The following is a 55415-nucleotide window of genomic DNA, read 5'->3' as shown; positions in this document are numbered from 1 at the left end:
CTCCCCGAACATCGTCGGGTGCGCGGTGTCGTCCACCACCGTCACGGTCGTGCGGGTCTCGCCACGGACAGCGACGTCGGTGTGGACGAGCCCGAGGCCGTCGAGGGCGTCGGCGATCCAGTGCCCGCCGTCGCCGCCGAGGGGCAGCACGGCATGGGTCGGGACACCGGTGGCGGCGAGGACCCGGCCGACGTTCAGCCCCTTGCCGCCGGGGCGTCGCTCGACCCCGAGCACGCGCTGGGTCTCGCCGATGCGCTGTTCGGCGACCCGGTAGGTCACGTCGACGGCGGGGTTCGGGGTGACGACGAGGATCACGAGACCACCGCCGTCGGCAGGGCTCGGACGCTGCCGTGCTCCGGGTCGAGCACGAGCAGATCGGCGGGGGCGCCCACGCTGAGGGGCGCCGGTGCCCCGAGCAGGCGTGCCGCACGCGCCGCGGAAGCAGCGACGACCTCGGGCAGGTCGGTCCCCGCGTCGAGCAGGCGGCGGACGGCGTCGGCGACCGTGATCGTGCTGCCCGCCAGCGACGAACCGTCGGCGAGCACGGCGAGACCGTCGCGGACGGTCACCGCCGATCCGGCCACCGTGTACGCCCCGTCGGGGCAACCGGTCGCGGCCATGGCGTCGGAGACCAGGACCATCCGGCCCGGTGCGCTGCGCTGGACGACGTCGACGGCGACCGGGTCGAGGTGGTGGCCGTCGACGATGCACTCGAGCAGCACCCGGTCGTCGGTGAGCGCGACCCCGACCGGCCCGGGCGCGCGGTGGTGCAGCGGTGGCATCCCGTTGAACAGGTGGGTGACGAGCGAGGCGCCGGCGTCGACCGCGCGGCGGGTCTGCTCGGCGGTGGCGTCGGTGTGGCCGATGGCGACGACGACCCCGGCTCCGACGAAGCGGGCAACGGCGTCGAGGGCACCGGGCAGCTCCGGCGCGAGCGTGACGATCCGCAGGGCGCCACCCGCGGCGTCGCAGTAGGCGTCGACCTCGGCGGGGTCCGGGGCGTGCAGCAGGTCGACGCGGTGCGCCCCGCGACGGGCGGGCGCGATCCACGGCCCCTCCAGGTGGAGCCCGGCGAGCGTGCCGTCCGCGACGAGCGGTCGGAGCCGGGTGAGGGCCGCCACGGTGTCCGCGCGCTCGCCCGTGGCGATGGACCCGACCAGGGTGGTCGTGCCCCGTGACCGATGGTGCCCAGCGGCGGCACGGGCGTCCTCGGCGGAGCACCCGGCGAAGTCGTGCCCGAGTGCGCCGTGGGCGTGCAGGTCGACGAACCCGGGCACGATCGCACCGTCGACGGTGACGGCGGTGTCCGTGCGCATCGGGGACCCAGTGCCGGTCGCCAGCACAGTGTCGTCATCGCCGATGACGAGCCAGCCGTCGTGCAGGTCCGACTGGGCCGTGACGATGCGACGGGCCCGGACGAGGGCGGTCACAGCAGGACCCCGGTCTCGGTCTCGAGCAGCTCGCGTGCGAGGATCCCCGCACCGATAGCGCCGGCTGCGTCGCCGTGCCGGGCGGGGACGATGACGGGGACACGGACGCCCCGCAGACGCTCCGCGACGGCAGCGCGCAGCGGGTCGAGCAGCAGCGGTCCGGACTCGGCGAGTCCCCCGCCGACGATGATCGTGTGGTTCCCGGCGACCGCGGTGGTCCAGGCGAGCGCATCGGCCAGGACCGCGACGCAGTCGTCCCAGACCGCACGGGCGGCTGGGTCGCCCTGGCGGACCAGGAGCATGGCGGCGTGTGCGGACGGAGCAGCGGCACGACGTGCGACTCCCCCGGCGGACGCGATCTCCTCGACGCGGTGACCCGCGTGCGGGCCGGTCTGGATCCGGACCTGCCCGATCTCCCCCGCCCAGCCACCACCGGACACGACGACACCGTCGACCACCAGGGCGCTCGCGAGCCCGGTGCCGACCGGCACGAACGAGACCGACCCCCGAGACAGTGCCGGGTCGCCGGCCCGGACCTCGGCCAGGGCACCGGCTCGGACGTCGTGGCCGAAGGCGAGCGGGACGTCGATCGCCTGTCGCAGGAGCTCGGCACGGACGAGGTCACGCACCGGAACGTCTCGCCATCCCAGGTTGACGGACAGGTCGACGGTGCCGCGGGTCTCGTCGACGACGCCGGGGGTCACCAGCCCGATCGCTCCGAGCGGCGCCCGTCGCGTGGCCTGGGCAGCCAGTCCGGCGACGACCACGGCGAGGCGCTCGGCGTCCGGGTCGTCACGCGGCGTCGGTACCCGGGTCTCGTCGAGGACGAGTCCGTCGGCGGTCGTCAGACGGGTCTTGATGCCCGTGCCGCCGACGTCGACCCCGAGCACCGCGCCTGCGCCACCCATCAGGTGAGGATGACCGACCGGGTGAGCGACCGGGGGTTGTCCGGGTCGAGCCCGCGTCCCTCGGCCAGGGCGACGGCGAACCGGTGCACGACGACGAGTCCGGCGAGCGGGTCGAGGTCGTGCTGGACGAACCGGGCACCGGTGGCGGCGACCTCGGCGGCCAGGCCCTCGGGTGCCGCGCCGAGCGACCAGACGAGTCGGCCGGGCTGCGCGATCGCGATCGGGCCGTGCCGGTAGTCCATCGCCGGATAGGACTCGGCCCAGAATTGCGCGGCCTCGCGCGTCTTGAGCGCGGCTTCGAACGTCAGACCCACGGCGGGCCCACGACCGACGAACGAGACCTGCTCGGCGTCGAGCAGGTCGTCGATCGGCACCGTCAGTGCGGTCTCGGCCTGGGCTGCGAGCGCGTCGACATCGTCGCCGATGGACGCTCGCAGCAGTGCGAGCGTCGTGGTGGCGAAGCGGGTCTGGACGACCGAGCGCTCGTCGGCGAAGGGTAGTGCGACCACCTGGTCGGCGACGGCCGCGGCGGGGCTGTCGGCGACGGCGGTGACCAGCACGGTCCGCTGGGACGGCAAGGCCTGCAGCAGGTCGACGATCTCGGTCGTCGTGCCCGAGCGGCTGATCATGAGCACGCGGTCGTACTCGCGTGACGCGGGGTACTCGGACCCGGCGAAGGCGTCGGTGACGCCGAGGCCCGCCTGCTCACGGGCGACGGCGTAGCTCATGGCGATGAACCAGCTCGTCCCGCAGCCGATCACGGCCACGCGTTCGCCCGGCTGGGGGAGCGCGTCGGCGAAGGTCGGCAGGAGCGCGGCGGCTGCACGCCAGGTCTCCGGCTGCGAGGCCAGTTCAGCGCTCACGAAGGTGTCGGTCATGGGAGCCTTCCGGGTCCGGATCGATCCGGGTGATCGATGATCAGGAAGCGTAGCGAGCGATCGTGCGCAAGGGAAGGGCAAAACGTCATTTCCGATCACCGAGGGACGGCGGCGACGCCGTAGGATGACCGTCATGACCCCCCAACAGCGGCTGAACGCCCTGCTCGAACTGGTGAGCGAACGCGGCAACGTGTCGATCGCCGAGATCGGGGAGCTGCTGGGGATATCCGCCGCGACTGCCCGCCGTGACCTCGCCATGCTGGCCGACCAGCGACTCGTCACCCGCACGCACGGGGGAGCGGCCGCACTCGGTGCCGGCTACGAGCTGCCGCTGCAGTACAAGATCGCCCGGCAGGCCGAGGCCAAGACCGCGATCGCCCGTGCCGCCGCCCGGCTCGTGCAGCCCGGCGAGACCGTCGGGCTCAACGGCGGGACGACCACGACCGAGGTCGCGCGCGAACTCGGCAAGAGCGAACGGTTCATCCGCGCTGACGGCGAGTTCGGCATCACGATCGTGACGAACGCCCTGAACGTCGGGTACGAGCTGTCCGTCCGTGCCAACGTGAAGATCGTGGTCACCGGCGGCGTGGCCCGACGCCAGTCCTACGAGCTGGTCGGGCCGCTCGTCCGGGACACCCTCGACGAGTTCGCCCTCGACCTGGTGGTGCTCGGCGTCGACGGACTCACCGGGCAGTACGGCGCGACGACCATGCACGAGGGCGAGGCCGAGGTCAGCAGGCACTTCGCCTCGGTCGGTCGACGGGTCGTCGTGGTCGCCGACTCCACCAAGATCGAACGCTCCACCTTCGCCCGGATCTGCCCACTCGACCGCATCGACGTCCTGGTCACCGACCAGCCCGTGCCGGCCTCGTTCGCCGCCGACCTGGCCAGCGCCGGCGTGGAGCTCGTCGTCGCCGACTGAGCCCTCCGTGCGTCCGGCCCCGGGTGGGCCGGACGTTTCGATCGTGTAAAACCCTTCCCTGCGCGGATGCGTGAGCGATCCGTGAGCGCCTATTGTGCATTCATGAGCGATTCGGCATCATGGACGTCACATTCACGCAAGGGAGCGATGAGCATGGGCGTCGACAACGCAGGACTCCGCGTCGCGGTGATCGGGATGGGCCAGCGGTCCGCCATCGCGCGCCACGTGGCCGAGGCCACCGCCGCCGACGCGTCGCTGCAGGCCCGGGTCATGGCCGTCGCGGACGTCACGGCGGCGGGCCGCCAGCGCGGACTCGACGAGTACCCGGATGCCCTGGTGGTCGAACACCACCTGGACCTCACCGGTCACGTCGACGCCGCCATCGTCACCACGCCGGACTGGACCCACGCCGAGATCGCGATCGACCTGCTCCGCGCGGGCATCGCCGTCTACCTCGAGAAGCCGCTCGCCATCACGGTCGAGGACGCCGACGCGGTCCTGAACACCGCGGCCCGGACCGGCACCCCGCTGTACGTCGGACACAACTTCCGGCACGCCGCCGTCGTCCGCCTGATGCGCGAGATCATCGGCCGTGGCGAGATCGGCCAGGTCAAGGCCGTCTGGTGCCGGCACTTCGTCGGCAACGGCGGTGACTACTACTTCAAGGACTGGCACGCCGACCGCAGCAAGGTGAACTCGCTCCTGCTGCAGAAGGCGAGCCACGACCTCGACGTCATCCACGCGCTCGGCGGGGGTGACACCGCCCGGGTCGTCGGGATGGGCTCGCTGTCGGTCTACGGCGACGTCACCGACCGCCGCGACCGCAGCGGTGAACTGATGGGGGACTGGTTCTCCCACGACAACTGGCCGCCGCTCGCCCAGACCGGGCTGAACCCCGTCGTCGACGTCGAGGACGTCTCGATGGTGATGATGACGCTCGACAACGGCGTGCAGGCCAGCTACGAGCAGTGCCACTTCACGCCGGACTACTGGCGGAACTACACCGTCATCGGCACCGAGGGGCGCCTCGAGAACATCGGTGACACCGGTGGTGGCGTCGTGAAGGTCTGGACGCACCGCCGGGGCTGGGACACCGCGGGGGACCGCGAGTACCCGATCGACGGCGTCGAGGACGGCCACGCCGATGCCGACCTGCTCACCATGACCGAGTTCCTGCGGTCCGTCGCCCTCGGCGAACCGTCGGAGCTGTCCCCGATCGCGGCCCGTGCCGCGGTCGCCGCGGGCGCGCTGGCCACGCGCTCGCTCCGCAACGGGTCCGTCCCCATCGACGTCCCGCCCCTGCCGGCCGAGACCATCGCGCACTTCACGTCGAACGCCCTGCACTCCACCCCCTCCACCCCGCATCCCGCCCAGACCGTCGGCTCCTGACGGCCGTGCGAAAGGACACCCCGATGACCGCACACATCCCCACCCGAGGAACCGGCGTGCGCCGCGTCCTCCTCGGCGCCGTGGCCGCCCTCGGCGCGGCCGCACTCCTGGCCGGCTGCTCCTCGTCGTCCGGAGCGTCCGGCTCCGGCGGCGACTACGAAGCCGCGCCGAAGGACACCAAGGCGTCCCTGACCTACGCCGTCTGGGACGAGAACCAGGTGAAGGCGATCAAGGCCAACCTGAAGGGCTTCAACGAGGAGTACCCGGACATCAAGGTGAGCGTCGACGTCACACCGTTCGCCAACTACTGGACGAAGCTGCAGACCCAGGGGTCGAGCAACACGCTGCCCGACCTGTTCTGGATGAACGGCCCGAACTTCCAGCTGTACGCGGCCAACGGCAAGCTCGCGCCGATCACCGGCGAGGTCGAGTCCGGGGACATCGACGCGTCGAAGTACTCGAGCGCCCTCAACGACCTGTACACGTACGACGACACCCAGTACGGCGTGCCGAAGGACTTCGACACCATCGGGGTCTGGCTCAACAAGTCGCTGTTCGAGCAGGCCGGCATGGACCTGCCGTCCAAGGACTGGACCTGGGACGACTTCCAGCAGACCGGCGCCGAGCTGTCCGAGAAGCTCGAGTCGAAGGGCGCCTACGGAGCGGCCGGCGGCATGGACGGCCAGACGACCTACTACAACACGATCCTGCAGGCCGGGGGATCGGTCCTGAACGCTGACGGCACCGAGTCCGAGTACGCCACGAAGGCGTCCGAGGACGGCCTGCGGTTCTGGACCGACCTGATCGACTCGGGGGCATCGCCCTCGATCAAGCAGCTCACCGACACCACGGCCGACCAGTGGTTCACCTCGGGCAAGCTCGCGATGTACCAGGGCGGCAGCTGGTTCCGCTCCGCGCTGACCGGCACCGAGCTCGAGAAGGACGTCGTCGCCTACCCGCTGCCGAAGGGCAAGGAGCAGGCGACCGTCATCCACGGCGTCTCGAACGTCGTGTCCGAGGCCAGCAAGGACAAGGCCGCCGCCCAGGCGCTGCAGGTCTACCTCGCGGGCAAGACGGCCCAGCAGCAGCAGGGCGACATGGGCGCGGTCATCCCGGCGTACGAGGGCACGCAGGGCGCCTTCACGAAGACGATGCCCGACGCCGACCTGCAGGTGTTCCTCGACGCGGTGGACTACGCGAAGCCGCTGCCGGTGTCGAAGAACACCGCGGCCTGGAACACCCTCGAGACCACCCTGCTGCCGAGCGCGTTCGACGGGTCGAAGCCCGTCGACCAGGTGGCCGAGGACCTCGCACAGAAGATGGACGCCGCCCTCGCCAAGGAAGAGTAGGACCCGCGCGTGACGATCAACACCGAGCGGCCCCCGGCCGCAGCCGCCCCCGCCCGGACGACACGTTCGCCCGGGCGGGGTGCCCCGGCTCCGCGAGGCGGCGGCGGCCGAGCGCCACGACGGACCGACGGCTGGTGGCCGTGGCTCTTCGTGCTCCCGATGCTCGTCGGCGTCGGCACCTTCTACATCTGGCCGATCATCCAGACGTTCTGGTACTCGTTCACCAGCTGGGGCGTCTTCGGCGGTGCGACCTTCACCGGCGTCGCGAACTACGTCCGGCTCGTCGGTGACCCGCAGCTGTACCAGTCGCTGCTCAACACGGTGATCTACACGGCCGTCGTCCTGGCCGGGATCCCGATCGCGGTGTGGCTGGCCAGTCTGCTGAACACCCCGGGGCTGCGGTTCGCGCAGTTCTACCGGGTGCTCTTCTTCCTGCCGTACGTCGCCATGCCCGCGGCGATCGCGCTGGTCTGGCGCATCATGTACAACGGCGACTACGGCATCGTGAACTGGTTCCTCGGGAACGTCGGCATCGACGGCCCGTACTGGATCTCGACGCCCGGCTTCGCGCTGGTCGCGGTGAGCCTGGTCGGCCTCTGGTCGTCCCTCGGCTTCTCGATGATCATCCTCGGCGCCGGGCTCAAGGACATCCCGCCGGAGCTCTACGAGGCCGCCGAACTCGACGGCGCGAGCCGGTGGCGGCAGTTCCGCTCGGTGACCGTGCCGTTGCTCAGTCCGAGCATCTTCTTCGTGGTGATCGTGACGACGATCTCGAGCTTCCAGCTGTTCGACCTGCTGTACGCGATCCTCGGCAGCACCAACCCGGTGATCCCGAAGACGATGTCGCTCGTCTTCTACTTCTACAACGCCGGGTTCATCGACAACGACAAGGGCTTCGCGGCCGCGATCGCGATGGTGATCTTCCTGCTCATCGGCATCGTCACGCTCGTGCAGTTCCGCGTCCAACGGAAGTGGGTGCAGGGATGACCGCCACCGTCACACCACCCCGGGCAGCACGCCGGCCCGGCCGTCGAGGCGGCAGCCACTGGTGGATCCACGTCGTGCTGGGCATCGGCGGCTTCGCGATGGCGTTCCCGTTCCTGTGGCAGATCATCATGTCGCTGTCCACGAACGCGCAGGTGCAGTCCGTCACGCCGGTCTTCTGGCCGGGGGAGCTGCAGTGGCAGAACTACGCGCAGGTCTTCGAACGCCTGCCGTTCCTCAGCCAGCTCGGCACGTCGGTGTCCGTCACGATCATCCGCACGATCGCGCAGATCGTCCTGTGCACGCTCGCCGGGTACGCCTTCGCCCGGATGCGGTTCCGCGGCCGGGCGGCGCTGCTCGCGATCGTGCTCTCGATCCTGCTCGTGCCCTCGCAGGTCTACCTGATCTCGCAGTACCAGATCGTGCAGGGCCTCGGCTGGCTCGACACCCTGATGGGGATCGTCGCACCCGGGCTGTTCAGCGCCTTCGGCACGTTCCTGATGCGGACCGCGTTCCTGAACATGCCGCCCGAGCTCGAAGAGGCCGCGCGGATGGACGGCGCGAACCCGTTCCAGACGTTCTGGCGGATCATGCTGCCCCTGGCCCGTCCGTCGATCAGCGTGCTCGCGATCACGACCGTGCTGTGGTCGTGGAACGAGCTGCTCTGGCCGCTCGTGGTCTCCACCCGCGCCGAGGACATGCCGCTCGCCGCCGGCCTCGCGACGCTGTCGAGCGACCGCACGATCGACTACCCGGTGCTGATGGCCGCGAGCCTGATGGCGATGGCGCCGGTGCTCATCATGTTCGTCGTGCTGCAGCGTCGGGTGATGGACGGGCTCGCCTCGTCCGGTCTGAAGTGACCACCGCGACCCCCGGCCTGGAGGCCCGTCCCGCGTCCGTCGCGGTCCTCGCCGCCGCCGTGGGGTCACCGGACGACTCCGCGACGGTGGCGGCCGCAGTGGCCGCCACCGTCGCCGACGCCGGACCCGCGGAGCGGGACGCACTGCTGGTGGCAGCGCTCCGCGCCGCGGTGCCGGACACCGCCGATGCCCTCGCGGGGCGTGGGCTCCCGCGCGCGCTCGCCGAGGCATCCGTCGCCGACGTCGACCGCAAGCTCGCGCGCTACGGGCTGCACGGCACCGGGGTGGAGTGGCTCGTCGCCGTGGTGACCGGGCGCGTGGTGGCCGTGGGGCGCCTCCAGTTCGAACTCGGCGACCACCTGGCGGACGGCACGTCGGCCTGGGGTGTGCACGTGCCGGAGACGGGGCCGCTCGACCCGGTGGCCTGCGACCGCTCGTTCGCCGACGCACCCGAGGTCCTGCGCGGCTTCGCGGGGCACCTCGCTGCGGACCGGTGGCAGTGCCGCTCCTGGATGCTCGACCCGGGGCTGCCCGCCGCGCTCGGTCCCGATGCCAACCTCGTGCGGTTCGCCCGGCGCTTCAGGCTCGTCCCGCCGGGGGAGGACGATGCGACCGAGGGGGACGCCAGCGTCGCGAAGTTCGTCTTCGGGGTGCCGTTGGCGACCGCTCGCTCCGCGGCGCCGTCCGGGCGGTTGCGTGCGGCCGTGCTCGACCGGTGGGCGAGCGGTGGGCACTGGACCGAGCGGACCGGAACGGCGCCGGTCGCGTGACCGCCCGCAGCCGCGGCCGCGTAGCGTGCACGGCATGACGAAGCCCGACCACGACCACCTCGACGACGGCGTCGACATGACGTTCGAGGAACGCCGACAGGACACGTTCCGTCGCATGTCCGGATCCGACGAGCACGACGCCGATCCGCGGGTCGAGGTCTCCCGTGCCGAGGACGGCGACGTCCGCATCGACGTCGCCGACACCGCGGCGGTCCGACCCGGCGAGTGACGCCCGTTCCGGCCCTGGTCCGCCGGGGTCGGTGGGGCACGGCATGATCGTGTCGTGCACCTCGTCCTCCGCCGCGTCGACGGCGGCGTCCTCGCGACGCCCCTGACCGACGCGGGGACCGCCGGGGGTGAGCCGGTCCGCCTGGACGAGCCGGGCCTCCCGGCCTTCGTCGCGGTCCACGACGCACCGGGCGTGCGCTGGGTGTGGGACGACACCGCGCGCTGGTACCCGGCCGTGCTCGCCGCCGGGGGTCGGGTCGGTCGCTGCGTCGACCTGCGCCTCGGTCGTCGGGTGCTGCGGGCCGCGCTCGCTGCTCGGGGATCCGTGCTCGCCGCTGCGCCGGCCGACGGCCTGGACGCCCCGGTCGCCGAAGCCCGCGTGGTCCGCCCGACGCAGGCCCAGCTCTTCGACGACGCGTTGTTCACCGCCGCCGTGCCCGACGACGAGGTCGACCCGGTGGCAGAGTTCCGCGCGCAGCTCGCCGCCGTTGCGGGGTCGAGCGCGCCCGGCGCCCTGCGCCTGCTGCTCACCGCGGAGTCAGCCGGTGCGCTCGTGGCGGCCGAGATGCTGCACGCCGGGCTGCCGTGGCGGGCCGACGTGCACGAGCGCCTGCTCGAGGACGCCCTCGGGCCGCGCGTGCCCTACGGCGTGCGGCCGCGACGGCTCGAGGAGATCGCCGCCGTCGTGCGGGAACGCCTCGACGATCCCGGTCTCAACCCGGACTCGCCCGCCGACGTGCTGAAGGCGCTCCGCCGCGTCGGCCTGATGGTCACCAGTACCCGGAAGTGGGAGCTGCAGGAGATCGAGCACCCCGTCATCGAGCCGCTGCTCGAGTACAAGCGCCTGGCGCGACTGCTCACCGCCAACGGCTGGACGTGGCTCGACGACTGGATCCGCGACGGCCGGTTCCACCCGAAGTACGTCGTCGGCGGTGTCGTCACCGGTCGTTGGGCGGCCGACGGCGGGGGAGCGATGCAGCTGCCGAAGGGCATCCGCGGAGCCGTCATCGCCGACCCCGGGTGGAAGCTCGTCGTGGCCGACGCCGCACAGCTGGAGCCCCGGGTGCTCGCCGCGATGTCCGGCGACCGGGCGATGGCCGCGGCCGGCGACGGACGCGACCTGTACGACGGCGTGGTGGCCTCGGGCGCGGTCGAGACCCGGCAGCAGGCCAAGGTGGCGATGCTCGGCGCGATGTACGGGGCGACCCAGGGCGAGGGCGGTCGGCTCGTGCCGCGCCTGGTCCGGGCGTTCCCGCAGGCGCTCGACATGGTGGAGCGCGCGGCCCGTGCGGGGGAGCGCGGCGAACCGGTGACGACGCTGCTCGGGCGGACGTCACCGGTGCCCGAGGACTCGTGGTTCGAGGCCCGGAACCAGGCCTACACGGTCGAGGGGACCCCGGCCATGCAGCGTGCCGTCGAGTCCCGCGCCCGGAGCTGGGGGCGGTTCACCCGGAACTTCGTGGTGCAGGGGACCGCGGCGGAGTGGGCGCTCGCGTGGATGGGGTCCCTGCGATCGCGGCTCCTCGCGCGGTTCCCCGGTGCCGTGACGGACGGGCCGCACCTGGTGTTCTTCGTGCACGACGAGATCGTGGTGCACGCCCCGGCGGAGCATGCGGACTGGGTGGCACAGCAGATCCGGGAGGCCGCCGTCGACGCCGGACGGCTGCTGTTCCAGGACTTCCCGGTGACGTTCCCGCTGTCGGTCGCGGTGGTGGGGGCGTACTCGGAGGCGAAGGACTGACGCTGCCGGGACGGCTCCCGGCGGCTTCGGGCAGGGTGGACGGATGCACACCGAACGCGGGGACGCCGCCGACCGCACCGTCGGCGAAGTCGACCTGACCCGCTGGCGCTCCCGGGTCGGCCGCGGTGTCGCCGGTGCGTGGACCGCACTCGGCAAGCGCTTCGGTGCCATGCCCGTGCTGCTGCTGACCCTCGCCGTGGGTCTCGGTGTCGCCGTCCTCGCCACGTGGATCGCCTCCGAGGTCTACGACGCCGTCCGTGAAGCCGACGACGTCGCGGTGCTCGACCGGCCCGTCCTCGACTGGGCCCTCACGCTCCGATCACCAACGGCCGACACGGTCGTCACCTTGTGGACCGACATCGCGGGCACGATCGGGATGCCGATCGTCGCGCTCGGGTTCCTGGTCGGCTTCACGATCCAGCGGCGTGCGTGGACGCCATTGGTGCTCCTCGTCGCCGCGAGCGGTGGTTCGCTGCTCATGACGATCGCGGGCAAGGACCTGATCGGTCGGGCGCGTCCGCCGCTGTCCGACGCGGTGCCGCCGTACGAGACGTCGCCGTCGTTCCCGTCGGGGCACACGCTCAACTCCACGGTGATCGTGGGCACCATCGTGTACCTGCTGCTCCTGCGGCAGTCGCGCGTCGTCACCCGGGTGCTGACGATCGTCGTGGGCACCTTCTTCGTGCTGTCGGTCGGTGCGTCGCGCGTGTTCCTCGGGCACCACTGGCTCACCGACGTGCTGGCGGCGTGGGCGCTCGGGCTGGCGTGGCTCGCGCTCGTGATCACGGCGCACCGGTTGTACCTGACGGCGATCCACCACGGTGCCGAGCCCGCGCCGGACGTCGACCGCGTCATCCACTGAGCAGAAGAAGTCGGGTGGCCGCGAGCGACCCGACATCTTCTGCTCACTCGACGGCCGTCCGGGCGGCCCGGGCCGCCCGGGCCGCCCGGGCCCGCGCCGCCGCGCTCCGGCAGAGCGCCGTCAGCCGCGACCGGTAGGTTGCCGGGCATGGAAGAACGGGTCTTCGGCGGCAGGTACCGCGTCACGGGTACGCTCGGACACGGTGGCATGGCGTCCGTGTACCGGGCGGTCGACGAGCAACTCGGTCGCGAGGTCGCGGTCAAGGTGTTCCGCATCGGCCCCGTCGACCGCGGTGAGCGCGCCCGCGCCGAGGCGGAGATCCAGACCCTCGCGACGCTCCGTGCCCCCGAGCTCGTCACGCTCTACGACGCCGCCCTCGACGACGTCGACGGCGACTCGTACCTCGTCATGGAACTCGTGCCGGGCAGCGACCTGGCGACGCGTCTGCGCGAGGGGCCGCTCGACCCCGCGACCGCCGCCCGCCTGGGTGCGCAGGTCGCCGACGGCCTGGCCGCCGTGCACGCGCAGGGGATCGTCCACCGTGACGTGAAGCCCGCGAACGTGCTGCTCGAGAGCGACGGCCGGCACGTGAAGCTCGCCGACTTCGGGATCGCCCTGCTCCGCGACGCCTCGCGCGTGACGGGGACGGGCACCGTGATGGGCACGGCCGCGTACCTGGCACCGGAGCAGGTCCTGGCGCAGGAGATCACCGGCAAGGCCGACGTCTACTCGCTCGGACTCGTGCTGCTCGAGTGCCTGACCGGCCGCCAGCCGTTCCCGGGCAGCGCCGTCGAGTCCGCCACCGCCCGGCTCACCCGCTCGCCCGAGATCGACCGCCAGCTGCCGACGGCCTGGCGGACCCTCCTGCACGTGATGACGGCGCAGGACCCGGCGGAGCGCCCGACCGCCGCCGAGGCTGCCGAGCGCCTGCGTGCCCTGGGCCGCGACGAGCCCACCAACGCCACGCAGCTCCTGCCCGGTGCGCCCGGTGCGGTGACGGCCGCGGCCGCCGGCGCGGCTGGTGCCGCAGTCGGCGCCGCCGCAGCGGCGAACGCCGACGACCGGACGCGGGCGATGCCGGCGAGCGAACTACCGAACGGTGGCGCGCAGCCAGGTGACGACGCCACGCGCGTCCTCGACACCCACCGTCCGAACGCCGCTGACGACGTCTCGACGACCGTCCTCGGCGCCCAGGCGAACGGCCGTGGTGCATCGGGCCCGAGCGGGCCGACCCCGCCGCCGGTCGCGCCCCGCCCGGTCCGGGGCGACCAGCCGGAGGACCAGCCGGCGAAGAAGAAGCGCGGGCCCCTCATCGCCGCGATCATCGTGATCGTCCTGGTGCTCATCGGCATCGGTGTGGCCGTGTTCGCCCTGAACGGTGACGGTGACGGCACGCCGGCTCCGACGGACACCACCTCGACGGCTCCGACGGAGCAGCAACCGACCGAGGACCCGGGGCAGGAACAGCAGCCGAGCGAGCCGGCGGAGCAGCAGCCGTCCCAGGAGCAGCAGCCGTCGCAGCCGGCCGAGGAGCCCAGCGAGCAGCCGAGCGAACCGACCGAGCCGGAGCAGCCCACGCAGGACCCGCCCGTCGGCCCGGAGCCGAGCACCCCCGCCTCGAACCCGGTGCAGGCGCCCCAGGACGGCACCGGCGCGGTCGACACCTCGTCGGACAAGGGCCCCGGTGCCGGCCCCGGCAAGTCCGGCAGCGCCCCCGGGCAGAACAGGGACTGACACGCTGGGGTTTTCGTCCAGTTCCTGGAGCAAATAGGCTCGCACGGTGCGAGAACTGCAACGGAGCGGTGGTCCGACGACGGCCGTGGCCGCTCGGAACGGTGTCGGCTTCGGTTCTGCCGCGGGCTGGCTCGTCGAACGACCAGCGGGCGCGTCGGTGGCCGAGGCGATCGTCCCCGGCCTCACCGGACGCACCATCGCCCCCGGCGACGAGCTGTCCTGGGTCTGGTTCCCCGAGCGGACCCTGCCCGACGGGGCGACGGAGCCGACGGAAGCAGACCTGCCGCACTTCTGGGACGCCACGGCCTTCGCCGTCGACGTCCTCTTCACCGACGGCTCGCGGCTGCGTGAGCACGCGGGGGCCCGCGACCAGTACGGCGACGTGGTCACCCCGGGCGCGCAGGACACCGCACGCAAGCAGTGGGTGGACCAGTGGAACCGCCGAGCGGTCGACCTCACGCCGTTCGCGGGGCTGGTCGTCGACCGTCTGGAGGCCCGGCTCGGCTCCGACACGTCGGCTGCGGTCACCGACGGCGAGCGTCCGGCACTGCGCGGCTGGCTCGACGCCGTCCGGATCGGTCCCGCGCGCCCGACCCCGACGACCGCGCTCGGCCACGTCCGGACGACCCGCGGCACCCAGGCGTCGTCCCGGTTCTCCCGCGGCAACAACGCGCCGCTCGTCGGCGTCCCGCACGGCGGCGTGTTCGGCCTGCCGATGACGGACGCCTCGAGCAACCGCTGGCCGTACGCCTACCAGGAGCACGACCGGCTCGACGACCAGGGACGACTCCGTCCGGCGATCCAGGCCTTCGCGACGAGCCACATCCCGTCGCCGTGGATGGGCGACCGCGGGGTGTTCCAGGTGATGCCCTCGCCGCTCGACACCCCTGACGTCGACCGGGCTGCCCGCGCGCTCGGGTTCGACCACGAGGACGAGCAGGACGGCCCGCACCGCTACCGGGTCGCGCTCGACCACGGTGTGACGGCCGAGCTGACCGCAGGGGAGTTCGCCCTCGGGTTCCGGTTCACCGGTACCCGCAGCGTCGTGCTCGACCACCACGGCCGGGTGTCCGACGTCTCCGTGACGGTCACCGACGGCACCGCCGTGGTCGAAGCTCTGCTCGACGACCGCCCCGGCACCCCGCCGCACCACGTGCACCTGCGGGTCGCCGGGGTCACCGCCGACCACACGACGATCGGCGAGCACGAGCTGCGCGGCTGGCTGTCCGTGGGGGAGCCCGGCGGCACCGGCGGCCCGGTCGACGTCCTGCTCGGCATCTCGACCGTCTCGATCGAGGACGCCCGCGCGAACCTCGACGACGCCGGCTCGTTCGACGCCATGTGCTCCCGTGCCGAGGCGCTGTGGACCGAGAAGCTCGCGACGCTGTCCTTCGACGGCGCGAGCCCCGACCAGCTGACGAGCCTGTACTCGGGTCTGTACCGGCTGTTCCTCTACCCGAACCGTGCCGGGGAGACCGCCTTGACCGGCGCCCCGCGGCACCGTTCTCCGTACGGCGACGTGCTGGCGGACCCGATCCGCGACGAGCCCGGGCCGGAGACCGTCGACGGCCCGTTCACCACCACGAACGGCTTCTGGGACACCTACCGCACCGCCTGGCCGCTCCTCGGACTCCTGACCCCCGACACCGCGGGCGAGCTGGCCCAGGGCTTCGTCGAGCACCACCACGACGGCGGGTGGACCCCGCGCTGGAGCGCGCCCGGCGCCGAGGACTGCATGACCGGCACCACGAGCGACACCGTCTTCGCCGACCTCGCGGTGAAGGGCGTGCGCGGCTTCGACCTGGCCGAGGCGTACCGGAGCGCGGTGCGGAACGCGACCGTTCCGCCGCGTGACGAGCGCGTCGGACGCAAGGGGAGCCTCCCGGGCGCCTTCCGCGGCCACGTCGACACGGCGACCCACGAGGGGATGTCGTGGACCCTGGACGCGGCCATCAACGACTGGGGTCTGGCCGTCATGGCGGGCCTGCTCGCATCGCGTGCGCGGACGCCCGCCGACCTGTCCCGGTACGAGGCCGAGGCCGAGTGGTTCGCCCGCCGGTCCCTGCAGTACCGGCACGTCTTCGACTCCGAGCGCGGGTTCTTCATCGGCCGCGACCCGGACGGCTCGTGGCGCGTGGGAACCGAGTTCGACCCGCGCGACTGGGGCGACGACTACACCGAGACGAACGCGTGGGGTACCGCGTTCACGGCGCCGCACGACGGCGCCGGCATCGTCGACCTGCACGGCGGGCCGGAGCGCTTCGACGCCGCCCTCGACGCCTTCTTCGCGGCCCCCGAGACCGGCGCCCTCGCACGCTCGGGGTCGTACGGGTTCCCGATCCACGAGATGACCGAGGCCCGCGACGTGCGGATGGGCATGCTCGGGCTGTCGAACCAGCCCGCGCACCACATCCCCTTCTTCCCGATGTTCACCGGGCGCCACGACGACGCGCACCGCATCGTCCGCGAATCGCTCGAGCGGCTGTTCGTCGGGTCCGACCTCGGCCAGGGCTACCCCGGCGACGAGGACAACGGCGAGATGAGCGCCTGGTACGTCTTCGCCACCATCGGCCTGTACCCGCTGGCGCCGTCGACCGGCACCTACGTGCTCGTGCCGCCGTCGGTCCGCAGGACCGTGCTGCGACAGCCTGGGCCCACGCCGCCGGATCCTGACCGACGCGCCAGCGGCGGGCAGGCCGTGCCGGTGGGGAGAGGAACGGAGACGGTCATCGAGATCGCCGCCGGCTCCGCAGGCGCGTACGTGGCGTCGGTGACGGTCGACGGCTCGCCCTGGACCTCGGTCACCATCCCGCACAGCGTGGTCGTGGCCGCGTCGCGGATCGAGTTCACACTGTCCGACGAACCGCAGGGCTGGGCGTCGGACACCCGCCCCGTCTCGGCCTCCGACGTGCACGGCTACCGGGACGCCCCCGTGGACGTCCTGCCCATCGGGGTCTCGGCGCTCACCGACGACACCGGCCGCACCGTCACGGGGCTCGCCGCCGGGGAGTCCGTCTCGTTCGACGTGTCGTGCGCCGCCGCTTCGCTGTACACGGTGACGGTGGCATCGCCCGGGTCGTACTCGTGGCGGGTCGGCCTCGACGACACCGTCACCGCGGTCGACGGCGCCGAGTTCACGTGGGCCGGCCAGACCCGGGTGTTCCGGATCATCGGCGGTGGTTCGTCGTTCACGTTCACCGCGGGCACCGACCTGGCACTCACGCAGCTCGAGCTCATCGCGGCCGACGGACAACGCTGACTGCGCGTGCACCGAGCGGGAGCATGCTCCCCCCATGTCGATGAGCGCACCGTTCGATCCCGAACAGCAGGGCCGGTCCATCCCCGTGGACGGCAGTGACGAGTCCGAGCTCAAGGTGGAGGAGGACCGCGGCGCCGACGTCGGCGACGATTCCGCCGACCCGAGCGTCTCGCCCGTCAGCCACCACGACGAGGACGAGGCCGGCGGCGGCCCGGTGTTCCGGCGTCCGCACGCCGGCGAACGGCTGCACCCGGACGACCTCTGATCGTTCCGGGGGTCCTCCGGGGATTCTTGGGCGATTGCCAAGCGGCTCGGGCATGCTCGTGCGCATGTCGATCGCGAACTCGTGGGACCCGTCCGGTGGCCGTGCGATCCCGGAGGACCAGGTCCGCCAGGACGGGCTCGAACTCGACGAGGACCCGGCGATGCTGGGGATCTCGTTCGACGTCGTGGGTGGCGCCTCCGCCGATCCCGCCGGGGTGTCCCCGGTCGACGTGAACGTTCCGACGCCGAGGTCTGCTGGTTCCGCCTCCGACGACTAGCGCGCCTGGTCGAATCGGGCGTACCTGGTCGAATCGGGCATACCTGGTCGAATCGCGCATACCTGGTCGGAAATTTCGACCAGGTACGCCCGAAAGCACCTTGCATCGCACGCGTTCTGGGAAAGAACGTCAGCGCGCCGAAGGGTCGGGGACCCGGTACTTGAACCCGACGTGCGAGCCGGTGAAGCCGAGACGCTCGTAGAACCGGTGCGCATCGGTCCGTGCAGCGTCCGACGTGAGTTGCACGAGCGGGGTCCCGAGGGCCGGCGCCGCGACGTCGGTGACCCAGCGCATCAGCGCACTCCCGATGCCGGCAGATCGGCGTGCACTGCTGACCCGCACCGCCTCGACGAGCAGTCGGGTGGCACCACGACGAGCCATCCCGGGGATCCGGGTGAGTTGCAGCGTCCCGACGAGCCGCCCGTCGGCGTCCTCGGCGACGAGCAGCGCGTTCGCCGGGTCGTCCACGATCGATCGGAGTGCCTCGGCGTACCGCGGTCGGTCCTCCGGCGCGGCGACGTCACCACGTGCAGCGCTGATCGGGTCGTCGGACAACAGTGCCATGAGCGCATCGAGGTCCTCGTCCACCGCGTCCCGCAGCGTCACCTCGCCGGAGCGTGTGGTCAGGCGGACAGGCAGGGCGAGGTCGTTGAGCACGATCCCACCCTGCCCGACCTGACCGGGCGGTCCCGGTTCAGGGAACGGTGTGTCCGGCCGCGGTGAAGATCCGGTACCACTCCTCGCGCGACAGCTCGACGTCCGAGCCGGCGGCCGAGTCCCGCACGCGCTGCGGGTTCGTCGTGCCGAGGACGACCTGGAAGTGCGCGGGGTGGCGGGTGATCCACGCGACCGCGATGCCGGTCGGGGTGACTCCGTGCGCGGCGGCGACCTCCTCGAGCACGTCGTTCAGCTCGGCGTACTGCTCACGGTCGCCCAGGAAGACGCCGTCGAAGAAGCCCTTCTGGAACGGCGACCAGGCCTGCAGCGTGATGTCGTTGATGCGCGAGTAGTTGAGGATGTCGTTGTCGCGGTCGACCGACTGCTCGAGGCCGCCCATGTTCGCGGTCAGGCCCTGCGAGATCACGTTGGCGTGCGTGATGCTCAGCTGCACCTGGTTGAACGCGAGCGGCTGGCGGACGTGCTTCTTGAGCAGGTCGACCTGGCCGGGGGTGTGGTTCGAGACGCCGAAGTGGTGCACCTTGCCGGCGGCGTGCAGCTCGTCGAATGCCTTCGCGACCTCTTCCGGCTCGACCAGGGCGTCGGGGCGGTGCAGCAGCAGCACGTCGACGTACTCGGTCTGCAGTGCCTCGAGCGACTCGTGCACGGACTCGAGGATGTGCTCGTACGAGAAGTCGAAGTACGCGCCCTTCGGCGTCGGCCGGATGCCGACCTTGGTCTGCAGCACGATCTCGGCGCGTTCCGCGGGCGTCAGCGTGACGGCGGCGCCGAACCGCTCCTCGCAGCCGTGCCACTCGCCGTAGACCGCGGCGTGGTCGAACATGTTCACGCCCGCATCGCGCGAGGCGCTGTAGAGCGAACGGATGCCCTCGTCGCTCATGTCGTTGATCCGCATCAGTCCGACGACGACGTCGGAGGCGGTGAGGTCTGTCTGTGGCAACTCCAGTGTCTTCACGTCGTCGATCCTGCCAGCCGGTCCCCGGCACAGGCAGGCCCTGCCAGTACCTCAGGCGCGTTCGGGCAGCAGGACGGCGAGCACCTCGGAGCCGTCCGTCCACGTCCCGGTCAGCGTCTCGCCCTCGGGCAGGGCCAAACCGACGACCCGAGCGACGACGATCGTGCCGTGGTCGGTCGCGATCGACGTCACCGCACCCGTCGTCGTCGCGTGCAACGAGGTGATCGTGGGGGAGTCGGGTTCGGAGCCGCTGCCGCTGGCCCAGGCGTCCTTCGGCCGCTGTCCGGCACCGTTGGCCAACTCGAGCTCCGCTTCGTGCCCGCCGGTGACGATCGCCCGGCGCAGCACGTCGGCGTGCACGGGATCGCCCACCGCGTCGTACACCCACCGTCGTCCGAGCACGGAGTGGTCCATTTCGGTCACCAGGAACGCGTCGGCACCCGGCAGCGGTGCGTCCCGGTAGGTCAGTGGCGCCTGCAGGACCCGGCCGCCGTCGGTGCGGACGAGCAGCACTTCGATGCCGACCTCGCCAGCGGGGTCGTCGAACCGGAACTGCCCGACGACCTCGAGCGGCGCTCCCGCGACGACGCCGCTCCACGTCTGGTCGGGGAGCCAGGCGGCGAGCGCCTCGGCCTTGGAGGGGCGGAGCGTTGCCTGCTCGATGACTGCCATGTCCTGACCGTACTGCCGCGCAGCACCGACATCCGGTCAGGGGGAGCCAGGCCCGTACGCTGGGCCGGTGCGTGACGACCTGCTGCCGATGCTCGCCTGCCCCGTGTGCGCCGAGCCCCTCGGCCGCGTCGACGGCGGCCAGGTCGGCTGCCCGAACGGTCACCGGTTCGACGAGGCGAAGCAGGGCCACCTGACGCTCCTGCCCGCGAAGCGGCGTGCGCTCACCGCGGACACCCCGGAGATGGTGGACGCGCGGCTGCGGTTCCTGGGGCGCGGCCACTACGCGCCCGTCGAGCGGGCGCTCGCCGTAATCGTCGCGGACACGACCGCGCCCGGCATCGTCCTCGACGTCGGTTCCGGCCCGGGGACCTACCTGGCGCGTGCGCTGCGCGCGGCGGACGGGAGGCTCGGGGTCGCGCTCGACCTGTCGGCCGTCGCGATCCGGCGTGCGGCACGCGCCCACGAGCGCGCGGGGGCCGTCGTCGGTGACGTGACCGAGCGCCTCCCGGTCGTCGACGGCGCTGCCGCCGTCCTGCTCGACGTCTTCGCACCCCGCAACCAGACCGAGTACGCCCGCGTCCTGCACGCCGACGGCGTGCTCGTGGTGGTGACCCCGCGGACCGGCCACCTGGCGGAGCTCGCCGAGGCGACGATCAGCGTGGACCCGGAGAAGGAGCGCCGACTGCACGACTCCCTGACGCCGTCGTTCGCGCTGCGGTCCTCCGAGGACCTGATGTGGTCCATGGAGCTGTCGGCGGAGGACGTCCACGACGTCGTGCACATGGGGCCGAGCCACCACCACGTCTCGGCGGAGCAGGTGTTCGCGCCGACGAGCGTGACCGCGACCGTGACGGTCAGCACCTGGAGCCGCTCGGGCTGATCCTCCGACCGGGTCAGCGCTCGCCCACGTCCCGCGGACTGTCCTGTTCGGCCCGCCGACGGGCGGTGTGGGCTCGCCCGCGCACACGGTCGACGGCCATCCCGATCCGGGCGAGCAGGAGGACGACGCCCAGGCTCCCGGCTCCGATCGGCGTCACGAACAGCCCGAGGTCGATGCCGGGCATCCGCCACCAGTCGATCGACCACGCGGCGACGAGCGCGAACCCGAGCAGGAGCGCGCCCGTCCACCACCACCGCCCGGGGACCCGGACGGTGCCGAGACCGGCGAGCACGAGGAGCGCCCAGCACCCCTCCGGCGCGAAGGACCGCGGGTCGCTCGTGCCGCAGGTGGACACCGCGCACTCCCACTCGACCTGGTCGGCCACGCCCGCGTACCAGTGGAACAGCAGCGCGGCAGCGACGACGGCGACGAGTGCGACCGGCGGCCCGATCCAGCGCCACACGCTGCCGAACCGGGAGCGGCGTCGGCGGGCGGCCACCCATCCGTGGCCGAGCTCGTAACCGGGCATCGGGCGGAACTCGGGCATGCCAGCACGCTATCGGCGGCTGGATTCCGTGGGGAAGTGGTTCACAAACGTCCGAGCGTCGGTGCGGGGCGGGACCATCCGGGCCGCACCGCCGCGTCACTCGGTCGGGGCCGCGACGTCGAGCTGCCAGACCACGCCGAAGCGGTCGCGCAGCTGCCCGGCCAACGGTGCCCAGGCCGAGGGTTCCAGGGGCTGCCGGACCTCGGCGCCCTCGGACAGTGCCGCCCAGTACCGCTCGATCTCGGCCGTGTCGTCGCCGTGCACGAACACGTAGAAGGCGTTCGATCCCTGGTCGTAGGGCTGCCCGGGCCAGACGTCGAAGGCCATGACACGGAAGCCGGCGGGCGTGGAGACCTGCCCGAAGACGATGCGGTCCGCCCAGGCCGGGTCGTCCAGGGCGCCCATCTGGCCGTAGGTGGCGGCGGTGACCTCGCCGCCGAAGACCGATGCGTAGAAGTCGAGCGCCGCGCGGGCGTCGCCGTCGAAGTTGAGGTGGGTTGTCGTTTCGATGCTCATGGGACGAGGATCTCGGGCAATGCGGTCAGATCATGTCCGCTTCTCGGACGAAGATGGACGCCATGGCCGGACCCTCCGCACGGATGCTCGCGCTGCTCTCCCTGCTCCAGGTGCACCGCGACTGGCCGGGCGACGAGCTCGCCGGGCGGCTCGAGGTCAGTCCCCGTACGGTCCGCCGCGACGTCGATCGACTCCGTGGGCTCGGGTACCGGGTCGAGGCGCTCCGCGGCCCGGCCGGCGGCTACCGGCTCGAAGCCGGTTCCGACCTGCCCCCGCTGCTCTTCGACGACGACCAGGCGGTGGCGATCGCCCTGGCGCTCGCCGTGGCGCCGGCCTCGGGGGCGGACGTCGCCGAGTCGGCGGCCCGCGCCCTGGCGACCGTCCGGCAGGTGATGCCCGCGCGGCTGCGGTCCCGGGTCGACGCGGTGCAGGCCGTGACCGCGACGAGCCGGACCACCACCGACCCGGAGGTCCTGGTGGCGGTGAGCGAGGCCGTCCACCTGCACGAGGTCTTCCGCTTCGGGTACGGAGAGGACGAGACTCCGCACCGGGTGGAACCGCACGCCGTCGTCGCCCGGAACGGTCGCTGGTACCTGCTCGACTGGGATGCCGACCGCGACGACTGGCGCACGCACCGCATCGACCGGATCACGCCGCGGATGCGCACCCGCGTCCCCTTCACGCCGCGACCGATCCCCGGTGGCGATGCGGCCGCGTTCGTGTCCGCGCGGTTCAAGGGGGCGGCGGTCGACGACGTGTGGCCGTGCACCGGTTCGGTGACCACGACGGCGGGCGATGCGCGGCGGATCGCGCCGTACCTGCCCGAGGACGCCGTGGTCGAGCAGCTCGAGGGCGACCGGGTCAGCGTCACCCTCGGATCGTGGTCGTGGGACGGGCTCGCGGGCGTGGTGTCAGGATTTGCGGTCGACTTCGTCGTCGCGGGTCCGGAGGAGCTCGTCGAGGCCGTGGCAGACCTCGCTGACCGGTTGCGCACGGCCGGCACGCGTCGCCCAGCGTGATCAGTGGGGACCTGTCCGGAGCGCGTGGTCCAGCCAACCGCCGCCGACACCCATCGACGAGAGATCGAGGTGTTCGTTGCTCGGGAAGGCCCCGAGGAGAGCGGCCACGCGCTCGGCCCAGTCGTGGTCGGACGGGACCGACCTGAGCAGGTAGGCCATCACCGCCAAGGTGTTGTAGACACCGAACTGCTTCGGGGCATCGGTTCCCGAGAGATGTGCGAGGAGCGGTACCGCACCGGACCTCGGCCGTTTCGGGACCACGACCAACTTCCGGTTGAACAGACGCGCATGGTGTGCTGCGACGTTCCGGACGTAGTTGACCGAGGCGAGCCAGCTCAGCATCGTCTTCTTGGTCGGGACGCCGAACTCTCGGGCGATCCGGGTGGCGACGTCGTTCCGGAGACCGCCGTACAGCCGAGCGAGGTGTCCCAGTTCGAGGATTTCGGTGAGTGCCCAGATGGGCATCCGGTCGTCGTACTCGGTTCGGAAGTGTGCGACGAACTGTTCGTCAGAGGAATCCTGTCGGTCTCGCACTCGCTGCAGCCACGCCGTGTGTGCGCTGGAGCCATCCGGTGGGTCGGGCCGAGGTGCAGTGAACGCTCCGGTGTCCGGCTGCTGCGAACTCCGTCCCTGCTCGGTACCGGTCGTGGACCTCGCCGTGTCGGCGGCCGACCTCATCGGTGACCGATGACGATTCACGGAAGGGATAGAGGTATCCGGTGAGGCGGTAGTAGCCGACTTCGCGCAGTACCGATCCCGCGACGCCCCGATCACCGATGCGGACTCCCTTGGAAGCCAGCTTCCCGATCTGCTCACCGATCGAGAGCCACGGTTTCACGTACTCCATGCGCCCCCCCGAGACAAGAAAATCGGCCCGAGCCGTGAGGCGAGCGGGCCGATCGTGATGCTGAAACCCTACCAGGATCCGCGTCACGGGATCGAGCGCTCTCCACAGGCGTTAGGAGCGTGCATGCGTCCGCCAGGGCGGCGTCAGGGATCCGTTAGGAGCGGACTGGAGGCCCGGCGCAGGATCCAGCATCGGTTCGGCACCACAAGTGGTGCCGGTCCGCGTCACCCGGCGCGGACACCGCAGACCTTCTGGAGTCCCTCGTGTTCGACGTGTTCGTCGTCGCCGGTGTCCTCGCCGTGTTCGGCGTGGTGGCACTGATCGCCAAGGGGGTGGAACGGCTGTGATCGGCATCACCATCGCGGCCGCCGTCCTCGGCATCGCCGCTGTCGTGTACCTCGTCTGGGCGCTCGTGCGTCCGGAGCGCTTCTAGTGGGCGCCGCGGACCTCTGGGCGGGCATCGCCCAGGTCGCCACCCTCGTCCTGCTGCTCGTCGTCGCGTACCGCCCGCTCGGCGACTGGATGGCGAAGGTCTTCACACCCGTCCGGCACAACCGGGTCGAGCGCGGGGTCTACCGGCTGATCGGCGTCGATCCGGACGCCGAGCAGTCCTGGCCCGTGTACCTGCGCGGGGTGCTGCTCTTCAGCGTCGCCGGGCTCCTGCTCGTCTACCTGCTGCAGCGCATCCAGGTCGTCCTGCCCGGCGACCTCGGACTGCCCGGTGTCGGACCCTCGCTTGCGTTCAACACCGCGGCGTCGTTCGTGTCGAACACGAACTGGCAGTCGTACTCGCCCGAGGTCACCCTCGGCTACACCGTGCAGATGGCCGGCCTCGCGGTGCAGAACTTCCTGTCCGCAGCCGTCGGCCTGGCGGTCGCCGTGGCGCTGGTGCGCGGGTTCGCCCGTCGCAAGTCCGGCACCCTCGGCAACGTGTGGGTGGACATCGTCCGCGGGCTGGGCCGGCTGCTGCTGCCCGGGGCGTTCGTCTTCGCGATCGTGCTCGTCGCCGGCGGGGTCGTCCAGTCGTGGGGGAGCGGCACCGACGTCACCACGCTCATCGGTGGCACGCAGCACATCCCCGGCGGGTTCGTCGCCTCGCAGGAGGCGATCAAGGAACTCGGCACGAACGGTGGCGGCTACTTCAACGCGAACTCGGCGCACCCGTTCGAGAACCCGCAGGCGTGGACGAACCTCGTCGAGATCTTCCTCATGCTCGTCATCCCGTTCTCGCTCCCGCGCACGTTCGGGCGGCTCGTCGGGGACGACCGCCAGGGCTACGCGATCCTCGCCGTGATGAGCGCGATCTTCCTCGTCTCGCTGTCGGTCATGTCGATCGCCGAGCTCGGCGGCGGCGGGATCGCCACACACGCCGCCGGGGCCGCGATGGAGGGCAAGGAGAGCCGCTTCGGCATCCTCGGTTCGACGCTCTTCTCGACCGCGACCACCTCGACGTCCACCGGCGCCGTCAACGCGATGCACGACAGCTACACCCCGATCGGCGGGATGATGGCGCTCGTCAACATGATGCTCGGCGAGGTCACCCCCGGCGGCGTCGGCTCCGGCCTGTACGGCATGCTCGTGCTCGCCGTCATCACGGTGTTCATCGGCGGCCTGCTCGTCGGCCGAACCCCGGAGTACCTCGGCAAGAAGATCCGCGCCAAGGAGATGACCTTCGCGGCGCTGTACATCCTCGTCACGCCGACGCTCGTGCTCCTGGCCACCGGGCTCTCGCTCGTGATCCCCGGGGTCCGCGAACAGGTGCTCGGGACGTCGATCTTCAACCCCGGCAACCACGGGCTGACCGAGCTGCTCTACGCCTTCACCTCGGGCGCGAACAACAACGGCTCGGCCTTCGGCGGACTCACCGCGAACACCACGTGGATGAACTCCTCGCTCGGCGTCGTGATGCTGCTCGGCCGCTTCGTGCCGATGGTGTTCGTCCTGGCGCTCGCCGGGTCCCTCGCGGCGCAGGACCGGGTGCCGGAGACCGCCGGCACGCTGCCCACCCATCGCCCGCTCTTCATCGTGCTGCTCGGCGGCGTCGCCGTCATCGTCACCGCACTCACCTACTTCCCGGTGCTCGCACTGGGTCCGCTCGCAGAAGGACTGTCATGACCACCGTGACCTCCGAGCACGAGGCGACCACCGCCTCCAGGCCGGCCATCCGCTCGTCCGCATTCGGACCCCGCCAGCTGGTGGCGGGCCTCCCGGGCGCCCTGCGGAAACTCGATCCGCGACTCATGTGGCGGAACCCCGTCATGTTCATCGTCGAGGTCGGCGCGGCGCTGACGACGGCAGCCGCCGTCGTCGAGCCGTCCGCCTTCACGATCGCCATCGCCGTCTGGCTCTGGCTCACCGTCGTCTTCGCCAACCTGGCGGAGTCGGTGGCCGAGGGCCGCGGCAAGGCCCAGGCCGACACCCTGCGGAAGACCCGCTCGACCACGAGTGCCCGCCGGGTGCTCGGGTACGCGACGTCCGACGCGGCCGCGACCGGCAACGCGACCGAGGAGGTCGCTTCCGTCGACCTGGCCAAGGGCGACGTGGTCCTGGTCGTCGCGGGCGAGGTCATCCCGGGCGACGGTGACGTCATCGACGGCATCGCGTCGGTCGACGAGTCGGCCGTCACGGGTGAGTCGGCACCGGTCATCCGCGAGTCCGGCGGCGACCGCAGCGCCGTCACCGGCGGCACCCGCGTGCTGTCCGACCGGATCGTGGTGCGCATCACCTCGACCCCGGGCGAGACCTTCATCGACCGGATGATCCGTCTGGTCGAGGGTGCGGCACGGCAGAAGACGCCGAACGAGATCGCGCTGAACATCCTGCTCGCCTCGCTGTCGATCGTCTTCGTGATCGTCTGCCTGACGATGCAGCCCATCGCGGGGCTCGTCGGTGCGACGGTCAGCGTGCCGGTGCTCATCGCCCTGCTCGTCTGCCTCATCCCGACCACCATCGGGGCCCTGCTCTCCGCGATCGGCATCGCCGGCATGGACCGACTCGTGCAGCACAACGTGCTCGCGATGTCGGGCCGCGCGGTCGAGGCCGCCGGTGACATCACGACGCTGCTGCTCGACAAGACCGGCACGATCACCTACGGCAACCGCCGGGCATCCCGCGTGGTGCCCGTGCCGGGCGTGACGACCGCCGACCTGCTCGAAGCCGCAGCGCTGTCGAGTGCCGCGGACAGCACCCCGGAAGGACGCTCGATCGTCGACCTGGCGCGCGAGGACGGCGCCGCCGTGGGCCTGCCGGACGGGGCCGTCGAGGTGCCGTTCACGGCGCAGACGCGCATGTCCGGTCTCGACCTGCCCGACGGATCGCAGATCCGGAAGGGTGCCGCTGCGGCTGTGCTCGCATGGGCGGACACCACCGAAGCCGGTGTTGTTTCGGCCATCGACGCGACCGTCGCGGAGATCTCCGACCAGGGCGGCACGCCGCTCGTCGTCGGCCGTCGGTCGTCGACCGGTGCGGTCACGCTGCTCGGCGTCGTGCACCTGAAGGACGTCGTCAAGGACGGCATGGCATCACGGTTCGCCGAGCTCCGGTCGATGGGCATCCGCACGGTGATGATCACCGGTGACAACCCCCGCACCGCGGCGGCCATCGCCCACGAGGCCGGCGTCGACGACTTCCTGGCCGAGGCCACCCCGGAGGACAAGCTCGCCTACATCAAGCGCGAGCAGGAGGGCGGCAACCTCGTCGCCATGACCGGTGACGGCACCAACGACGCCCCGGCCCTGGCCCAGGCGGACGTCGGCGTCGCGATGAACACCGGTACGACGGCGGCGAAGGAGGCGGGCAACATGGTCGACCTCGACTCCGACCCGACCAAGCTCATCGACGTCGTCCGCATCGGCAAGCAGCTGCTCATCACCCGCGGTGCCCTGACCACCTTCTCCATCGCCAACGACGTCGCGAAGTACTTCGCGATCATCCCGGCGATGTTCCAGGCCGCGTTCCCGGGCCTCGCGGCGCTCAACATCATGGGGCTGCACAGCCCGTCGTCCGCGATCCTGTCGGCGGTCGTCTTCAACGCGCTGGTCATCGTGGCGCTCATCCCGCTGTCCCTGCGTGGCGTCAAGTACCGCGCAGCCGCAGCGTCGTCGATCCTCGGCCGCAACCTGCTCGTCTACGGGCTGGGCGGCGTGGTCGTCCCCTTCATCGGCATCAAACTGATCGACCTCGTGGTCGGTCTCATCCCGGGGTTCTAGTCATGGCATCTGCACGTTCCACCTTCCGTTCCGCCGGTGTGGCCATCCGCCTCACCCTCGTCGCCACCGTCGTCCTCGGCGTCGGGTACCCGCTCGCCGTCTGGGGCGTCGGCCAGGCGGCGTTCCACGACCAGGCCAACGGCTCGATGGTCACGGACTCGTCCGGCAAGGTCGTCGGTTCCTCGTTGATCGGGCAGTCGTTCACCGGGAAGCAGGCCGACCGCTGGTTCCAGTCGCGGCCGTCCGCCGCCGGGGACGGCTACGACGCGGGGGCGTCCTCCGGCTCGAACCTCGGGCCGAACAACGCCGACCTGCTCAAGGCCGTCGAGGAGCGTCGTACCGCCCTGGCGAAGGCCGACGGGGTCCCCGCCGCACAGGTGCCGGCCGACGCCGTGACCGCCTCGGGTTCGGGGCTCGACCCGGACATCAGCCCGGAGTACGCACGCCAGCAGGTGGCGCGCGTGGCATCGGCGCGGGGGTTGTCCGCCGCCACCGTGCGGCAGCTCGTGCAGTCGCACACCGAGTCGCGGCAGCTCGGGTTCCTCGGTGAGCCCGTGGTGAACGTGCTCGCGCTGAACCTGGCGCTGGCGAAGGCCTCCTGAGCGTGGGCGACCCCTCCGCAAGACACCGGTGCTCGCGCGTCGAACACTCGCAGACCGCGGTGCGACAGGTGAACACCGGTGTTTTGCGGAGACCGACCCCCGCACGCGAGAGGATGAGCACGTGAAGCGCGGGAAGCTGCGGGTCCTGCTCGGTGCAGCGCCCGGTGTCGGCAAGACCTACACGATGCTCGAAGAGGGGCGTCGGCTGCTCGACGAGGGTCGCGACGTGGTCGTCGCCGTCGTCGAGACGCACGAGCGCGCCGCCACCGCGGCCCTGGTGAACGGGCTCGAGGTGGTGCCCCGCCGCACCGTCTCGCACCGCGGCGTCGACCTGGACGACCTCGACCTCGACGCTGTCATCGCCCGGGCACCCGAGGTCGCGCTCGTCGACGAACTCGCCCACACGAACGCCCCCGGCAGCCCGAACGAGAAGCGCTGGCAGGACGTCGAGGCGCTGCGGGACGCCGGCATCGACGTCATCTCGACGGTCAACGTGCAGCACATGCAGTCCCTCGGCGACGTGGTCCGCGAGATCACCGGCACCGTGCAGCGCGAGACCGTCCCCGACGCCGTGGTGCGCGCGGCCGACCAGATCGAGGTCGTCGACCTGGCCCCGGCAGCGCTGCGCGAACGGCTCTCCGACGGGCTCGTGTACCCGGCGGCCCGGATCGACGCCGCGCTGTCGAACTACTTCCGCCTCGGCAACCTCACCGCCCTGCGCGAGATCGCCCTGCTCTGGCTCGCGGACGAGGTCGACGACGCGCTCAAGGCCTACCGCGCCGAGCACGGCATCGAGCACCGCTGGGAGACCCGGGAGCGCGTGCTCGTCGCCCTGACTGGCGGCCCCGAGGGCGAGACCCTGCTGCGCCGCGGCGCCCGCATCGCCGCCCGCAGCGCCGGCGGCGAGCTCGCCGCCGTCCACGTGACCACGAACGACGGCCTGCGCGTGCGGCACCCCGGCGCGCTCGGCAAACAGCGGACCCTGCTCGAGCAACTCGGTGGGACGTACCACCAGGTCGTCGGCGACGACGTACCGAGCACCCTGGTGCGGTTCGCACGGTCGATCGACGCCACCCAGATCGTGATCGGGGTCAGCCGCCGCAGCCGGCTCGCGGCCGCCATGACCGGTCCGGGCATCGGCAACACCGTCATCCGGGAGTCCGGCGACATCGACGTGCACGTCGTCACGCACGAGCGGGCCGGCGGCGGGATCACCCTGCCGAAGCTCGGGGGCAGTCTGTCCCGCGGACGCGTGATCGCCGGGTTCGTGCTGTCGGTCCTGGTCGGCCCGCTGCTCACGTGGGTGCTGTCGATCGGCAGCGACCCGGACGCCATCACGGTCGACGTGCTGGCGTACCAGCTGCTCGTGCTCGTCGTGGCGCTCGTGGGCGGGATGTGGCCGGCGGTGTTCGCGGCCGTGCTGTCCGGGCTGAGTCTCGACTACTTCTTCGTGCAACCCCTCTACATGGTGACGGTCCAGCAGCCGTGGCACCTGTTCGCGCTGGTCATGTACGTCATCAGCGCGGTGCTGGTCAGCTTCGTGGTCGACCGGTCCGCCCGCCGGTCACGTGCCGCCCGTCGGGCCTCGGCCGAGTCCGGGCTCCTGATGGGCATCGCCGGCAGTGTGCTCCGTGGTGACGACGCCCTGCAGGCGCTGCTCGACCGCACCCGTGAGGCCTTCGGCTTCGCCGGCGTCCGGATCCGCCAGGGCGACGAGGTACCGGCGACCTCCGGCGAGTTCGGTGCGACGCCGGACGCGTCGACGACGCTCGCTTCCGGCGCCGTGCTCGAGTTCGCCGGCGCGCCCGACGACCCGACCCAGCGCCGACTGCTGCGGGTCGTCGAGCAGCAGCTCGACGCCGCCGTCGAGCACCGCGAGCTGACCCGCACTGCCGTCGGCGCCGAACGCATCGCCGCCGCCGACCGGGTTCGCAGCGCACTGCTCGCGGCCGTCGGCCACGACGTGCGCCGACCGATCGCAGCGGCCTCCGCCGCCGTGCAGACGCTGCGTGCGCCCGACATCGACCTGTCCGGACCCGACCGGGAGGCGCTGCTCGCGACGGCCGACGAGAGCCTCGGTCAGCTGGCGGTGCTGTTGGCAGACCTGCTGGACGTCAGCCGCGTGCAGGCCGGTGTCCTCGCGGTCACCCCGGCGTCGATCGCACTCGAGACGGTGGTCGCCCCCGCACTCGACGAGCTCGAGCTCGGCCCCGACGACGTCGACCTCGACCTGCCCGCCGACCTGCCGCCGGTGCTCGCCGACCCCGTCCTGCTGCAGCGCGTCGTCGTGAACCTGCTCGCCAACGCCGCCCGGTACGCCCCGGAGGGCACCCACGTCCGGGTCGCCGCCAGCGCCTTCGCCGGCGTGGTCGAACTCCGCGTCGCCGACCACGGCCCCGGGATTCCCGCGGACCGCCGCGACGAGGTGTTCCAGCCGTTCCAGCGGCTCGGCGACACCGACAACGAGACCGGCCTCGGGCTCGGCCTGGCTCTGGCACGCGGGTTCACCGAGGGCATGGGCGGCACGATCGAGGTCGACGACACCCCGGGCGGTGGCCTCACCGTCGTGGTGCGGCTGCCGATCGCCGGGCACGTGGGAGTGGAGATCCGATGAAGGTCCTGATCGCTGACGACGACGCGCAGCTCGTCCGTGCGCTGTCGGTGACGCTCTCGGCGCGAGGGTACGACGTCGTCACGGCTCGGGACGGGCGCGAGGCGATCGACGCCGTCATCACCGAGCGCCCCGACCTGGTGCTCCTCGACCTCGGCATGCCCCGACTCGACGGCATCGGGGTGCTCGAGGGCGTCCGGGCCTGGTCGCAGGTGCCCGTCCTGGTGCTCTCCGGCCGGACCGACTCGTCCGACAAGGTCGACGCGCTCGACGCCGGTGCCGACGACTACGTGACGAAGCCGTTCCAGATGGACGAGCTCCTCGCCCGGCTGCGGGCACTCGGACGACGCCGGGTGGTGGCGACGGAGGAGACCCCGACGATCGCGATCGGACCGCTGCTCGTGGACCTCGTCGCGAAGCAGGTCACCCCGGCCGAGGGTCCGGCGATCCGCCTGACGCCCACCGAGTGGCGCCTGCTCGAGGTCCTGGTCACGAACCCCGACCGGCTGATGACCCGCGAGATGCTGTTGACCGAGGTCTGGGGGCCGACGCACGGCAACGACTCCGGGTACCTGCGCCTCTACATGGCCCAGCTGCGGCGGAAGCTCGAGCCCGACCCCGCGCACCCGCGCTTCCTGGTGACGGAGTCCGGAATGGGGTACCGCTTCGCCCCCGGAGCGTAGGAACCCGGTACGCGTCGCGGTCCCGACGGTTCACGCCCGGGAGCTGAACGCCGCGAGCTCGGCCCGGGTCCGGGCGCCGTGCTTCCGGAGCAGGTTCGCCACGTGGTACTTCACGGTGTTGACACTGATGCCGAGCCCCTCGGCGATCTCCCGGTTGCCGACACCGGTCGCCACGAGCCGCAGCACGTCGCGCTCCCGCGGGGTCAGGTCGCCGTCGTCGACCGCGTCCACCTCGGTCGGTCGCGGGTCGAGGGGCAGCGAGATGTCGAGCACGGACCCCCAGCCGGGCGTGCTCGCGACCTGCACCCGCCCGTCGAGCGTGACGACCCGCTCGGCGATCGGTCGCATGGCGTCGTCCTGCACGTCGAGCGTGCCGGAGCCGTCGTCGCGGAGCTGCATGAGCAGGTTCCGGCCGTCGCAGTCCCACTGGATGCGCACCCGCTTCGCCGCACCGTCGTCGACCAGGGCGAGCACCGCGGTCCGCACGATCGCCCGGGCAGCGTGGGCGACGTCACCGGGGAGCGCACGCCCGGTTGCCGGCGGCTCGACGAACTGCACGTCGAGGTCCCCGAAGCGCACGAGCGGCCGCAGGTCGGCGCGCAGCCGCGAGAACGCACCGGTGACCGGTTCGAGCAGGGTGCTCCGCTGCTGATCGGTCACGGTGCGCAGGTCGACGAGGGCGGCCGAGGCGATCTCGACGGCCTCGGCCCGGGCGGCCGCGTCGGTGACCCGCGACGACCGGAGCACGGCGAGGACGGATTCGAGGGTGAGGGCGTGCCGGTCCGCCTGCTCGGCGACGGTGCGGGCGTGCTCGGCGGCCGCGAGCCGGATGGCGGAGCCGCCCCGGGCCTCCAGGGTGTCGACCGATGCATCCATGGAGGCGACCGTACCCGTCCCACCCGAGCGGACGGGCCCACCCGATGGGATGGGACCCCTGCCGGGGCGGGTAGCGGCGCGCAGGGTCTGCTGACGGAAGGATCGTCGTCATGGCAGCAACCACCGTCTCCGCAGCGCTCGACCTGGTCGTCCGCGAGGTCGGCGACCTGGCAGCCCGCCTCGACGACGCTCCCGCACAACGCGCACTCGACCTGATCGAGGGCGCCGACCGGGTGTTCGTCCACGGCGCCGGTCGCTCCGGCCTCGCCCTCCGCATGACCGCGATGCGTCTCATGCACCTGGGGCTCGACGCGCACGTCGTCGGCGAGGTCACCACCCCGGCCATCCGGCAGGGTGACCTGCTCCTCGTCGCGAGCGGTTCCGGGACGACCACCGGCATCGTGCAGGCCGCACGCACCGCGCACGAGGTCGGGGCATCCGTCGTGGCGCTCTCGACCACCGACGACTCGCCGCTCTCCGAGCTGGCGGACGTCACGATCGTGCTGCCCGCCGCGACGAAGACCGACCGCTCCGGCACCGCCTCGGCCCAGTACGCCGGTGGCCTCTTCGAACAGGCGGTCGCCCTGGTGGGCGACGCCGTGTTCCACGCCCTGTGGGCCCGAGGCGGGCAGTCCGCCGACGACCTCTGGCCCCGTCACGCCAACCTCGAATGAAAGGCACACCCATGCAGCTCCAGTTCGCCATGGACACCCTGACCACCGAAGCCGCCCTCGAGCTCGCCGCCGCGGCCGCGCCGCACGTCGACGTCCTCGAGCTCGGCACGCCCTTGATCAAGAGCGCCGGCCTGTCCGCCGTCACCGCGATCAAGGAAGCGCACCCCGACAAGATCGTGTTCGCCGACCTCAAGACCATGGACGCCGGTGAGCTCGAGGCCGACATCGCCTTCTCGGCCGGTGCCGACCTGGTCACCGTCCTCGGTGTCGCCGGCGACTCGACGATCGTCGGCGCCGTCAAGGCCGCGAAGAAGCACGGCAAGGGCATCGTCGTCGACCTGATCGGCGTCTCCGACAAGGCCGCCCGTGCCCGCGAGGTCGTCGCACTCGGCGCCGAGTTCGTCGAGGTCCACGCCGGGCTCGACGAGCAGGCGGAAGAGGGCTTCACCTTCTCGACCCTGCTCGACGCCGGCAAGGACTCGGGCGTCCCGTTCTCGATCGCGGGCGGCGTGAACGCGTCCTCGGTCGCCTCGGTGCAGGATGCCGGTGCCCGCATCGCCGTCGCCGGCAGCGCGATCTACAGCGCCTCGGACGTCGGCGCAGCAGCAGCCGAGATCCGCGCCGCCATCAAGGCGTAGTCCCGGTCGCCCTTCCCGGGCGACGGCCGACGAGTGAGCAGAAGACGTCGGGTGCGACCACCGCACCCGACGTCTTCTGCGCACTGGATGCGGGACCCTGCCGGTTCCGCCCTGCCGGTCGCACCCCGCTCCGCGGTACCGTCGGGACGTGGGGATCGAACTGCGCCGCGTGACCGCCGACGACTGGGAAGCGTGGCGAACCGTGCGCCTCCGCGCCCTCGCCGACGCCCCGCACGCCTTCGGCTCGACGCTGCAGGACTGGGTGGACGCCCCCGAGCACCGGTGGCGCACCCGCCTGTCGATCCCGGGAGCGCTCGACCTGCTCGCGGTCGACACCGATGCCGACGGACCCGGCGCGGTCGTCGGGATGGCCAGCGGCGTCCCGTCCACCGACCCGGACGGCCCCGCCGAGCTCATCTCGATGTGGGTCGACCCGGCAGCGCGCGGCCGCGGGATCGCCCGTGCACTCATCGACGCGATCGCCACGTGGGCGGCTGCTACCGGAGCCACCGAGCTCGAACTCTCGGTGCTGCCCGACAACGCCGTCGCCCGTCGCGCCGACGAGCACGTCGGCTTCAGCGCCCGCGACGAACCCGGCGATCCGTTGCCGGACGGCCGGACCGAGGTCCTGATGCGCCGTACGGTGGCCACATGAACCGAGCGCTGCGCTGGACCACCTGGATCGTCGCCGTCGTCGTCCTGCTCGCGGTGGTGTTCCTCGTGTGGGCGCACATCGTCATGCAGGGCACGCGCAGTGCCGCCCTGCAGGTCTGGCGTGACGACCGGATCGCGGTGCGGGACGCCGGTGACTCGGTGGTGATGACCCCGACCGGCCAGGCCGACGGGGTCGGGATCGTGTTCATCCCCGGTGCGAAGGTGGATCCCTACGCCTACATGGCGACGTTCCGGCAGGTGGTCGCCAACGGCACGACGGTCGTCATCACGAAGCCGACGCTCAACCTGGCGTTCTTCGACACCCGGCCGCTCGCCACGTTCGAGGCCCACGCCCCCTCGGTCACGCGCTGGGCCGTCGGCGGGCACTCCCTCGGCGGGGTCCGTGCGTGCCAGCTCGCCCAGGACGCCGACGGTCTGCTGCTCTTCGGCAGCTACTGCGCGAACGACATCAGCCGCTCGTACATCGACGTGCTGAGCGTCTCCGGTTCGCGTGACGGCCTGTCGACGCCGGCCAAGGTCGACGCCGCGCGGGACAAGCTGCCGTCGACCGCCACCATGACCGAGATCCAGGGGTCGAACCACGCCGACTTCGGTGCCTACGGCGACCAGCCGGGCGACCGGACGGCGACCATCAGCCGTGCTGATGCCCGGCAGCAGATCTCGGACGCGGTCGAGGCCTGGGTGCGCGACCTGCGCTGACTCCGCGCGCCGACCGGCGGACGCACCACGGGCCTCCAGACGGTCTGCCTGGAGGCCCGTGGTGCGCGACGTCAGTGGATCACGCCCGCCTCGTGGTCGCGTCCGGAACGGCGCCCGGTGAACCGGGCGATGAAGTAGAGCACCACGCCGACGGCGAGCAGGATCGCGGCGTAGAGCCAGACCTGGCCGCTCTGCTGCGTGAGCAGCAGGACGCACGACAGCACCCCGAGCACCGGGACGAAGGTCCAGACCCGGAAGTGGTCGTGCTCGACGTGGTCGCGGCGGAGCACCAGGACGGCGACGTTCGTGCTGATGAACACGAAGAGCAGCAGGAGCACGACGGTCTCGGCCAGCACGCCCACGTCACCCACCAGGGTCAGGAGCATCGCGACGACCGTCGTGGCGACGATCGCGGTCCACGGGGTCTTCCGGTTCGGCAGGACCTTCGCGAGCAGGGCGGGCAGGAGCCGCTGCTCGGCCATGCCGTAGGTCACGCGGCTCGCCATGATCATCGTGAGCAGCGCGCCGTTCGCGACGGCGACCAGGGCGATGAGGCTGAAGACCCAGTCAGGGATCGGGACGCCGGTGGCGGAGACGACCGCGAGCAGCGGGCCGCTGGACTCGGACAGCTCGGACGCGGGCAGGGCGATCGCGCTGGCGAGGGCGACGAGGACGTAGACGACACCGGCCGTGGCGAGGGCGCCGAACAGGGCCTTCGGGTAGACGCGGCGGGGGTCGCGGACCTCTTCGGCGATGTTGGCGGACGTCTCGAAGCCGACGAACGAGTAGTAGGCGACGATCGCGGCGCTCAGCGTCGCCAGGGCCGGGTTCGCCTCGGACGGGAACGCGCCGATGCGCGAGACGTCGCCGCCGCCCCCGCCGAGCATCACGGCCACGACGACGACCACGATGACGAGGCCGGAGACCTCGATGACCGTCATCACGACGTTGCTCCTGAGCGAGTCGGAGATGCCGCGGGCGTTCAGGCAGGCGATCAGGGCGAGGAAGACGATCGCGGTGGGCACCGGAGGCAGGTCGACGAAGGCGCCGAGGTAGTCGCCGGCGAAGGCGAGTGACAACCCGGCGGCGCTCGTGACACCGGCGGCGAGCATGCTGAAGCCGACCAGGAACGAGACGATCGGCGTCTTGTAGGCCCGTTCGGCGAAGACCGCGGCACCGCCCGCCTTCGGGTACTTCGTCACGAGTTCGGCGTACGACCCCGCGGTGAGCAGGGCCAGCAGGAGCGCGAGCACCAACGGTGCCCAGAGCGCTCCGCCGACGTCCTCCGCCAGGGTCCCCATCAACGCGTAGATGCCGGCGCCGAGCACGTCGCCCAGGATGAAGAGGAACAGCAGCGGGCCGGTGATCGCCTGGCGGAGCTTCGACTGCGAGCCGTCGTGGGGTGCGGCGGTGGTGTCGCTGGTCATGGAGGTGCCTTTCGTCCGGGTCAGCGTGCCGGGGTGTGTCTCGGAGGCTTCACAGGTGCGCCGCGGAGGGGGTTCCCCCTGCACAGTGCAGCCCCTGGTGAACTCTCTCCACAGCGTGCGGCGCGTCGGGACCCGGCACCTGGAGCGGTCCTAGACTCGTCGGGAGCCACACGTCCACCACCAGTCCCCGGAGGACCGCAGATGACGACGCAGGACCAGCGCACGCCCGCTCGACTCAGTGACCAGCGAGCGCTCCTGTTCGACCTCGACGGCGTGCTCACCCCCACCGCCGACGTGCACATGCGGGCCTGGAGCCGGCTCTTCACGCCGTACCTCGAAGCGCACGGGGTCGCGCCGTACACCGAGCAGGACTACTTCACGTACATCGACGGCAAGCCCCGGTACGACGGCGTGCGCTCGCTGCTCGAGTCGCGTGGCATCGACCTGCCGCAGGGCACCCCGGACGACGCGCCCGACACCGACACGGTGTGCGGACTCGGCAACCGGAAGAACGCGGAGTTCACGGCCGAGCTCGACGAGCACGGTGTCGAGCCCTACCCGGGCTCGCTGCGGTTCCTGACCGCCGCGATCGACGCCGGTCTGTCCGTCGCGGTCGTCTCGAGCTCGGCGAACGCCAACTCGGTGCTCCGGACCGCGGGCATCCTCGACCGGTTCCCGGTCGTCGTCGACGGGCTCGTCGCGCGCCAGGACGGCCTGACCGGCAAGCCAGCACCCGACACCTACCTCGACGCGGCAACCCGGTTCGGGCTCACCGCCGCCGAGTGCGCCGTGGTGGAAGACGCGACGAGCGGGGTCGAAGCCGGCCGCAACGGTTCGTTCGGTCTGGTCATCGGTGTCGACCGCGGTGCCGGGGCGGACGCCCTGCGCGAGCACGGTGCCGACGTCGTGGTGTCCGACCTCGCCGAACTCCTCGACGACCTGCCCGCACCGGTCGCCAGCACCAGCACGACGTAGGCCACCCGGCCGGGCGCTCCCTGCCTGCCCGCCGCACCGACGTACCCATCTCCCTCCCTTCCCACGGAGCAGCATGAACCCCATCACCTCGGACCCCCTCGACCGCGTCCGCTACCCGATCGACGAGTGGGCCCTCGTCGAGACCGAGTACACCCCCGACGAGCAGGGCGTCGCCGAGACGAACTTCGCTGTCGGCAACGGGTACCTCGGCCTGCGCGGCAACCTCGACGAAGGCCGTGGCGGCGTGCAGTACGGCACGTACGTCAACGGCTTCCACGAGACCTGGCCGATCCGGCACGCGGAAGACGCCTTCGGCTTCGCGAAGACCGGGCAGACGATCATCAACGCGCCCGACGCCAAGGTCATCCGCCTCTACGTCGACGACGAGCCCCTGGTGCTGGCCGAGGCCGACATCCTGCGGCACACCCGCCGGTTGGAGTTCCGTGGCGGGTACCTGTTCCGCGAGACCGAGTGGTCGACGCCGTCCGGCAAGCGGGTCCTCATCCGGTCGCGCCGGCTCGTGTCGTTCACCGACCGGCACCTCGCCGTCATCGACTACGAGGTCACCGTGCTCGACGCAGACGCCTCGATCCTGCTGTCCAGCCAGATCCTCAACCGCCAGGACGTGCAGGACGAGTACCACGCCGGCATGCGGGCCGCGGCGAACGCCTTCGACCCCCGCAAGGCCGAGTCGTTCACCGAGCGGGTGCTCGTGCCGAAGGTCAAGCGCAGCACCGGTGACCGTTCGATCCTCGGGTACCAGGCGTCCAGCTCCGGCATGACGATCTGCGTCGGCGTCGAGCACCACATCGAGACCGAGAACAGCTGGGACGAGTCGTCGTCGATCGAGGACGACCTGGCGAAGCACGTCTACCGGGTGCAGGCCCGCGCCGGTCAGCCCATCCGCCTCGTGAAGCACGTGGTCTACCACACCTCGCGCGGCGTGCCCGTGCGTGAGCTCGCCGACCGGTGCGAGCGCACGCTCGACCGCGCACACGCCGAGAACGTCGACGAGACCTTCGCGAAGCAGCGCGAGTGGCTCGACGACTACTGGGCACGCAGCGACGTCGAGATCACCGGCCAGCCCGCGATCCAGCAGGCCGTGCGGTGGAACCTCTTCCAGCTCGCGCAGGCCACGGCCCGCACCGACGGCCACGGCATCGCCGCGAAGGGCGTCACCGGCTCCGGCTACGGCGGCCACTACTTCTGGGACATGGAGATCTACGTCCTGCCGTTCCTGTCGTACACGGCGCCGATCGTTGCCCGGAACGCCCTGCGCTTCCGCTACAACATGCTCGACGCGGCACGGGCGCGAGCCCGCGAGCTGAACCAGCGCGGGGCGCTGTTCCCGTGGCGGACCATCAACGGCGAGGAGTCCAGCGCGTACTACGCCGCCGGCACCGCGCAGTACCACATCGACGCCGACATCGCCCATGCACTCATGCAGTACGTGCGGGCATCGGGCGACCGTGAGTTCCTGAAGCGCGGCGCCATCGACGTGCTCGTGGAGACCGCCCGACTCTGGGCCGACCTCGGGTTCTGGCGGTCCAACGGCGACAAGAAGTTCCACATCGACGGCGTCACCGGACCGGACGAGTACACGACCGTCGTCGACGACAACCTCTACACGAACGTGATGGCGCGTGCGAACCTGTGGTTCGCCGTCAACGCCTGCCGCGAGCTCGCCGCCGACGACGCCGAAGAGTACGACCGCATGGTGCGCCGGACCGGCCTGCGCCCCGACGAGCTCGTCGAGTGGGAGCACGCCGCCGAGTCGATGGAGATCCCCTTCGACCCGCACCGCGGCATCCACCCGCAGGACGCCCAGTTCCTCGACAAGGAACTCTGGGACCTCGAGAACACCCCCGACTCCAAGCGCCCGCTGCTGCTCCACTACCACCCGCTGGTGATCTACCGGTTCCAGGTGCTCAAGCAGGCCGACGTCGTGCTCGCACTGTTCCTGCAGGGGCACGAGTTCACGGCGGCCGAGAAGCGTCGCGACTTCGACTACTACGACGCACTCACCACCGGTGACTCCACGCTGTCGGCGGTCGTGCAGTCGATCATGGCGGCCGAGGTCGGCTACCACGACCTCGCCGACCAGTACTTCCAGACCGCGCTCTACGTCGACCTGGCGGACCTGCACGGCAACACCTCGGACGGCGTGCACATCGCGTCGACCGGTGGCATCTGGGGTGCGCTGGTCAACGGCTTCGGCGGCATGCGCGACCACGGTGGCCGGATGACCTTCAACCCGCGGCTGCCGAAGCACTGGGACCGTCTGTCCTACCGCCTGACGGTGCGCGGCTCGCGCGTGCGGATCGACCTGGAGCAGGACACCATGACGCTCACGGTCGAGACCGGTGCGGGCTTCACCGTGTGGGTGCACAACCAGCAGTGGGACATCGAGGCGGGGGAGCCCACCGTGGTGCCGCTGCCGCACCACGGGCCGCGGATGTCCGGGCACGCTCCGACCACGAGCGACATCCAGGGCACGCTGCGGGCGGACGGCTCGGTGATCACCGCGTCGATCCCGACGATCTCGCTCGAGCGCGACTTCGACCTGGACGAGACGACCGCCTGACACCGGTTCCTCCGCCCGCGGTCACACGTCGCCCCGGTCCCGCCTCGCGGTGCCGGGGTGACGTGCGCGGCGCGTGCTCCCGGCACCTCCGAACGCGTTCAGTCGCCCCCGGGCACCGTGGTCTGCCGTGCCCTTCGGGTCGATGGCGTCTCCCCGGGCACGGTTCGTGCAACGAGAGGAGACATCATGGGCAACCGGTTCGAGGGCAAGGTCGCGATCGTCACGGGCGCGGGTTCGGGCATCGGCGCAGCGACGGCGCGCGCGTTCGTCGACGAGGGTGCGTCCGTCGTGCTGACCGACAGCGTCGAGGAGAAGGTCCGCACGGTGGGAGACTCCCTGCCGACCGACCGTGTCGTCTCCCTGCACGCCGACGTGGCGAGCCCGGAGGACTGGGAGACCGTCGTCTCCGCGGCGATCGACCGCTTCGACCGGCTCGACGTCCTGGTGAACAACGCCGGGACCTTCAGCTCGGGCGACATCACCGACATCAGCACGGCCGAGTGGCGCCGCGTCATCGAGACCGACCTGTCCGGGGTGTTCTACGGCACCCGGGCAGCGTTGCCGTTCCTGCGCGAGACGAAGGGTTCGATCGTCAACACGTCGTCGGTCTCCGGTGAGGACGCTGACTGGCGGATGAGCCCGTACAACGCGGCGAAGGGCGGCGTCACGAACTTCACGAAGGCGGCCGCGCTCGACAACGGGCAGTTCGGCGTCCGCGTGAACGCCGTCGCTCCGGGACTCATCTGGACCGACCTGACCCAGGAGCAGGCCGAGGACGAGGCCCTGCAGTCGAAGTTCGAGGAGCGGATCGCGCTCGGCCGTGGGGGTCGCTCCGCCGAGGTCGCCGAGGCGATCCTGTTCCTGGCCAGCGACGCTGCGTCGTTCATCACGGGCGCGGTCCTGCCGGTGGACGGCGGCACCATGGCGAGCAACGGGCAGCCTCCGCAGGCCTGAGCCTCCGCCGCGTCGGCGGAGATTCGGCCCGGCGGACACTTCGGGCGGTCAGGAACGCCCGGATCGTCCGCGGGAGCGAGTCTCGGCCCGCTTCGAGTGCACGAGCGTCACAGGAGCTTCCGCAGGGTGTTCGTGTTGCGGGTCGTCGTCGTGCGCTTGAAGCGTGCGGCGCCGGCCCGCTTGGCGAACACCGTGTCGGTGCTCGACCCCTTCGGGCACGACCAGTAGACGACGCCGTTCCCGCGCGCGACCTGCTCGACCGCGTCGTCGAACTCGAGGTCGGCCACCAGGGCGTCGAGCGCTGCATCCTCGGACCCGAACACGACGTAGTCGTGCCGATCGTCGTCACGCGCGAAGGGGAACCCGTCGACGACAGCGGCGAGGGCGTCGTGCCGGACGAGCACGATCCAGGCGTCGTACCCGAACCGGTCGCGCAGCCCCTGCTCGATCGACGTCTTGAGCCGTCCGGCGGGCACGTCGGCTGCGAACACGACGTTGCCCGAGGCGAGCACGGTGCGGACGTCGTCGAACCCGAGCCCCCGGAAGAGTTCCGCGAGTTCGGCGCTGCGGATCGTGATGCCGTTCACGTTGACCCCGCGCAGCAGCGCCACCCACCTGTCCATGTCCGGACGCTAGCGGTCCGAGCCGTTCACGTCCACGTCCGGGCCACGCCCCAACCGGAGCCCTGCGGGACGATGTCGACCACCAGCGCCTCACCGTCGTCGTCGCTGGTCGCCTGGAACCGCCAGCCCACGGTGCGCTCGGGTGCGTGCGTGATCGCGGTCGGCAGTTCGGCGCGCGTCACGGTCAGCCGCGTGGGGGTGTCGCTCACCCGCCAACGCCGTCCGGCCCACACCAGCCGGGTCGGCGTGCCCTCGGCCCACCACACCGTGGCGGCCGTTTCGGTGATCATCATCGGGTCTCCTCGTTCGAACGTGTGTTCGAATGGTAGGTGTCGACCTCCGACGTCGCAACCACCGGCAGTGGACCTCGGCGGGTCGTGGACGAACCCCTCGAACGACGCAGCAACCCTCGTGTAGACGGGACCCATGACGAACGACGCACAAGGCCCCGACGCACAGCACCAGGTTCCCGAGGGGGTGTCCGAGGCCACGGTCGAGGCGCTCGGCAGCCTGTCCGCGGCGGTCGAGGTCATCGAGCACGCCCGTGGCCTGCTCTACGGGTTCCACCGCCTGACCGGCACCGCCGACCTGAACCTCGGTGAAGCGGTCGAGCAGCTCCGGAAGGCCGGACACACCGAACTCGCCGAGCGCATCGACACCGAACTCGTGGGCCGCAACGTCATCGCGGGCCGCTGGACGTTCCAGATCGTGGAGGACTACGACGACGGCTACTACGCCCTCGCCAAGGAGCTCGAGCGCACCGCGCGGGACGAGCTCGTGCAGGGCCGCCGCCACCTGTTCGAGGCGGGCATGAAGGAAGACCGACGCACCCAGGACCAGCGCCACCACGAGGCGACGCCGAGCGACCTGCCGGACTGAGCACGGGCCTCCAGGCCGACGCGGCCGACGCCGCAGACGCGGCCGACGGAAGACGCCGGCGTCCTGCGGAAGACGCCGGCGTCATCCGGACACGCCGCGGAAACGTCGAGACGCCGCCGGATTCGGCGGCGTCTCGATGACACGACGGCGTCTTGCGCCGGACCCCGATCAGCAAGGCCCAGCAGCAAGGCCCCGCAGCAAGCCTCAACCGACGCCGAGCATCGTCTCCAGCGGCCCCCGCGCGAAGTACAGCAGGAAGCCCGCGGCGACGACGTAGAGCAGCCACGAGACCTCGCGGCCACGGCCGGACAGCAGCTTGATGAGCACCCAGCTGATGAAGCCGGCGCCGATGCCGTTCGCGATCGAGTAGGTCAGCGGCATGACGACGATCGTCAGGAAGGCGGGCAGGGCCGAGCCGAAGTCCGACCACGAGATGTCCGCGACCTGCGCGACCATGAGCGCACCGACGACGACGAGCCCGGCGGCGGCGACCTCGAGCGGGACGACCTGGGTGAGCGGCGTCAGGAACATCGACGCCAGGAACAGCAGCCCGGTGACGACCGAGGCCATGCCCGTGCGGGCACCCTCGCCGATGCCGGAGGCCGAGTCGATGAAGACGGTGTTCGACGACACCGACGCGCCACCACCGGCGATCGCGCCGACGCCCTCGACGACGAGCGCCGACTTCAGGCGGGGGAACGTGCCGTCCGGCTTCGCGACACCGGCGGCCTTGGCCAGCCCCGTCATGGTGCCCATCGCGTCGAAGAAGTTCGTGAACACGAGGGTGAAGACGAGCATCGACGCGGCGAGCGGGCCGATGCGGGTGAAGGCGCCGACGACGTCGGCGTGGCCGACGAGCGACAGGTCCGGCACGGCGAACAGTGCGCTCGGCAGACCGGGGGCGTTGAGGTTCCAGCCGGTCTTCGAGTCGACCGAGGTCGGCACCTGGAAGATCGCCTGCAGGATGATCGCGATGATCGTGGTCGCGACGATGCCGATGAGCAGCGCACCCTTGACCCGGCGGGCCATGAGCGTGCCGATGATGATCAGGCCGATCAGGAACACGACGGTCGGCAGGGCGCCGACGGAGCCGTCCTCACCGAGCTGCAGCGGCGGCGACGGGTTCCCGGAGGACCGCACGAAGCCGGAGTCGACGAGCCCGATGAACGCGATGAACAGGCCGATGCCGACGGTGATCGCGGCCTTCAGCTGAGCTGGTACGGCGGTGAAGATCATCGTCCGGATGCCCGTCAACGCGAGGATCACGATGATCACGCCGTTGATGACGACCAGGCCCATCGCCTCGGCCCAGGTGACCTGGTGCACGACGCTGACAGCGAGGAACGAGTTGATCCCGAGCCCCGCGGCGATGCCGAACGGCAGGTTCGCGATGATGCCCATCGCGATGGTCATGACGCCGGCGACGAGGCCGGTCGCCGCGGCCACCTGAGCGTTCTCGAGCCACCCGCCGTTGACGTCCTTCGCGGCCTGGTCGGCGCTGAACCCACCGAGGATGAGGGGGTTCAGGATCACGATGTACGCCATCGTGACGAACGAGACGAGGCCACCGCGGACCTCGCGGGGGATCGACGATCCGCGTTGCGTGATGGAGAAGAATCGATCGAGGCCGGTCGCGAAGCGGTTCCGGGGCGTGGTGTCGGTCTGCGGGGCGCTCACCACGAGAGTTTAAAGGACGCTGGGTTTCGGGCGTGTCACACCGGTCTCACAGGTTCCGGCGGCCGGGAGGCCCGTCCCACGCGGGTCGCGCACGTCGCGCTGGGCGTCTGCCCGCGTTCTCCGGCCAGGGCTGGTGTTGGATGAGCGGGTGACGTCACACATGGACCGCGCCCGTGTGGAGGCCGCCGTCCGCGAGCTGCTGCTCGCCATCGGCGAGGACCCCGACCGCCCGGAACTCACCCGCACCCCCGCCCGGGTCGCCGACTCGTACTCCGAGTTCTTCTCCGGGATCGGCACCGATGCGGTCGCGATCGCCCGTGACGGCACCGTGCACGCCGAGGACGGCGAACGCGGTCGGCTCGTCATCGTCCGCGACGTGAAGTTCCGATCCGTCTGCGAGCACCACCTGCTGCCGTTCCTCGGGGTCGCGCACCTGGCGTACGCCCCGGGGGAACGGCTCATCGGCCTCGGCACGCTGGCACGGGTGCTCGACGCGGTGGCCTCCCGCCCGCAGCTGCAGGAGCGGCTGGGTGAACAGGTCACCGCGACCATCGCCGAGGGCCTCGGCGCCGAGGGTGTCCTGGTGGTCCTCGACGCGCAGCACCAGTGCGTGACGACGCGTGGAGAGCGCCAGACCGGTTCGACGACGGTGACGGTCGCGGCGACCGGCTCGCTGGCCGACACCGCGGGACGGGCCGAGGCGATCGCGCTCATCGGCGCGGGGCGTGGGACCGATGCCGCGGGTGCGGCGACTGCCGAGGCGGGCGCATGACCGGCCTCCCGCACGTCTCGGGCGAACACGCCGCGGGCGGACCCGACGCGGCCGGACCCGGCTGGGTCGTGCCGGACCTGCGGCACCCGGTCCGGACGTTCGGACGCCGCACCATCGACTTCGACCACCGCATCGCCGTGATGGCGATCGTGAACCGCACCCCGGACTCGTTCCACGACCGCGGCGCCACCTTCGAGCTCGACCGGGCCGTCGCCGCCTCGGTCCGCGCAGCCGAGCAGGGTGCCGACTGGGTCGACATCGGCGGCGTGAAGTTCGCCCCCGGCCCGGAGCTGCCCGCGTCCGACGAGATCGACCGGGTCGTCCCCGTCGTCGAGCAGCTCGCCCAGCAGTCCGACGTCGTCATCAGCGTCGACACCTTCCGACCCGAGGTCGCCGCGGCGGCGATCGCAGCCGGCGCGACCGTCGTCAACGACACCACCGGCCTGTCCGACCCGCGGATGGCCGCCGTGGTCGCCGACTCCGAGGCCACCGTCGTCATCACGCACTCGCTCGCCGAACCCCGTCGTCCCCTGCCGGCCCCACCGCAGTACGCCGACATCGCGGGCGAGGTCGTCGCGTTCCTGCGCGAACGGGTCGACCGGGCGCTCGCCGCGGGCATCCCGGAGTCGCGGATCATCGTCGACCCGGGCCATGACCTGCACAAGAACACCGTGCACACCCTCGAGATCACCCGGCGCCTGCCCGAGGTCGTCGCCCTCGGCTACCCGGTGCTCGCCGCGGTGTCGAACAAGGACTTCGTCGGGGAGTCGCTCGGACGCCCCCGCGGGGAACGGCTCTCCGGATCGCTCGCCGTCGCGACCGTGAGCGCGATGCTCGGCGCCCGGATCGTCCGCATGCACGACGTCGCCGAGAGCGTCGACGCGATGCGCATGGTCGAGGCCACCCTCGGATGGCGCACCCCCGTGGAATCGAGGCACAACACGTGACCGTCCTGCCCCCGTCGATCGCGGACCTGTCCGACGACGACCTGCTCGAGCTCTACACCGCCGACGTCGGGGACCCCTGGCTCCGCGTGAACTTCGTCGCGACGCTGGACGGCTCGGCCTCGGCCGCCGGGGTGTCCGGGTCGCTCGGCGGCGACGACGACCTGCGGGTCTTCGACCTGCTCCGCCGCGTGGCCGACGTCGTGCTCGTCGCCGCCGGCACCGTCCGTGACGAGGGCTACGGGCCGATGGTCCTGCACGACGCCGACGTTGCCTGGCGTCGGGCCCACGGCATGCCGGACCACCCCGTGTTCGCGATCGTCACCGGGTCGCTGTCGCTCGACCCGGCGTCGCGGGTCTTCACCGAGGCGCCGGTGCGGCCGATCGTCCTGACCTCGGCGACGGCGGCTGCCTCGGCGACGGCCCGGGCGCTCGCCGAGGTGGCCGACATCGTGCCCTGCAGCGCGGACGCCGACCCAGACTCGGTGGACGCCGGACGGATCCGCGGTCTGCTGGCCGATCGTGGCCTCGGGACGATCCACTGCGAGGGTGGTCCGTCGTTCCTCGGGGCGCTCGTCGTCGCGGACGCCGTCGACGAGCTGACCCTGACGATCGACCCGTCGCTCGAGGGCGGGGAGGGGCCGCGCATCGCCCGCGGGTCGTCCCCGGAGCTCCGGCGGATGCGACCGGCGCACGTGCTGCTCGGCGCCGGCGACGTGCTGCTCACGCGGTACGTCCGGGCGCGCTGACCCCCTTGGGCTAGGGTCGGGCGCGTGATCGACATCGTGGCGTCCGGGGTCCTCTTCGACATGGACGGGACCCTCGTCGACTCGACCGCGGTGGTCGAGGCGACCTGGACCCGGTTCGGCCACGCGAACGGCATCGACCCCGACGAGATCCTCGCGTTCTCGCACGGACGGCAGGCGATCGACACCCTGCGGCGCTTCCTGCCCGACCTGCCCCTGGCCGAGCAGCAGCGGATCGCGGCGGAGCTCGTCGCCGAGGAGACCGCGAGCACCGAGGGCATCCTCGAGATCCCCGGCGCCGTCGCCTTCGTGCAGCGCCTCGTCGACCTCGGCGTCCCGGTCGCCCTCGTGACGAGCGCGCCCCGTGACCTCGCCGCGGGCCGGATGGCGGCCGCCGGGTTCGCCGTGCCCGAGGCCTTCGTCCCCTCGGAGGACGTCGAGCACGGCAAGCCCCACCCCGACGGCTACCTGCGCGGCGCCGCCCTGCTCGGTGTCGACCCCGCCGACTGCGTGGCGTTCGAGGACGCCCCCGCCGGCCTGGAGTCCGCCATCGCCTCCGGCGCGACCACGGTCGTCGTCGGTCCCCTCGAGCACCCCGTGACCGCCGGGCTGCACCGGGTGCACGGGTACGACGGGCTGACCGTCGAGCGCGACGGCGTCGCCTTCCGCATCCGGGGCTGAGCGCGGCACCCGTCCTGCCCTGCTGGGGGTCTGCCGCCCCGGCCGGTCAGGGCACCCCGCCCGCCCTGCGCCGAGTGGTCGCGAACCGTCGGCTGCGCCGCCGCCAGCCGACACTTCGTGGCCACCGCGCGGACGTGAGCGGGGAGTTGCGACCGGTCGCGCTGTCGGCCTGGAGGCCCGTGGCGGGCCCGCACCGTGCCTCCCGTCCGGCCGTGGGCGCGTCCACGGCACCCCGCCGGCCGGTCAGGACACCCCGCCCGGCGTGCGCCGAGTGGTCGCGAACCGTCGGCTGCGCCGTCGCCAGCCGACACTTCGTGGCCACCGCGCGGACGTGAGCGGGGAGTTGCGACCGGTCGCGCTGTCGGCCTGGAGGCCCGTGGCAGGCCCGCACCGTGCCTCCCGTGCGACCGTGGGCGCGTCCACGGCGCCTCGCCCGCCGTGCGCCGAGTGGTCGCGACCCGTCGGCTGCGCCGCCGCCAGCCGACACTTCGTGACCGCCGGGCGGACCTGGGCGGGGTGTCATGACCAGTCAGCCGGGCGCCGGACCGCTCCTGGAGGACTGCCCAGCCGAGCCCGACGACCCTCGGGTGTGCGGCCGGAACGACCGGGCCGCGGAAGGAGTGATCATGGCAACCCTCGACGGCAAGAAGATCCTCGTCATCACGACGAACTACGGCGTGGAGCAGGACGAGATCGTCGTCCCCACCGAGCAGCTGCGCGAGCGCGGTGCCTCGGTGACCGTGGCGGCCAAGGAGACCGGCACGATCCAGACCCTGGTCGGCGACAAGGACCCGGGGCAGACCCTCGAGCCCGACACCACCCTCGCCGGTGTCGACGCGAACGACTTCGATGCCCTCGTCATCCCCGGTGGCACGATCAACGCCGACACGCTGCGCCAGGAATCCCGCGCGGCGACGCTCGTGCAGGCCTTCGCCGAGGCGAGCAAGCCGGTCGCGGCGATCTGCCACGGCCCGTGGACCCTCGTCGAGGCGGGTGTGCTGTCCGGCAAGACCGTCACCTCGTTCCCGTCGCTGCAGACCGACCTGCGCAACGCCGGTGCCGAGTGGGTCGACCAGGAGGTCCAGGTCGACGGCGGCTTCATCACCTCCCGCACTCCGGACGACCTGCCGGCGTTCGTCGACGCGATCGAGAGCGCCCTCACCGCCTGAGCGCCTCGTCGCCGAGCCGAGTCTCGGCCGACCGGACACCGTGCGCCTCCGGCTGTCGACGAAGTGTCCGCCGGGCCGAGTCTCGGGTACGCCCGGGCGCCCGACGTCGCCGGCGTCAGCCGAGCGGCACGGGGCGGGCAGTGCGGAGCACCGCCGGACCGAGGGCGAGCACACCGTCGGACTCCGGATCGCACCGCGCGCCGCCCCGGCCGCGCATCGCCCGGAACGCACCGGGGGCCACCTCGTGGTCCATCCAGGCGCAGGGGTTCGCCGCACGGTAGCCACGGAACCGGACGGCACGACCGAGGTCGCCGCTGCCGCTGCCGTCGCCACCGGGGAGCAGGCTCTCCAACGAGAACGGCTGGCCCCGCAGCGCTTCGACGTCGGCGCCGCGCAGGAACACGTTCCGCCGGGTCGCGACGGGGTCGACGGTGGTGCCGATCGCCTGACCGACCGCCTCGAGCCCCTCGAGGCCGATCACGGTGACCGAGGCGTGCACGTGTGCCCGCGCGGCGAAGTAGCGGTCGCCGACGATCCCGAGCCCGGCCCGCAGCTCGATCCGGTCGCGCCGTTCGTCCGGGTCCGTCGACCGGGGTGGCAGCGCGCCGTCGGCGGGGCGCCCCTCGTACCGGTGCCGCGGTGAGACGAGCAGCAGTGCGATCTCGACCTCGGTCCGGAACGGCAGGTCGTCGAGCCCGGCCATGTCGTCTGCTGGGGTCACGCTGCCAACGCTAGCCGGGCCTCCCGGCCGTGCGCTGCCATGTCTGCCTGCTGTGACACGCCGTCGTGGCGCCGGGACGCCGGCTTCTTCGCGAGACGCCGCGTTCTCCGCGAGACGCCGCGGATTCCGGCGGCGTCTCACGCGGTCGGCGGCGTCTCGACGAGACGGCGGCGTCGTGGCCACCTGGCCCTGCGCTGCTCCGTCCGATTCCCGCCAGTCGACGTCGGTGGCGCGTGCCAGGCTGAGGCCATGACCAGCCCGGACACCGACGCGCAGCACGACGCGCTGCACGCCGAACGACACCGCGCCGTCGCCTCGCGCGACGCTCGGTTCGACGGCCAGTTCGTCACCGCCGTGCACTCCACCGGCATCTACTGCCGCCCGAGCTGCCCGGCCCGCACACCGAAGGTCACGGGCGTCACCTTCTACCGAACGAGTGCCGCAGCACACCTGGCCGGCTTCCGCGCCTGCAAGCGCTGCCTGCCCGAGGCGACCCCCGGCAGCCCCGAGTGGGACCTGCGCGAGGACGTCGCCGGACGGGCGATGCGCCTCGTCCTCGACGGCGTCGTCGAGCGCGACGGCGTCCCCGGGCTCGCCGCACGCGTGGGCTACTCGGAGCGGCAGCTCAACCGCATCATGACCGCCGAGCTGGGTGCCGGGCCGAAGGCGCTCAGTCGAGCACACCGCGCGCAGACGGCCCGCACCCTGCTCACCTCGTCGGACCTGCCCGTCGCCGACGTCGCGTTCGCCGCGGGGTTCGCCAGCGTCCGACAGTTCAACGACACCGTGCGCGAGGTCTTCGCCGTCACCCCGACCGAGCTCCGCGCACGCCGGGTCGGCCGAGGCGACGGCGACCCCGACGGCGCACTGCACGTCCACCTGCCGGCCCGGGCGCCCTTCGACGCGCAGGGCCTGCTCGACTGGCACGCGCTGCACGCTCTGCCGGGCACGGAGCAGGTGGACACCGACCCCACCGGTCGGGTCACGTCGTACGGGCGGCTGGTCGACCTGCCCGGAGGCCCGGGCTGGTTCAGCGCGTCGGCCGCCGTCCCCGACGTGCCCGGTCGGGGCACCGGGATCGACCTGCGCGTGCGGGTCGCCGACCTGTCCGACCTGCCCGCGCTCGTGGCGCGGGTGCGTGCGCTGTTCGACCTCGACGCCGACCCGGTCGCCGTCGACGCCGTCCTCGGCGCCGTGCCCGAGCTCGCCGGCCCCGTCGCACGGGTGCCCGGCCTGCGGCTGCCCGGCGCGGTGGACGCCCACGAGATCGTGTTCCGCACCCTGATCGGGCAGCAGGTCTCGGTGGCCGCGGCGCGCACCGCCCAGACCCGGCTCGTGGCCGCGCTCGGTGCGCCGGTGCCCGACGCGATCCGGCCCGGCGGGCTGCTGTTCCCGTCCGCAGCGGTGGTCGCCGAACGCGGGCACGAGGTCCTGCGCGGTCCGGCCGCGCGCGTCGACACGATCCTGCGGGTGGCTGCGGCGCTCGCCGACGGGTCCCTGGTGGTGGACGGCGCGCAGTCCCTCGGTGACCTGCGCGACGGACTGCTCGCGGTGAAGGGCATCGGGCCGTGGACCGCCGACTACGTCGCGCTGCGGGTCCGGCACCACCCCGACATCTTCCTCCACAGTGACCTCGCCGTGCGGAACGGTGCACAGGAACTCGGGCTGCCCGGTACGGCGCGTGAGCTCTCCCTATGGTCGGAGCAGGTGGCCCCCTGGCGGAGCTACCTCACGATGCACTGCTGGCGACCGATCATCGACCGCGCGATGATCGCGACCGCCGGCACCCGTGCAGCCCGTGCCCCCGAGGACCCCCGGAAGGACGACCGATGACCGACGCAACCATCCAGACCCTGGACACCCCCGACGGGCCGTTCACCGTGCTCGAAGACGCCGAGGGCAGGGTCCTCGCCTCGGGGTGGACCGACTCCGTCGAGCGGATCCTCGCCCGCCTGGCCGACCGGCACCGCCCCGACCGCGTCCTCGACGGCGTGGTCGCCTCGGCCGACGCGGTCGACGCCTTCTACTCGGGCGAGGTCGAGCACGCCATGCAGGTGCCCGTGCGGCAGTTCGGCACCGAACTCTTCACCGAGGGGTGGAGGCAGCTCCGCCGGATCCCCGCCGGCGGCACGCTGACCTACACCGGGTTCGCGGCGGCGATGGGGCGACCCGACGCCGTACGGGCGGCGGCGAGCGTGTGCGCCCGGAACGCCCCGGCACTGTTCGTCCCGTGTCACCGGGTGCTGCGCTCCGACGGCACGCTCGGGGGCTTCGCATGGGGGCTCGACGTCAAGCGGTCCCTGCTCGAACGAGAGTCGGTCGGCACCACGGCACTCGTCTGAATTGTACAAAACGCTCTAGAATGTACAGGTGAGCGAAGTGTCGATCTCCGAAGCCCGTGGCCGTCTGGCGTCGATCATCGACGACGCCCGGCATGCACCCGTCTACCTGACCCGGCGCAACAAGCGCGTCGCGGCCGTGGTCGACGCGGCCGTCCTCGACCGGTTGCTCGAGGCGGCGGAGGACCTGGACGACCTGGTCGCCTACGACGAAGCCGTCGCCGAGAGTGCCCGCATCGGTGGCGAGAACGTCAAGTGGGACGACCTCAAGCGCGAACTCGGCCTCGGGTGACGTACTCGGTCGAGGTCATCCCGGCCGCGCAACGCGTCATCCGCAAGCTCCCGCTCGACGGACGGCGGCGGATCGAGGGGCTCCTCGCGATCCTCGCCGAGCACCCCCGGCCACCCGCCGCACGCAAGCTCGTGAACCGGCCCGGATGGCGAGTCCGCTCGGGGGACTACCGACTGATCTACCGGATCGACGACGGCAAGCTCGTCGTGGTGGTCGTCGACGCTGGGCACCGGCGCGAGGTCTACCGGGACCGCTGAGCCGTCAGTCGTCAGCCGATCGTGCCGCGCAGGCTGTCCACGTGCAGTTCGACCAGCGCCAGGACCCGCTCCGGCGCACGCGCCGTCGGGTCCCACGTGTGCTCGATCGCCAGCCCGTCGATCAGCGCGTGCAGCCGGTCCGCCTCGTCGGTCAGGTTGCGATCGGCGCCGAGGCTGCCGTCCTCGCGCAGGATCTCCAGCGCCCGGGTGCACACCCGGCTGACCCCGTCGTTCAGGCGTCGAGCGCTCGCGGCCAGGTGTTCGTCGGTGCGCGCGAGCAGGCCGAGCTGCACTTGCGCCAGGATCTCGGTCGTGCGCTCGGCGTCGAGCGGCAGCACCTGGGCGAGCACGTCCAGTGCACGGGCCCGGCCGGTCGAGCGCAGGGACGTGAGCCGAGCGATGACGCGTTCCTCGATGATCGTCAGGCAGTGCTCCCGCAGGGCGTGCTGCGTCGGGAACACGCGACGGAGTGAGGCCGGAGCGATGCCGGCCTCGTCCGCGACGTTCCGCACCGACAGCGCGCTCAGGCCTTCCCGCTCCAGGATCCGCAGGCACGCGGCGGCGACCAGGGATCCCCGTTCCTCCAGGTCGACGCGTCGTGGCACCGGGTCAGCCTACGACCGGGCCGCCTGTCCCGTCGGTGCACCGGCGGCGGGCCGGCGCGGCCAGATCGTGTAGCTGATCGCGCGCACCAGCTCGATGCCCATGAGCAGCCCGAGCAGGGACAGGTTGCCCTGCAGGTCGCTGGTGCGCTCCGGGTCCCCGACGACGAGGACGAGCACACCGATGACCCCGCCGGCGATCAGCACGGCCAGCCCGGTCCGCAGCACGTCGCCCCAGCAGTGGGCCGTGTGGCGTCGTCCGCTCAGGCGCTCCGGCGCGGGGCCCCCGGCGAACCGGTGCGTGAACCGGACGTCCGCCCACGCGATCATCCGGTGCCCGTACGCGACCGAGAAGCCGATGTAGATCGCCGCGAGGCCGTGGTGCCACGTCGCCGTCCCACCACCGAGCAGGTCGACCGTGACGACGGCGAGCAGGACGACGTCGATCACGGGGGCCGCGACGAGCATGGCCGCACCCGTGCGCGGCCGTCGCAGCAGGTACCGGGTGGCCAGCCCACCGAGGATCGCGACCCAGAAGGCGATCTCGCAGGCGACGATGGCGATGAGTGTCATGGTTCCCCGATGCAGTGTCGCTGATCGTCTGAGTACAGGTGTACTCAACAAGCATCGCACGGCGACCGCCGCGGTGTCGAGCGGCGGTGTTCTGCCCCTGGAAGCGGGGGGAGACACGGACCTCCACGCCTGCGACACTCAGAGCACCGGTAATCCGCACGGTCCCCTCCGAGGCCCGACGCATCGCCGTCGACAGCTCGCAAAGGACCCCATGCTCCCTCCCGTCGACCGAACGGTCGTCTCCTCCGACGGCACCGCCATCGCCGTGTCCGAGGCAGGGGACGGACCGGCGGTCGTCGTCGTGGGCGGTGCCTTCGACCACCGGGGGACCCCGTACCTCGACCGCGTGGTCGCCGAGCTCGCTCCGACCCATCGTGTCGTCACCTACGACCGACGCGGTCGCGGTGCGAGCGGCGACTCGGCGTCGTGGGCGATCGAGCGCGAGGTCGACGACCTCCGCGCCGTCGTCGAGAGCGTCGGCGTCCCCACGACCGCCGTCGGCATCTGCGTCGGTGCCGGTGTCGTCCTGCACGGCCTCGCCACCGGCCTGCCCGTCGACGGCGCCGTCCTGTGGGAACCGCCGTACCGCGCCTCGGTCGACCCGCACGCCGACGACGTCGTCTTCGCCGACCTGCTCGACGAGCACGTGGTCGCCGGCCGCCGCACCCAGGCCGTCCGCGGCTTCCTGACCCAGGTGCTCGGGCTCCCGATGGGCCAGGTCACGGCGCTCCGACTCAAGGGCTCGCTCTGGCGCTCCCTGGTCGTCGACGCCCACGTGCTCAGCCGCGAGGTCCGGGTGCTGAACGGCCTCGCCGTGCCCGAGCGGGTCGCCGCAGCCGTCGGCGTGCCGGTGCTCGTCGGCGCCGGCGGTGACGGTCTCGAGTGGATGCGTCGTGCGGCCCGCGCCGTCGTGGACGCGGTGCCGGGGTCGGAGTACGCGGAGGTACCCGGGCAGGGACACGTCCCCGCCCCCGCCGCCCTCGGAGCACTGATCGACCGCGTCCGGAGCCCAATCGTCTCGCCCAGCAGCTGACTGCGAGAGGATGGGTTGGTGAACGCACCCCGCCTCGGTCTCCTGCTCGACGTCGACGGGCCCATCGCCAGCCCGGTCTCCCGCACCATCGCGATCCCGAGCATCGTCGCGGACCTCGTCGCGCTCGCCGCCGAGGGCATCCCGATCGTCTTCAACACCGGCCGCAGCGATGCCTTCATCCGCTCCGAGGTCGTCGGTCCGCTGCTCGCAGGTGGCCTCGCCGAGGGCGGCCGGGTGCACGCGGTCTGCGAGAAGGGTGCCGTGTGGTGCTCGATCGGCCCCCAGTACGACGGCGGCATGGGTGAGCTGACCGTCGCCGAGGACCTTGCGCTGCCGCGGGACTACGCCGACGAGATGCGCGAGCTGGTCCGCGCCGAGTACGCCGACCTGGTGTTCTTCGACGAGACGAAGCGCGCGATGGTGTCGATCGAGCAGCGCGTCGAGGTGCCGAACGCCACGTACCTCGCCCGCCAGCCGGAGTTCGACGCGAAGGCGATGGCCGCGCTCGAGCGTCGTGGCCTCGGTGTCCGC

At 71.9% G+C, this 55415-nt stretch carries 59 protein-coding genes (2 of these 59 only partly in view); 40 read left to right on the top strand and 19 right to left on the bottom strand.

From position 1 onward, the window contains the following. The 4 genes in view from BOSE127_RS03020 to BOSE127_RS03005 are tightly spaced (each overlapping or abutting the next) and all read right to left on the bottom strand, a layout consistent with a single transcriptional unit that may run on beyond the window. Window positions 1-315, bottom strand: the start of a protein-coding gene (locus BOSE127_RS03020; protein ID WP_017887914.1) for a 1-phosphofructokinase family hexose kinase. 705 nt of this gene lie to the left of the window's left edge; the window shows 315 of its 1020 coding nt (coding positions 1-315); the start codon lies at window positions 313-315; the stop codon falls past the left edge of the window. Beyond that, window positions 312-1430, bottom strand: coding sequence for an N-acetylglucosamine-6-phosphate deacetylase (gene nagA, locus BOSE127_RS03015; RefSeq protein ID WP_017887915.1), 1119 nt, complete (start codon window positions 1428-1430; stop codon window positions 312-314). Before nagA ends, BOSE127_RS03020 begins: the two co-directional genes overlap by 4 nt. Continuing rightward, complete coding sequence (locus tag BOSE127_RS03010; protein WP_017887916.1) at window positions 1427-2338, bottom strand: ROK family protein; 912 nt, start codon at window positions 2336-2338, stop codon at window positions 1427-1429. The genes nagA and BOSE127_RS03010 overlap by 4 nt, the downstream gene beginning before the upstream one ends. Next, on the bottom strand, window positions 2338-3216 hold the full coding sequence (locus BOSE127_RS03005; protein WP_017887917.1) for an SIS domain-containing protein: 879 nt from the start codon (window positions 3214-3216) through the stop codon (window positions 2338-2340). Before BOSE127_RS03005 ends, BOSE127_RS03010 begins: the two co-directional genes overlap by 1 nt. A gap of 133 nt (window positions 3217-3349) precedes the next feature. On the opposite strand from BOSE127_RS03005, the gene BOSE127_RS03000 reads away from it, so the two are divergent. The 13 genes from BOSE127_RS03000 (at window position 3350) to BOSE127_RS02940 (ending at window position 17856) form a co-directional block, all read left to right on the top strand. After that, window positions 3350-4138: a DeoR/GlpR family DNA-binding transcription regulator gene (locus BOSE127_RS03000; RefSeq protein ID WP_031260150.1), complete on the top strand. Its 789-nt coding sequence runs from the start codon at window positions 3350-3352 to the stop codon at window positions 4136-4138. 147 nt (window positions 4139-4285) lie between these two features. Next, window positions 4286-5527: a Gfo/Idh/MocA family protein gene (locus tag BOSE127_RS02995; protein ID WP_159556150.1), complete on the top strand. Its 1242-nt coding sequence runs from the start codon at window positions 4286-4288 to the stop codon at window positions 5525-5527. A 23-nt stretch (window positions 5528-5550) separates the two neighbouring features. Further along, window positions 5551-6876, top strand: a complete 1326-nt coding sequence (locus BOSE127_RS02990; protein ID WP_052481654.1) for an ABC transporter substrate-binding protein — start codon at window positions 5551-5553, stop codon at window positions 6874-6876. Window positions 6877-6885: 9 nt separating this feature from the next. Beyond that, window positions 6886-7863, top strand: a complete 978-nt coding sequence (locus BOSE127_RS02985) for a carbohydrate ABC transporter permease (RefSeq protein ID WP_140448581.1) — start codon at window positions 6886-6888, stop codon at window positions 7861-7863. Then, a complete protein-coding gene (locus BOSE127_RS02980; RefSeq protein ID WP_031260151.1) occupies window positions 7860-8720 on the top strand; it encodes a carbohydrate ABC transporter permease in 861 nt (286 codons plus the stop codon). The genes BOSE127_RS02985 and BOSE127_RS02980 overlap by 4 nt, the downstream gene beginning before the upstream one ends. Then, window positions 8717-9490 carry a hypothetical protein gene (locus BOSE127_RS02975; RefSeq protein ID WP_052481653.1) on the top strand — a complete coding sequence of 258 codons (774 nt, stop codon included), beginning with the start codon at window positions 8717-8719 and terminating at the stop codon, window positions 9488-9490. Before BOSE127_RS02980 ends, BOSE127_RS02975 begins: the two co-directional genes overlap by 4 nt. Before the next feature lie 34 nt (window positions 9491-9524). Next, window positions 9525-9719: a hypothetical protein gene (locus BOSE127_RS02970; RefSeq protein WP_017887924.1), complete on the top strand. Its 195-nt coding sequence runs from the start codon at window positions 9525-9527 to the stop codon at window positions 9717-9719. Between the two features lie 54 nt (window positions 9720-9773). Beyond that, entirely contained in the window at window positions 9774-11459 is a 1686-nt protein-coding gene (locus BOSE127_RS02965; protein WP_159556149.1) for a bifunctional 3'-5' exonuclease/DNA polymerase, read from the top strand. A 43-nt stretch (window positions 11460-11502) separates the two neighbouring features. Next, window positions 11503-12321: a phosphatase PAP2 family protein gene (locus BOSE127_RS02960; RefSeq protein WP_159556148.1), complete on the top strand. Its 819-nt coding sequence runs from the start codon at window positions 11503-11505 to the stop codon at window positions 12319-12321. 147 nt (window positions 12322-12468) lie between these two features. Beyond that, window positions 12469-14055 carry a serine/threonine-protein kinase gene (locus tag BOSE127_RS02955; RefSeq protein ID WP_071250065.1) on the top strand — a complete coding sequence of 529 codons (1587 nt, stop codon included), beginning with the start codon at window positions 12469-12471 and terminating at the stop codon, window positions 14053-14055. Window positions 14056-14101: 46 nt separating this feature from the next. Further along, entirely contained in the window at window positions 14102-17314 is a 3213-nt protein-coding gene (locus tag BOSE127_RS02950; RefSeq protein WP_236559485.1) for a GH92 family glycosyl hydrolase, read from the top strand. Window positions 17315-17348: 34 nt separating this feature from the next. Beyond that, complete coding sequence (locus BOSE127_RS02945; protein WP_071250069.1) at window positions 17349-17579, top strand: hypothetical protein; 231 nt, start codon at window positions 17349-17351, stop codon at window positions 17577-17579. Window positions 17580-17643: 64 nt separating this feature from the next. Continuing rightward, window positions 17644-17856 carry a hypothetical protein gene (locus BOSE127_RS02940; protein WP_139179591.1) on the top strand — a complete coding sequence of 71 codons (213 nt, stop codon included), beginning with the start codon at window positions 17644-17646 and terminating at the stop codon, window positions 17854-17856. A gap of 129 nt (window positions 17857-17985) precedes the next feature. Here BOSE127_RS02940 and BOSE127_RS02935 read toward each other — a convergent pair whose 3' ends face one another. The 3 genes from BOSE127_RS02935 to BOSE127_RS02925 are packed head-to-tail and all read right to left on the bottom strand — an operon-like array spanning window position 17986 to window position 20161. After that, a complete protein-coding gene (locus tag BOSE127_RS02935) occupies window positions 17986-18513 on the bottom strand; it encodes a GNAT family N-acetyltransferase (protein ID WP_071250071.1) in 528 nt (175 codons plus the stop codon). 37 nt (window positions 18514-18550) lie between these two features. Then, entirely contained in the window at window positions 18551-19489 is a 939-nt protein-coding gene (locus BOSE127_RS02930; protein WP_017887933.1) for an aldo/keto reductase, read from the bottom strand. 51 nt (window positions 19490-19540) lie between these two features. Next, window positions 19541-20161, bottom strand: a complete 621-nt coding sequence (locus tag BOSE127_RS02925) for a CG0192-related protein (RefSeq protein WP_159556147.1) — start codon at window positions 20159-20161, stop codon at window positions 19541-19543. 67 nt (window positions 20162-20228) lie between these two features. On the opposite strand from BOSE127_RS02925, the gene BOSE127_RS02920 reads away from it, so the two are divergent. Then, entirely contained in the window at window positions 20229-21041 is an 813-nt protein-coding gene (locus BOSE127_RS02920) for a putative RNA methyltransferase (protein WP_159556146.1), read from the top strand. 13 nt (window positions 21042-21054) lie between these two features. Here the strand turns inward: BOSE127_RS02920 and BOSE127_RS02915 are convergent, their stop codons facing one another. Further along, window positions 21055-21588 carry a hypothetical protein gene (locus BOSE127_RS02915; RefSeq protein WP_017887936.1) on the bottom strand — a complete coding sequence of 178 codons (534 nt, stop codon included), beginning with the start codon at window positions 21586-21588 and terminating at the stop codon, window positions 21055-21057. Between the two features lie 96 nt (window positions 21589-21684). After that, complete coding sequence (locus BOSE127_RS02910) at window positions 21685-22104, bottom strand: VOC family protein (protein ID WP_071250075.1); 420 nt, start codon at window positions 22102-22104, stop codon at window positions 21685-21687. A gap of 62 nt (window positions 22105-22166) precedes the next feature. Between BOSE127_RS02910 and BOSE127_RS02905 the strand changes: the two genes are divergently transcribed. Then, window positions 22167-23123 (top strand): helix-turn-helix transcriptional regulator, encoded by a 957-nt coding sequence (locus BOSE127_RS02905; RefSeq protein ID WP_159556220.1) that lies wholly within the window; start codon window positions 22167-22169, stop codon window positions 23121-23123. Here the strand turns inward: BOSE127_RS02905 and BOSE127_RS17295 are convergent, their stop codons facing one another. Beyond that, window positions 23124-23657, bottom strand: a complete 534-nt coding sequence (locus tag BOSE127_RS17295) for an Abi family protein (RefSeq protein WP_236559496.1) — start codon at window positions 23655-23657, stop codon at window positions 23124-23126. It abuts the gene before it with no gap. Next, window positions 23632-23970, bottom strand: a complete 339-nt coding sequence (locus BOSE127_RS17290; protein ID WP_236559497.1) for a hypothetical protein — start codon at window positions 23968-23970, stop codon at window positions 23632-23634. Before BOSE127_RS17290 ends, BOSE127_RS17295 begins: the two co-directional genes overlap by 26 nt. A gap of 343 nt (window positions 23971-24313) precedes the next feature. Here BOSE127_RS17290 and BOSE127_RS02895 point away from each other — a divergent pair, with 343 nt between their 5' ends. The 6 genes from BOSE127_RS02895 to BOSE127_RS02870 all read left to right on the top strand — a co-directional run bounded on the left by BOSE127_RS02895 (window position 24314) and on the right by BOSE127_RS02870 (window position 32074). After that, window positions 24314-24403 carry a potassium-transporting ATPase subunit F gene (locus tag BOSE127_RS02895; RefSeq protein ID WP_017887940.1) on the top strand — a complete coding sequence of 30 codons (90 nt, stop codon included), beginning with the start codon at window positions 24314-24316 and terminating at the stop codon, window positions 24401-24403. Continuing rightward, window positions 24403-26085, top strand: coding sequence for a potassium-transporting ATPase subunit KdpA (gene kdpA, locus BOSE127_RS02890; RefSeq protein WP_159556145.1), 1683 nt, complete (start codon window positions 24403-24405; stop codon window positions 26083-26085). Before BOSE127_RS02895 ends, kdpA begins: the two co-directional genes overlap by 1 nt. Next, entirely contained in the window at window positions 26082-28178 is a 2097-nt protein-coding gene (gene kdpB / locus BOSE127_RS02885) for a potassium-transporting ATPase subunit KdpB (protein WP_071250081.1), read from the top strand. Before kdpA ends, kdpB begins: the two co-directional genes overlap by 4 nt. A gap of 2 nt (window positions 28179-28180) precedes the next feature. Further along, complete coding sequence (gene kdpC, locus BOSE127_RS02880; protein WP_159556144.1) at window positions 28181-28780, top strand: K(+)-transporting ATPase subunit C; 600 nt, start codon at window positions 28181-28183, stop codon at window positions 28778-28780. 121 nt (window positions 28781-28901) lie between these two features. Then, on the top strand, window positions 28902-31394 hold the full coding sequence (locus BOSE127_RS02875) for an ATP-binding protein (protein ID WP_042537560.1): 2493 nt from the start codon (window positions 28902-28904) through the stop codon (window positions 31392-31394). After that, on the top strand, window positions 31391-32074 hold the full coding sequence (locus BOSE127_RS02870; protein ID WP_017887945.1) for a response regulator: 684 nt from the start codon (window positions 31391-31393) through the stop codon (window positions 32072-32074). Before BOSE127_RS02875 ends, BOSE127_RS02870 begins: the two co-directional genes overlap by 4 nt. 30 nt (window positions 32075-32104) lie before the next feature. On the opposite strand, the gene BOSE127_RS02865 is transcribed toward BOSE127_RS02870, so the two are convergent. Next, window positions 32105-32950 (bottom strand): helix-turn-helix transcriptional regulator, encoded by an 846-nt coding sequence (locus tag BOSE127_RS02865; protein ID WP_017887946.1) that lies wholly within the window; start codon window positions 32948-32950, stop codon window positions 32105-32107. 110 nt (window positions 32951-33060) lie between these two features. On the opposite strand from BOSE127_RS02865, the gene hxlB reads away from it, so the two are divergent. The 4 genes from hxlB to BOSE127_RS02845 all read left to right on the top strand — a co-directional run bounded on the left by hxlB (window position 33061) and on the right by BOSE127_RS02845 (window position 35636). Further along, window positions 33061-33624, top strand: a complete 564-nt coding sequence (gene hxlB, locus BOSE127_RS02860; protein ID WP_017887947.1) for a 6-phospho-3-hexuloisomerase — start codon at window positions 33061-33063, stop codon at window positions 33622-33624. 11 nt (window positions 33625-33635) lie between these two features. Then, a complete protein-coding gene (gene hxlA / locus BOSE127_RS02855) occupies window positions 33636-34262 on the top strand; it encodes a 3-hexulose-6-phosphate synthase (RefSeq protein ID WP_017887948.1) in 627 nt (208 codons plus the stop codon). A 148-nt stretch (window positions 34263-34410) separates the two neighbouring features. Continuing rightward, on the top strand, window positions 34411-34917 hold the full coding sequence (locus tag BOSE127_RS02850) for a GNAT family N-acetyltransferase (protein WP_159556143.1): 507 nt from the start codon (window positions 34411-34413) through the stop codon (window positions 34915-34917). Next, window positions 34914-35636 carry an alpha/beta hydrolase gene (locus tag BOSE127_RS02845; protein WP_017887950.1) on the top strand — a complete coding sequence of 241 codons (723 nt, stop codon included), beginning with the start codon at window positions 34914-34916 and terminating at the stop codon, window positions 35634-35636. The genes BOSE127_RS02850 and BOSE127_RS02845 overlap by 4 nt, the downstream gene beginning before the upstream one ends. Window positions 35637-35707: 71 nt before the next feature. On the opposite strand, the gene BOSE127_RS02840 is transcribed toward BOSE127_RS02845, so the two are convergent. Next, window positions 35708-37063, bottom strand: a complete 1356-nt coding sequence (locus tag BOSE127_RS02840; RefSeq protein ID WP_159556142.1) for an APC family permease — start codon at window positions 37061-37063, stop codon at window positions 35708-35710. 201 nt (window positions 37064-37264) lie between these two features. Here BOSE127_RS02840 and BOSE127_RS02835 point away from each other — a divergent pair, with 201 nt between their 5' ends. The 3 genes from BOSE127_RS02835 to BOSE127_RS02825 all read left to right on the top strand — a co-directional run bounded on the left by BOSE127_RS02835 (window position 37265) and on the right by BOSE127_RS02825 (window position 41576). Next, window positions 37265-38038, top strand: a complete 774-nt coding sequence (locus BOSE127_RS02835; RefSeq protein ID WP_042537551.1) for an HAD family hydrolase — start codon at window positions 37265-37267, stop codon at window positions 38036-38038. 73 nt (window positions 38039-38111) lie between these two features. Beyond that, the gene (locus BOSE127_RS02830; protein ID WP_159556141.1) at window positions 38112-40622 is read left to right on the top strand and encodes a glycoside hydrolase family 65 protein; all 2511 of its coding nucleotides are present in this window, start codon (window positions 38112-38114) and stop codon (window positions 40620-40622) included. A gap of 186 nt (window positions 40623-40808) precedes the next feature. Then, entirely contained in the window at window positions 40809-41576 is a 768-nt protein-coding gene (locus BOSE127_RS02825; RefSeq protein ID WP_017887954.1) for an SDR family NAD(P)-dependent oxidoreductase, read from the top strand. Window positions 41577-41683: 107 nt separating this feature from the next. Here BOSE127_RS02825 and BOSE127_RS02820 read toward each other — a convergent pair whose 3' ends face one another. Both BOSE127_RS02820 and BOSE127_RS02815 read right to left on the bottom strand, forming a co-directional pair. Then, a complete protein-coding gene (locus BOSE127_RS02820) occupies window positions 41684-42199 on the bottom strand; it encodes a DUF1697 domain-containing protein (protein WP_056072111.1) in 516 nt (171 codons plus the stop codon). 26 nt (window positions 42200-42225) lie between these two features. Then, entirely contained in the window at window positions 42226-42492 is a 267-nt protein-coding gene (locus BOSE127_RS02815) for a hypothetical protein (RefSeq protein ID WP_056072109.1), read from the bottom strand. A gap of 133 nt (window positions 42493-42625) precedes the next feature. Between BOSE127_RS02815 and BOSE127_RS02810 the strand changes: the two genes are divergently transcribed. Continuing rightward, complete coding sequence (locus BOSE127_RS02810) at window positions 42626-43078, top strand: hypothetical protein (RefSeq protein ID WP_017887957.1); 453 nt, start codon at window positions 42626-42628, stop codon at window positions 43076-43078. Window positions 43079-43282: 204 nt separating this feature from the next. On the opposite strand, the gene BOSE127_RS02805 is transcribed toward BOSE127_RS02810, so the two are convergent. Further along, window positions 43283-44758: an NCS2 family permease gene (locus BOSE127_RS02805; protein WP_042537544.1), complete on the bottom strand. Its 1476-nt coding sequence runs from the start codon at window positions 44756-44758 to the stop codon at window positions 43283-43285. Window positions 44759-44915: 157 nt separating this feature from the next. Between BOSE127_RS02805 and folE the strand changes: the two genes are divergently transcribed. The 5 genes from folE to BOSE127_RS02780 all read left to right on the top strand — a co-directional run bounded on the left by folE (window position 44916) and on the right by BOSE127_RS02780 (window position 49067). After that, window positions 44916-45527 (top strand): GTP cyclohydrolase I, encoded by a 612-nt coding sequence (folE, locus tag BOSE127_RS02800; protein WP_042537542.1) that lies wholly within the window; start codon window positions 44916-44918, stop codon window positions 45525-45527. Next, on the top strand, window positions 45524-46474 hold the full coding sequence (gene folP / locus BOSE127_RS02795) for a dihydropteroate synthase (protein ID WP_235517676.1): 951 nt from the start codon (window positions 45524-45526) through the stop codon (window positions 46472-46474). The genes folE and folP overlap by 4 nt, the downstream gene beginning before the upstream one ends. Further along, entirely contained in the window at window positions 46471-47220 is a 750-nt protein-coding gene (locus tag BOSE127_RS02790; protein WP_236559484.1) for a pyrimidine reductase family protein, read from the top strand. The genes folP and BOSE127_RS02790 overlap by 4 nt, the downstream gene beginning before the upstream one ends. Window positions 47221-47244: 24 nt before the next feature. Beyond that, window positions 47245-47898 (top strand): HAD-IA family hydrolase, encoded by a 654-nt coding sequence (locus BOSE127_RS02785; RefSeq protein ID WP_071250096.1) that lies wholly within the window; start codon window positions 47245-47247, stop codon window positions 47896-47898. A 626-nt stretch (window positions 47899-48524) separates the two neighbouring features. After that, a complete protein-coding gene (locus BOSE127_RS02780) occupies window positions 48525-49067 on the top strand; it encodes a type 1 glutamine amidotransferase domain-containing protein (RefSeq protein ID WP_159556139.1) in 543 nt (180 codons plus the stop codon). A 115-nt stretch (window positions 49068-49182) separates the two neighbouring features. Here BOSE127_RS02780 and BOSE127_RS02775 read toward each other — a convergent pair whose 3' ends face one another. After that, window positions 49183-49770, bottom strand: a complete 588-nt coding sequence (locus BOSE127_RS02775) for a hypothetical protein (protein ID WP_056072099.1) — start codon at window positions 49768-49770, stop codon at window positions 49183-49185. 267 nt (window positions 49771-50037) lie between these two features. Between BOSE127_RS02775 and BOSE127_RS02770 the strand changes: the two genes are divergently transcribed. The 4 genes from BOSE127_RS02770 to BOSE127_RS02755 are packed head-to-tail and all read left to right on the top strand — an operon-like array spanning window position 50038 to window position 52676. Then, on the top strand, window positions 50038-51621 hold the full coding sequence (locus tag BOSE127_RS02770; protein WP_159556138.1) for an AlkA N-terminal domain-containing protein: 1584 nt from the start codon (window positions 50038-50040) through the stop codon (window positions 51619-51621). Next, window positions 51618-52130 (top strand): methylated-DNA--[protein]-cysteine S-methyltransferase, encoded by a 513-nt coding sequence (locus BOSE127_RS02765; RefSeq protein WP_017885832.1) that lies wholly within the window; start codon window positions 51618-51620, stop codon window positions 52128-52130. The genes BOSE127_RS02770 and BOSE127_RS02765 overlap by 4 nt, the downstream gene beginning before the upstream one ends. A 28-nt stretch (window positions 52131-52158) precedes the next feature. Continuing rightward, window positions 52159-52419: a type II toxin-antitoxin system prevent-host-death family antitoxin gene (locus BOSE127_RS02760; RefSeq protein WP_031259153.1), complete on the top strand. Its 261-nt coding sequence runs from the start codon at window positions 52159-52161 to the stop codon at window positions 52417-52419. Further along, on the top strand, window positions 52416-52676 hold the full coding sequence (locus BOSE127_RS02755; RefSeq protein ID WP_017885834.1) for a type II toxin-antitoxin system RelE family toxin: 261 nt from the start codon (window positions 52416-52418) through the stop codon (window positions 52674-52676). Before BOSE127_RS02760 ends, BOSE127_RS02755 begins: the two co-directional genes overlap by 4 nt. Before the next feature lie 11 nt (window positions 52677-52687). On the opposite strand, the gene BOSE127_RS02750 is transcribed toward BOSE127_RS02755, so the two are convergent. Both BOSE127_RS02750 and BOSE127_RS02745 read right to left on the bottom strand, forming a co-directional pair. After that, window positions 52688-53281, bottom strand: coding sequence for a TetR/AcrR family transcriptional regulator (locus BOSE127_RS02750; protein WP_159556137.1), 594 nt, complete (start codon window positions 53279-53281; stop codon window positions 52688-52690). Between the two features lie 9 nt (window positions 53282-53290). Then, a complete protein-coding gene (locus BOSE127_RS02745; protein WP_159556136.1) occupies window positions 53291-53851 on the bottom strand; it encodes a hypothetical protein in 561 nt (186 codons plus the stop codon). 211 nt (window positions 53852-54062) lie between these two features. On the opposite strand from BOSE127_RS02745, the gene BOSE127_RS02740 reads away from it, so the two are divergent. Both BOSE127_RS02740 and BOSE127_RS02735 read left to right on the top strand, forming a co-directional pair. Continuing rightward, window positions 54063-54884: an alpha/beta fold hydrolase gene (locus tag BOSE127_RS02740; protein ID WP_140448570.1), complete on the top strand. Its 822-nt coding sequence runs from the start codon at window positions 54063-54065 to the stop codon at window positions 54882-54884. Between the two features lie 18 nt (window positions 54885-54902). Next, window positions 54903-55415: the 5' portion of a hypothetical protein gene (locus tag BOSE127_RS02735; protein WP_201300418.1), read on the top strand. The gene runs 360 nt beyond the window's last position; only the first 513 of its 873 coding nucleotides appear in the window; it begins with the start codon at window positions 54903-54905; its stop codon lies beyond the right edge, outside the window.

This window comes from Curtobacterium sp. 8I-2, assembly GCF_902506155.1.
Taxonomy (GTDB): domain Bacteria; phylum Actinomycetota; class Actinomycetes; order Actinomycetales; family Microbacteriaceae; genus Curtobacterium; species Curtobacterium poinsettiae.
Note: the sequence above shows the minus strand (reverse complement) of the source record. Positions and strands in the feature narration are given on the sequence as shown.

What these genes read in the sequence shown, in the direction of transcription:
- BOSE127_RS03010 (WP_017887916.1), bottom strand. Translation starts at nt 2,338, where the DNA reads ATGGGTGGCGCAGGCGCGGTGCTCGGGGTCGACGTCGGCGGCACGGGC.
- BOSE127_RS03005 (WP_017887917.1), bottom strand. Translation starts at nt 3,216, where the DNA reads ATGACCGACACCTTCGTGAGCGCTGAACTGGCCTCGCAGCCGGAGACC.
- BOSE127_RS03000 (WP_031260150.1), top strand. Translation starts at nt 3,350, where the DNA reads ATGACCCCCCAACAGCGGCTGAACGCCCTGCTCGAACTGGTGAGCGAA.
- BOSE127_RS02995 (WP_159556150.1), top strand. Translation starts at nt 4,286, where the DNA reads ATGAGCATGGGCGTCGACAACGCAGGACTCCGCGTCGCGGTGATCGGG.
- BOSE127_RS02990 (WP_052481654.1), top strand. Translation starts at nt 5,551, where the DNA reads ATGACCGCACACATCCCCACCCGAGGAACCGGCGTGCGCCGCGTCCTC.
- BOSE127_RS02980 (WP_031260151.1), top strand. Translation starts at nt 7,860, where the DNA reads ATGACCGCCACCGTCACACCACCCCGGGCAGCACGCCGGCCCGGCCGT.
- BOSE127_RS02970 (WP_017887924.1), top strand. Translation starts at nt 9,525, where the DNA reads ATGACGAAGCCCGACCACGACCACCTCGACGACGGCGTCGACATGACG.
- BOSE127_RS02960 (WP_159556148.1), top strand. Translation starts at nt 11,503, where the DNA reads ATGCACACCGAACGCGGGGACGCCGCCGACCGCACCGTCGGCGAAGTC.
- BOSE127_RS02955 (WP_071250065.1), top strand. Translation starts at nt 12,469, where the DNA reads ATGGAAGAACGGGTCTTCGGCGGCAGGTACCGCGTCACGGGTACGCTC.
- BOSE127_RS02945 (WP_071250069.1), top strand. Translation starts at nt 17,349, where the DNA reads ATGTCGATGAGCGCACCGTTCGATCCCGAACAGCAGGGCCGGTCCATC.
- BOSE127_RS02940 (WP_139179591.1), top strand. Translation starts at nt 17,644, where the DNA reads ATGTCGATCGCGAACTCGTGGGACCCGTCCGGTGGCCGTGCGATCCCG.
- BOSE127_RS02925 (WP_159556147.1), bottom strand. Translation starts at nt 20,161, where the DNA reads ATGGCAGTCATCGAGCAGGCAACGCTCCGCCCCTCCAAGGCCGAGGCG.
- BOSE127_RS02915 (WP_017887936.1), bottom strand. Translation starts at nt 21,588, where the DNA reads ATGCCCGAGTTCCGCCCGATGCCCGGTTACGAGCTCGGCCACGGATGG.
- BOSE127_RS02910 (WP_071250075.1), bottom strand. Translation starts at nt 22,104, where the DNA reads ATGAGCATCGAAACGACAACCCACCTCAACTTCGACGGCGACGCCCGC.
- BOSE127_RS02905 (WP_159556220.1), top strand. Translation starts at nt 22,167, where the DNA reads ATGGCCGGACCCTCCGCACGGATGCTCGCGCTGCTCTCCCTGCTCCAG.
- BOSE127_RS17290 (WP_236559497.1), bottom strand. Translation starts at nt 23,970, where the DNA reads ATGGAGTACGTGAAACCGTGGCTCTCGATCGGTGAGCAGATCGGGAAG.
- kdpB (WP_071250081.1), top strand. Translation starts at nt 26,082, where the DNA reads ATGACCACCGTGACCTCCGAGCACGAGGCGACCACCGCCTCCAGGCCG.
- kdpC (WP_159556144.1), top strand. Translation starts at nt 28,181, where the DNA reads ATGGCATCTGCACGTTCCACCTTCCGTTCCGCCGGTGTGGCCATCCGC.
- BOSE127_RS02870 (WP_017887945.1), top strand. Translation starts at nt 31,391, where the DNA reads ATGAAGGTCCTGATCGCTGACGACGACGCGCAGCTCGTCCGTGCGCTG.
- BOSE127_RS02865 (WP_017887946.1), bottom strand. Translation starts at nt 32,950, where the DNA reads ATGGATGCATCGGTCGACACCCTGGAGGCCCGGGGCGGCTCCGCCATC.
- hxlB (WP_017887947.1), top strand. Translation starts at nt 33,061, where the DNA reads ATGGCAGCAACCACCGTCTCCGCAGCGCTCGACCTGGTCGTCCGCGAG.
- hxlA (WP_017887948.1), top strand. Translation starts at nt 33,636, where the DNA reads ATGCAGCTCCAGTTCGCCATGGACACCCTGACCACCGAAGCCGCCCTC.
- BOSE127_RS02845 (WP_017887950.1), top strand. Translation starts at nt 34,914, where the DNA reads ATGAACCGAGCGCTGCGCTGGACCACCTGGATCGTCGCCGTCGTCGTC.
- BOSE127_RS02840 (WP_159556142.1), bottom strand. Translation starts at nt 37,063, where the DNA reads ATGACCAGCGACACCACCGCCGCACCCCACGACGGCTCGCAGTCGAAG.
- BOSE127_RS02835 (WP_042537551.1), top strand. Translation starts at nt 37,265, where the DNA reads ATGACGACGCAGGACCAGCGCACGCCCGCTCGACTCAGTGACCAGCGA.
- BOSE127_RS02830 (WP_159556141.1), top strand. Translation starts at nt 38,112, where the DNA reads ATGAACCCCATCACCTCGGACCCCCTCGACCGCGTCCGCTACCCGATC.
- BOSE127_RS02825 (WP_017887954.1), top strand. Translation starts at nt 40,809, where the DNA reads ATGGGCAACCGGTTCGAGGGCAAGGTCGCGATCGTCACGGGCGCGGGT.
- BOSE127_RS02820 (WP_056072111.1), bottom strand. Translation starts at nt 42,199, where the DNA reads ATGGACAGGTGGGTGGCGCTGCTGCGCGGGGTCAACGTGAACGGCATC.
- BOSE127_RS02815 (WP_056072109.1), bottom strand. Translation starts at nt 42,492, where the DNA reads ATGATGATCACCGAAACGGCCGCCACGGTGTGGTGGGCCGAGGGCACG.
- BOSE127_RS02810 (WP_017887957.1), top strand. Translation starts at nt 42,626, where the DNA reads ATGACGAACGACGCACAAGGCCCCGACGCACAGCACCAGGTTCCCGAG.
- folE (WP_042537542.1), top strand. Translation starts at nt 44,916, where the DNA reads ATGGACCGCGCCCGTGTGGAGGCCGCCGTCCGCGAGCTGCTGCTCGCC.
- folP (WP_235517676.1), top strand. Translation starts at nt 45,524, where the DNA reads ATGACCGGCCTCCCGCACGTCTCGGGCGAACACGCCGCGGGCGGACCC.
- BOSE127_RS02780 (WP_159556139.1), top strand. Translation starts at nt 48,525, where the DNA reads ATGGCAACCCTCGACGGCAAGAAGATCCTCGTCATCACGACGAACTAC.
- BOSE127_RS02775 (WP_056072099.1), bottom strand. Translation starts at nt 49,770, where the DNA reads ATGGCCGGGCTCGACGACCTGCCGTTCCGGACCGAGGTCGAGATCGCA.
- BOSE127_RS02770 (WP_159556138.1), top strand. Translation starts at nt 50,038, where the DNA reads ATGACCAGCCCGGACACCGACGCGCAGCACGACGCGCTGCACGCCGAA.
- BOSE127_RS02765 (WP_017885832.1), top strand. Translation starts at nt 51,618, where the DNA reads ATGACCGACGCAACCATCCAGACCCTGGACACCCCCGACGGGCCGTTC.
- BOSE127_RS02745 (WP_159556136.1), bottom strand. Translation starts at nt 53,851, where the DNA reads ATGACACTCATCGCCATCGTCGCCTGCGAGATCGCCTTCTGGGTCGCG.
- BOSE127_RS02740 (WP_140448570.1), top strand. Translation starts at nt 54,063, where the DNA reads ATGCTCCCTCCCGTCGACCGAACGGTCGTCTCCTCCGACGGCACCGCC.